The organism is Bacteroidota bacterium, assembly GCA_016718825.1.
In the GTDB taxonomy this organism is placed as follows: Bacteria; Bacteroidota; Bacteroidia; order J057; family JADKCL01; genus JADKCL01.
This window is the reverse complement of record JADKCL010000006.1, coordinates 1-57,671: the sequence shown is the minus strand read 5'-3', so window position 1 is coordinate 57,671 and position 57,671 is coordinate 1. Positions and strand designations below refer to the sequence as shown.

The 57,671-nt window shown below is 49.2% G+C and carries 55 protein-coding genes and 3 pseudogenes (1 of these 58 running past the window's edge); 50 read left to right on the top strand and 8 right to left on the bottom strand.

Annotated elements, in window-relative coordinates:
• Both IPN95_08480 and IPN95_08475 read right to left on the bottom strand, forming a co-directional pair.
• On the bottom strand, positions 1 to 1,186 hold the 5' portion of the coding sequence (locus IPN95_08480; GenBank protein MBK9449437.1) for an N-6 DNA methylase. The gene continues 251 nt to the left of window position 1, outside the view; only the first 1,186 of its 1,437 coding nucleotides appear in the window; the start codon lies at positions 1,184 to 1,186; its stop codon lies beyond the left edge, outside the window.
• 502 nt (positions 1,187 to 1,688) lie between these two features.
• Positions 1,689 to 4,177: pseudogene (locus IPN95_08475) on the bottom strand (DEAD/DEAH box helicase family protein).
• A 529-nt stretch (positions 4,178 to 4,706) separates the two neighbouring features.
• On the opposite strand from IPN95_08475, the pseudogene IPN95_08470 reads away from it, so the two are divergent.
• Positions 4,707 to 5,920 (top strand): annotated as a pseudogene (locus IPN95_08470) (IS256 family transposase).
• Between the two features lie 209 nt (positions 5,921 to 6,129).
• On the opposite strand, the gene IPN95_08465 reads toward IPN95_08470, so the two are convergent.
• On the bottom strand, positions 6,130 to 7,836 hold the full coding sequence (locus tag IPN95_08465; GenBank protein ID MBK9449436.1) for a hypothetical protein: 1,707 nt from the start codon (positions 7,834 to 7,836) through the stop codon (positions 6,130 to 6,132).
• A 422-nt stretch (positions 7,837 to 8,258) separates the two neighbouring features.
• Between IPN95_08465 and IPN95_08460 the strand changes: the two genes are divergently transcribed.
• From IPN95_08460 to IPN95_08355, 22 genes and pseudogenes are all read left to right on the top strand, one after another.
• Entirely contained in the window at positions 8,259 to 8,945 is a 687-nt protein-coding gene (locus IPN95_08460) for a type 1 glutamine amidotransferase domain-containing protein (protein MBK9449435.1), read from the top strand.
• Positions 8,946 to 9,136: 191 nt separating this feature from the next.
• Positions 9,137 to 9,784 carry a hypothetical protein gene (locus IPN95_08455; protein MBK9449434.1) on the top strand — a complete coding sequence of 216 codons (648 nt, stop codon included), beginning with the start codon at positions 9,137 to 9,139 and terminating at the stop codon, positions 9,782 to 9,784.
• Between the two features lie 169 nt (positions 9,785 to 9,953).
• Positions 9,954 to 10,199 (top strand): T9SS type A sorting domain-containing protein, encoded by a 246-nt coding sequence (locus IPN95_08450; GenBank protein ID MBK9449433.1) that lies wholly within the window; start codon positions 9,954 to 9,956, stop codon positions 10,197 to 10,199.
• A gap of 309 nt (positions 10,200 to 10,508) precedes the next feature.
• A complete protein-coding gene (locus IPN95_08445) occupies positions 10,509 to 11,312 on the top strand; it encodes a sulfite exporter TauE/SafE family protein (protein MBK9449432.1) in 804 nt (267 codons plus the stop codon).
• 125 nt (positions 11,313 to 11,437) lie between these two features.
• Positions 11,438 to 12,853 (top strand): MBL fold metallo-hydrolase, encoded by a 1,416-nt coding sequence (locus IPN95_08440; protein ID MBK9449431.1) that lies wholly within the window; start codon positions 11,438 to 11,440, stop codon positions 12,851 to 12,853.
• A 169-nt stretch (positions 12,854 to 13,022) separates the two neighbouring features.
• Positions 13,023 to 13,331, top strand: a complete 309-nt coding sequence (locus IPN95_08435; GenBank protein MBK9449430.1) for a rhodanese-like domain-containing protein — start codon at positions 13,023 to 13,025, stop codon at positions 13,329 to 13,331.
• 17 nt (positions 13,332 to 13,348) lie between these two features.
• Positions 13,349 to 14,194, top strand: coding sequence for a universal stress protein (locus tag IPN95_08430; protein MBK9449429.1), 846 nt, complete (start codon positions 13,349 to 13,351; stop codon positions 14,192 to 14,194).
• Between the two features lie 8 nt (positions 14,195 to 14,202).
• Entirely contained in the window at positions 14,203 to 14,763 is a 561-nt protein-coding gene (locus IPN95_08425; GenBank protein MBK9449428.1) for a YeeE/YedE family protein, read from the top strand.
• Positions 14,764 to 14,777: 14 nt separating this feature from the next.
• Positions 14,778 to 15,191 (top strand): YeeE/YedE family protein, encoded by a 414-nt coding sequence (locus IPN95_08420; protein ID MBK9449427.1) that lies wholly within the window; start codon positions 14,778 to 14,780, stop codon positions 15,189 to 15,191.
• A gap of 20 nt (positions 15,192 to 15,211) precedes the next feature.
• Positions 15,212 to 16,240 (top strand): c-type cytochrome, encoded by a 1,029-nt coding sequence (locus IPN95_08415; GenBank protein MBK9449426.1) that lies wholly within the window; start codon positions 15,212 to 15,214, stop codon positions 16,238 to 16,240.
• Positions 16,241 to 16,282: 42 nt separating this feature from the next.
• Entirely contained in the window at positions 16,283 to 16,432 is a 150-nt protein-coding gene (locus IPN95_08410; protein ID MBK9449425.1) for a twin-arginine translocation signal domain-containing protein, read from the top strand.
• On the top strand, positions 16,374 to 17,996 hold the full coding sequence (locus IPN95_08405) for a 5'-nucleotidase C-terminal domain-containing protein (protein MBK9449424.1): 1,623 nt from the start codon (positions 16,374 to 16,376) through the stop codon (positions 17,994 to 17,996). The genes IPN95_08410 and IPN95_08405 overlap by 59 nt, the downstream gene beginning before the upstream one ends.
• Before the next feature lie 18 nt (positions 17,997 to 18,014).
• A complete protein-coding gene (locus tag IPN95_08400; GenBank protein MBK9449423.1) occupies positions 18,015 to 18,440 on the top strand; it encodes a DsrE family protein in 426 nt (141 codons plus the stop codon).
• Between the two features lie 22 nt (positions 18,441 to 18,462).
• Positions 18,463 to 19,890, top strand: a complete 1,428-nt coding sequence (locus tag IPN95_08395; protein MBK9449422.1) for an outer membrane porin, OprD family — start codon at positions 18,463 to 18,465, stop codon at positions 19,888 to 19,890.
• Positions 19,891 to 20,109: 219 nt separating this feature from the next.
• The gene (locus tag IPN95_08390) at positions 20,110 to 20,955 is read left to right on the top strand and encodes an OmpA family protein (GenBank protein ID MBK9449421.1); all 846 of its coding nucleotides are present in this window, start codon (positions 20,110 to 20,112) and stop codon (positions 20,953 to 20,955) included.
• A 646-nt stretch (positions 20,956 to 21,601) separates the two neighbouring features.
• Positions 21,602 to 22,126 (top strand): hypothetical protein, encoded by a 525-nt coding sequence (locus IPN95_08385; protein MBK9449420.1) that lies wholly within the window; start codon positions 21,602 to 21,604, stop codon positions 22,124 to 22,126.
• 17 nt (positions 22,127 to 22,143) lie between these two features.
• Positions 22,144 to 22,584, top strand: coding sequence for a hypothetical protein (locus IPN95_08380; protein ID MBK9449419.1), 441 nt, complete (start codon positions 22,144 to 22,146; stop codon positions 22,582 to 22,584).
• A 306-nt stretch (positions 22,585 to 22,890) separates the two neighbouring features.
• The gene (locus IPN95_08375; protein MBK9449418.1) at positions 22,891 to 24,090 is read left to right on the top strand and encodes a hypothetical protein; all 1,200 of its coding nucleotides are present in this window, start codon (positions 22,891 to 22,893) and stop codon (positions 24,088 to 24,090) included.
• Positions 24,091 to 24,120: 30 nt separating this feature from the next.
• A pseudogene (locus IPN95_08370) lies at positions 24,121 to 24,237 on the top strand (transcriptional regulator).
• A gap of 148 nt (positions 24,238 to 24,385) precedes the next feature.
• A complete protein-coding gene (locus IPN95_08365) occupies positions 24,386 to 24,775 on the top strand; it encodes a hypothetical protein (GenBank protein MBK9449417.1) in 390 nt (129 codons plus the stop codon).
• A gap of 823 nt (positions 24,776 to 25,598) precedes the next feature.
• Entirely contained in the window at positions 25,599 to 26,144 is a 546-nt protein-coding gene (locus IPN95_08360; protein MBK9449416.1) for a hypothetical protein, read from the top strand.
• Between the two features lie 8 nt (positions 26,145 to 26,152).
• Positions 26,153 to 26,782 (top strand): hypothetical protein, encoded by a 630-nt coding sequence (locus IPN95_08355; GenBank protein ID MBK9449415.1) that lies wholly within the window; start codon positions 26,153 to 26,155, stop codon positions 26,780 to 26,782.
• A 10-nt stretch (positions 26,783 to 26,792) separates the two neighbouring features.
• On the opposite strand, the gene IPN95_08350 is transcribed toward IPN95_08355, so the two are convergent.
• Complete coding sequence (locus tag IPN95_08350; protein MBK9449414.1) at positions 26,793 to 27,017, bottom strand: hypothetical protein; 225 nt, start codon at positions 27,015 to 27,017, stop codon at positions 26,793 to 26,795.
• 275 nt (positions 27,018 to 27,292) lie between these two features.
• Between IPN95_08350 and IPN95_08345 the strand changes: the two genes are divergently transcribed.
• The 18 genes from IPN95_08345 (at position 27,293) to IPN95_08260 (ending at position 44,459) form a co-directional block, all read left to right on the top strand.
• Complete coding sequence (locus tag IPN95_08345) at positions 27,293 to 27,466, top strand: hypothetical protein (GenBank protein MBK9449413.1); 174 nt, start codon at positions 27,293 to 27,295, stop codon at positions 27,464 to 27,466.
• 18 nt (positions 27,467 to 27,484) lie between these two features.
• Positions 27,485 to 27,991 carry a mechanosensitive ion channel family protein gene (locus tag IPN95_08340; GenBank protein ID MBK9449412.1) on the top strand — a complete coding sequence of 169 codons (507 nt, stop codon included), beginning with the start codon at positions 27,485 to 27,487 and terminating at the stop codon, positions 27,989 to 27,991.
• Positions 27,988 to 28,710, top strand: a complete 723-nt coding sequence (locus tag IPN95_08335; GenBank protein MBK9449411.1) for a DUF2490 domain-containing protein — start codon at positions 27,988 to 27,990, stop codon at positions 28,708 to 28,710. The genes IPN95_08340 and IPN95_08335 overlap by 4 nt, the downstream gene beginning before the upstream one ends.
• Positions 28,711 to 28,787: 77 nt before the next feature.
• Positions 28,788 to 29,885: a hypothetical protein gene (locus IPN95_08330; protein ID MBK9449410.1), complete on the top strand. Its 1,098-nt coding sequence runs from the start codon at positions 28,788 to 28,790 to the stop codon at positions 29,883 to 29,885.
• Between the two features lie 177 nt (positions 29,886 to 30,062).
• Complete coding sequence (gene ppk2 / locus IPN95_08325; GenBank protein ID MBK9449409.1) at positions 30,063 to 31,175, top strand: polyphosphate kinase 2; 1,113 nt, start codon at positions 30,063 to 30,065, stop codon at positions 31,173 to 31,175.
• A gap of 162 nt (positions 31,176 to 31,337) precedes the next feature.
• Positions 31,338 to 33,026 (top strand): PKD domain-containing protein, encoded by a 1,689-nt coding sequence (locus IPN95_08320; protein MBK9449408.1) that lies wholly within the window; start codon positions 31,338 to 31,340, stop codon positions 33,024 to 33,026.
• Between the two features lie 184 nt (positions 33,027 to 33,210).
• Positions 33,211 to 33,822: a hypothetical protein gene (locus IPN95_08315; protein MBK9449407.1), complete on the top strand. Its 612-nt coding sequence runs from the start codon at positions 33,211 to 33,213 to the stop codon at positions 33,820 to 33,822.
• A 378-nt stretch (positions 33,823 to 34,200) separates the two neighbouring features.
• A complete protein-coding gene (locus tag IPN95_08310; GenBank protein MBK9449406.1) occupies positions 34,201 to 34,650 on the top strand; it encodes a hypothetical protein in 450 nt (149 codons plus the stop codon).
• Positions 34,651 to 34,688: 38 nt separating this feature from the next.
• Positions 34,689 to 35,285, top strand: coding sequence for a hypothetical protein (locus IPN95_08305; protein ID MBK9449405.1), 597 nt, complete (start codon positions 34,689 to 34,691; stop codon positions 35,283 to 35,285).
• 202 nt (positions 35,286 to 35,487) lie between these two features.
• On the top strand, positions 35,488 to 35,922 hold the full coding sequence (locus IPN95_08300; protein MBK9449404.1) for a hypothetical protein: 435 nt from the start codon (positions 35,488 to 35,490) through the stop codon (positions 35,920 to 35,922).
• A gap of 143 nt (positions 35,923 to 36,065) precedes the next feature.
• Complete coding sequence (locus tag IPN95_08295) at positions 36,066 to 36,620, top strand: dihydrofolate reductase (protein MBK9449403.1); 555 nt, start codon at positions 36,066 to 36,068, stop codon at positions 36,618 to 36,620.
• A 150-nt stretch (positions 36,621 to 36,770) separates the two neighbouring features.
• Positions 36,771 to 37,220, top strand: coding sequence for a hypothetical protein (locus IPN95_08290; protein ID MBK9449402.1), 450 nt, complete (start codon positions 36,771 to 36,773; stop codon positions 37,218 to 37,220).
• Between the two features lie 94 nt (positions 37,221 to 37,314).
• Positions 37,315 to 37,761 carry an NADAR family protein gene (locus IPN95_08285; protein MBK9449401.1) on the top strand — a complete coding sequence of 149 codons (447 nt, stop codon included), beginning with the start codon at positions 37,315 to 37,317 and terminating at the stop codon, positions 37,759 to 37,761.
• A gap of 363 nt (positions 37,762 to 38,124) precedes the next feature.
• On the top strand, positions 38,125 to 38,499 hold the full coding sequence (locus tag IPN95_08280) for a hypothetical protein (protein MBK9449400.1): 375 nt from the start codon (positions 38,125 to 38,127) through the stop codon (positions 38,497 to 38,499).
• A gap of 410 nt (positions 38,500 to 38,909) precedes the next feature.
• Entirely contained in the window at positions 38,910 to 40,343 is a 1,434-nt protein-coding gene (locus IPN95_08275; protein ID MBK9449399.1) for a T9SS type A sorting domain-containing protein, read from the top strand.
• Between the two features lie 638 nt (positions 40,344 to 40,981).
• Entirely contained in the window at positions 40,982 to 41,500 is a 519-nt protein-coding gene (locus IPN95_08270; GenBank protein ID MBK9449398.1) for a hypothetical protein, read from the top strand.
• 160 nt (positions 41,501 to 41,660) lie between these two features.
• On the top strand, positions 41,661 to 42,899 hold the full coding sequence (locus tag IPN95_08265) for a hypothetical protein (protein MBK9449397.1): 1,239 nt from the start codon (positions 41,661 to 41,663) through the stop codon (positions 42,897 to 42,899).
• A gap of 129 nt (positions 42,900 to 43,028) precedes the next feature.
• Complete coding sequence (locus IPN95_08260) at positions 43,029 to 44,459, top strand: T9SS type A sorting domain-containing protein (protein MBK9449396.1); 1,431 nt, start codon at positions 43,029 to 43,031, stop codon at positions 44,457 to 44,459.
• A gap of 67 nt (positions 44,460 to 44,526) precedes the next feature.
• On the opposite strand, the gene dctP is transcribed toward IPN95_08260, so the two are convergent.
• Positions 44,527 to 46,029 (bottom strand): TRAP transporter substrate-binding protein DctP, encoded by a 1,503-nt coding sequence (dctP, locus tag IPN95_08255; protein MBK9449395.1) that lies wholly within the window; start codon positions 46,027 to 46,029, stop codon positions 44,527 to 44,529.
• 375 nt (positions 46,030 to 46,404) lie between these two features.
• Between dctP and IPN95_08250 the strand changes: the two genes are divergently transcribed.
• Positions 46,405 to 46,908 (top strand): hypothetical protein, encoded by a 504-nt coding sequence (locus IPN95_08250; GenBank protein MBK9449394.1) that lies wholly within the window; start codon positions 46,405 to 46,407, stop codon positions 46,906 to 46,908.
• 164 nt (positions 46,909 to 47,072) lie between these two features.
• On the opposite strand, the gene IPN95_08245 is transcribed toward IPN95_08250, so the two are convergent.
• Positions 47,073 to 48,167 carry a hypothetical protein gene (locus IPN95_08245; protein ID MBK9449393.1) on the bottom strand — a complete coding sequence of 365 codons (1,095 nt, stop codon included), beginning with the start codon at positions 48,165 to 48,167 and terminating at the stop codon, positions 47,073 to 47,075.
• Between the two features lie 191 nt (positions 48,168 to 48,358).
• Entirely contained in the window at positions 48,359 to 49,069 is a 711-nt protein-coding gene (locus tag IPN95_08240; GenBank protein MBK9449392.1) for a hypothetical protein, read from the bottom strand.
• A gap of 135 nt (positions 49,070 to 49,204) precedes the next feature.
• Between IPN95_08240 and IPN95_08235 the strand changes: the two genes are divergently transcribed.
• Positions 49,205 to 50,692 carry a GH92 family glycosyl hydrolase gene (locus tag IPN95_08235; protein ID MBK9449391.1) on the top strand — a complete coding sequence of 496 codons (1,488 nt, stop codon included), beginning with the start codon at positions 49,205 to 49,207 and terminating at the stop codon, positions 50,690 to 50,692.
• Positions 50,658 to 51,464 carry a glycoside hydrolase family 92 protein gene (locus IPN95_08230; protein MBK9449390.1) on the top strand — a complete coding sequence of 269 codons (807 nt, stop codon included), beginning with the start codon at positions 50,658 to 50,660 and terminating at the stop codon, positions 51,462 to 51,464. The genes IPN95_08235 and IPN95_08230 overlap by 35 nt, the downstream gene beginning before the upstream one ends.
• A 58-nt stretch (positions 51,465 to 51,522) precedes the next feature.
• Here IPN95_08230 and IPN95_08225 read toward each other — a convergent pair whose 3' ends face one another.
• Positions 51,523 to 52,794: a divalent metal cation transporter gene (locus IPN95_08225; GenBank protein ID MBK9449389.1), complete on the bottom strand. Its 1,272-nt coding sequence runs from the start codon at positions 52,792 to 52,794 to the stop codon at positions 51,523 to 51,525.
• Positions 52,795 to 52,822: 28 nt separating this feature from the next.
• Between IPN95_08225 and IPN95_08220 the strand changes: the two genes are divergently transcribed.
• The 6 genes from IPN95_08220 to IPN95_08195 all read left to right on the top strand — a co-directional run bounded on the left by IPN95_08220 (position 52,823) and on the right by IPN95_08195 (position 57,468).
• The gene (locus IPN95_08220) at positions 52,823 to 53,035 is read left to right on the top strand and encodes a hypothetical protein (protein ID MBK9449388.1); all 213 of its coding nucleotides are present in this window, start codon (positions 52,823 to 52,825) and stop codon (positions 53,033 to 53,035) included.
• 371 nt (positions 53,036 to 53,406) lie between these two features.
• A complete protein-coding gene (locus IPN95_08215) occupies positions 53,407 to 53,616 on the top strand; it encodes a hypothetical protein (GenBank protein ID MBK9449387.1) in 210 nt (69 codons plus the stop codon).
• 342 nt (positions 53,617 to 53,958) lie between these two features.
• Positions 53,959 to 54,615 (top strand): hypothetical protein, encoded by a 657-nt coding sequence (locus tag IPN95_08210; protein MBK9449386.1) that lies wholly within the window; start codon positions 53,959 to 53,961, stop codon positions 54,613 to 54,615.
• Positions 54,616 to 55,255: 640 nt separating this feature from the next.
• Positions 55,256 to 55,765, top strand: coding sequence for a barstar family protein (locus tag IPN95_08205; protein MBK9449385.1), 510 nt, complete (start codon positions 55,256 to 55,258; stop codon positions 55,763 to 55,765).
• A gap of 659 nt (positions 55,766 to 56,424) precedes the next feature.
• A complete protein-coding gene (locus tag IPN95_08200) occupies positions 56,425 to 57,084 on the top strand; it encodes a hypothetical protein (GenBank protein MBK9449384.1) in 660 nt (219 codons plus the stop codon).
• A gap of 27 nt (positions 57,085 to 57,111) precedes the next feature.
• Positions 57,112 to 57,468: a hypothetical protein gene (locus IPN95_08195; GenBank protein MBK9449383.1), complete on the top strand. Its 357-nt coding sequence runs from the start codon at positions 57,112 to 57,114 to the stop codon at positions 57,466 to 57,468.
• Positions 57,469 to 57,671 lie beyond the last annotated feature (203 nt).

Sequence of the window (57,671 nt, the reverse complement as noted above, 5' to 3'; positions counted from 1 at the left end):
TGCTGTATGACTTCTGGCCCTCGGGTAGGCGGTGCTCGTAGTACCAAACTTCTTGGGTCGGCGTGCCCTTGTCGAAGAACAGCAGGTTGGTGGCCACGGTCGCATACGGCTGAAACACGCTGTTGGGGAGGCGCACAATCGTATGCAAGTTGCAGTCTTCCAGGAGTTTTTGCCGCACGCGTTGCTTCACGCCCTCGCCCGTGAGCGAACCGTCGGGCAAGACGATGCCGGCGCGACCGCCTTTTTTGAGCAGGTGAATCATCAAGATCAGGAAAAGGTCCGCGCTCTCCCGCGTGCGAAACGTCTGCGGGAAATTGGTCTCGTTTCCGTTGGCGACGATTCCCCCAAACGGCGGATTGGCCAAGATGACGTTGACGCGGTGCTTTTCGGTGAAGCTCGACAAAGGCTGATCAAGCGCATCGCCAAACCGGATATTGGGCACCTCGATGTCGTGCAAGATGAGGTTGGTGGTCGCCAAGAGGTAAGGAAGCGGCTTGTATTCCCAGCCGACGACGTTTTCCTCGATGCTGCGCAGGTCTTCGACGTTTTTGGCTTGCGCCTTCAAATGTTCGATCGCGGAGCTGAGGTAACCGCCCGTGCCACAGGCGGGATCGAGGACTTTTTCGCCGAGTTGCGGGTTGATGATGTCCGTAATGAATTGCGTGATGGCCCTCGGGGTGTAAAATTCGCCGCTTTTGCCCGCGCTTTGGAGTTCCTTGAGGATGCCTTCGTAGAGTTCGCCGAATGCATGCCGGTCTTTGGCGACGTTGAAGTCGATTTCGTTGAGTTTGTTGAGCACCTTGCGGAGGTTGGTGCCGCTTTTCATGTAGTTGTTGTTCCCTTCGAATACTTCCCGCACAATCAAGGCGCGGCGGTTGCCCTCGACTTTGATGTTGCGCAAGGCCGGAAACAGTTTGCGATCCACGAATTCGAGCAGGGCATCTCCCGTCAAGCTTTCGTCGTCACCCGCCCAGTTGCCCTTGGCGCCCTTGACCCAGTGAAATTCGGCAGGGATGGGCGAGACATAATCGTCATTGGCCAATTCCAAGTCCTGATCCTTGTCGCTGAAGATCTTGAGAAAGAGCATCCACCCGAGCTGCTCGATGCGCTGCGCGTCGCCATTGAGGCCGGTGTCCTGCCACATAATGTCGCGGATGGATTTGATGATGGAGGAGATGTTGGACATTTAAGTGAAAAGTGAATAGTGATAAGTTAAAAGTTGGGGGCGATGAGCCCGCGGCGTCCCGCCGCAGGGCTATTGAACGTTTGCCTCCGGCGGGGGGAGGGGTGACTTAGTTTGAGGCATTCTGAAAAATGCTTTTTGGCATATTTGCCAGTGTGTACAATACCGTGTTTTCAATTTGTTCCTGGCCCGGAGGGCCTGAATTTCGATAGCCCCGGATGAAGTCCGGGGTTGGAGGCACCGATGATTTGATCCTCCGCGAGCCCCGCCCTCGGCGGGGCTCGCGGAGGAAAGCAGGTGGTGGGCCGATTAACCATGGACTTCGTCCACGGCTATGATTGTTTAGGCCCTTCGGGCCATCCAAAGCACAAATCAGATTGCTATTGGCAACGTTCCGAACAAGCATATTCTGAAATTCATACATGTTGGCAATATACTAGTTTTCGCCGGAGGCAAATGTTCGTTAGCACTGCGGCGGGACGCCGCGTGCTCTACCTCCCCCCTATCACGCCATGCGATACAATTCCTCCTCCAATTCCTTCACGGCGGCAAGATAGGCAGCTTTGCCGCCAAAAATGCGGTTGACGATCTCCGTTCTTGAGCCGTATTCGTCAAAGGGCTTGAGTTGAAGGACTTCCATGCTTTCGATATTTTCAATCCCTTGGTCGGCGTATTTGTCGAGCAGGGCTTCCAGGACTTTGCGGGCTTGGTCGCCGTATTTGGTGAAGTAGTTGCGCTTCTTCACGTTGCGGGCGCGTTCGGCGCGGGTCAAGGGCGGCTGTGCGAAGGCGACGTGGCAGATGATGTCAAAGAGGTCGGCTTCGCGTTGGACAGCTGCTTCCAAATCGTCGACCAAAACCCCTGCAGTTTGAGTTCATCAATCAAAACTGCCTTGCGGTCGGCGGCATTCCAATGTTGCAGGAAAGCATTCAGCGTCGGGAACCGGCCCTTGATCAGATCGCGGGTATGGTCAAACAGACTGACGGTGATCGCTTTGCCGTCCTTGTCAAAATGCAATTCGCGCTCGGCAAGGATGGTGACATCGACGCCGTTGACGTAGATTTTTTCGCGTTTGCCGGGGTCACGCGTGACGTATTCCCCCTTAGGCTCGGAGCCATCGGGGTACTTGAGCTTTACCTTTTCAAACTTGATTTCTTCACCCGTTGCTTCATCGACGACCGTGAGCGTGTCTCCCTCCTCTTCGATGACCGTCAAACTGAGATCATCGCCCTCCTTCGCTTCCTTGATCCGCACGGGGTCGCCATCAAAATCTGGATCGGCAAACAGCTCGGTCACGTTGCGGAAGTCCATGATCGTGAAAAAGAACTTGTTGTAGTCTTCATTGACCCGCGTGCCACGGCCGATGATCTGCTTGAACTTCGTCATGCTTTTGATTTCGCTGTCGAGCACGATGAGTTTGCAGGTCTGGGCATCCACGCCCGTGGTCATGAGCTCGGAGGTCGTCGCGATCACGGGATATGGCTCCTCGGGATTGGTGAAATTGTCGAGTTCCCGCTTGCCCTCCTCGTTGTCGCCCGTGATTTGCATCACATATTTATAGTTGGTCGCTACAAGATCAGCGTTTTGGTTGGCGAGTGCCTGCCGCATCCTTGCCGCATGGTCGATGTCGTTGCAAAAGACAATCGTCTTGGCCATTCGGTCGAATCCTTTGAGATATTCGGTGATTTTGCGGGCGACGGTTTCGGTGCGTTCGTCGATGACAATGTTGCGGTCATAATCCTTGCGTCCGTAAATCCTGTCTTCCACCTCTTGCCCTGCTTTGTCCTTTTTGCCTTTTTCGGGGCGCCAATTGTGGGCATCGACATTCAGCGTGACATTCACCACCTTGTAGGGCGCGAGGTAGCCATCGTCGATGCCTTGCTTGAGCGAATAGGTGTAGATCGGTTCGCCGAAATATTCGCTGTTGCTTGCGTGCTCGGTTTCGCGCGGGGTGGCGGTGAGGCCGATATGCGTCGCGGCACCAAAGTAAGTCAAGATTTGCCGCCAATTGCTGTCTTCGGTGGCGCTGCCGCGGTGACACTCGTCCACCACAATCAGATCAAAAAAGTCCGGCGAAAAGTCCTTGTACGCATCTTGAATGTCGATGTCCTCGCCATTCGCAGTGGTATTGTTGGTGAGCCCTTGGTACAATCCGAGGAAGATTTCGTAGGCTTTGTCACTCGAATCGATGCCGCGTTTGCGGTTGGAAACGAGTTCATTTTTGCCATCCGCTCCGGTCACCACCTTTTTCCGGATGATGGTCATCTTGTCCTTGAAATACTTGAAGTCGCCCTTGCGGGTCTGATCAATCAAGGCCGTGCGGTCGGCAAGGAACAGAATGCGCTTTTTGAAGCCCGATTTCCAAAGGCGGTAGATGATTTGGAAGGCGGTGAATGTCTTTCCGGTGCCTGTTGCCATCACGAGCAGGACGCGGTTTTTTCCCATGGCAATGGCCTCGATCGTGCGGTTGATGGCGATTTGCTGATAATAGCGTGCAAGGCGGTCGCTTCCGTCGGAGTAATAATCCTGCTGCACGACCTTTGTGACCTCGGGGGTGACGATGCCTTTAAACTTTTTGTACTTCTCCCAGAGTTCAGCCGGCGAAGGAAATTCTTCGAGTGAAATTTCCCTTTCGATGGGGCCATCGGTCACGGTCTTGTCATGAAAGAGAAAGCCGTCGCCGTTGCTGCTAAACACAAAGAGGATGTCCAAATCGGCAGCATACGCGAGGGCTTGTTGCATCCCCGATCCGACGGCTTGGCGATTGTCCTTGGCTTCGACGACAGCAAGCGGCTGATTGGGCTGATAGGAAAGCAGGTAATCCAGTACCTTCATTTTCCCGCGGGTGGTCATCGTTCCCCGCACAAAAATGCGTCCTTTTGTATAAGGAACCTCCTCCCGCAGCTGCGTGATCAGTTCCCATCCGGCATTGCGAATCGCGGGTGTGATGAATCCGGTGCGGATTTCCGTTTCAGAGAGTTTCTTTTTTTCCATTGTTGGCAGGCTCAAACAGCAGCAGGTTCTGTGCAAGCACATTCGAAGGTACACAAAACCATGAAATGGAAGACATTTCCTGTCAAATCGGAGGGAAATATTGGCGGAGGATGCGAGTTGGCTTGCTGAGACAGGTCAACTGGGCTATTTCAGACAATGTAGGCAGCGGCCATTTGTTTAAGGGGAGCTTTGTAAAAGTAATCGGTCAAAGCGATGCAACCACGATGGGCAAATTTGACAATTGTCAATAAGCCTCCCTTCTCCTTTGTTGGGGTTCATCCCGAGAGTCGGGAGAACCGCAAGAACGGAGAGGGGAATGGTTACAATTCATACCATGAGCGGGATGATGTTGTTGAATATATCACATGATGAATGGGCTGCTAGGGCCGCTAGCGCGGCGTTTGAGGGCGGCGTGTGAGTGTGTGCGTATGCAGAGTGAGTGTGTCTATGCGTGAGGGCGAAGTGGGCGTGTGCGTGGAGAGTATTTCAAAAAGTGTGTCAAGTTTTAAAATTTTTAACTTAGACACATATGGCAAAAAGCGAGAATTTTGATTTTGAAGCGTTCCAAAAGACAGCAACTGATCGTATCAGGTCTGGTTCGCCGTTGTTGGGGACGGACGGGGTTTTCACTCCGTTATTGAAGGCGTTTTTGGAGTCTGCCTTGGAAGCTGAGATGGCAGAGCACTTAGACGGTGAAGAGAGTTCCAATCGTCGAAACGGTCATGGCAAAAAGCAAGTCAAGACGAATCTTGGGACGGTTGAAATAGCACCGCCACGTGATCGTGACGGTACTTTCCAGCCGAGGATTGTTTCCAAGCGGAGCAATGTTCTGAGTTCCGATCTGGACGAAACGATTCTTCTGCTCTACAGCCAAGGAACTAGTTATCAGGACATCAGTGCGCAGATGATGCAGATATACGGGGTCGAGATCTCTGAGTCAACGATAACCAGGATCACGGACAAGGTCTGGCCGCTGGTGCAGGAATGGAGGACAAGACCACTGGATGCCGTTTATCCATTCGTATGGCTGGACGCGATCCATTTCAAGGTTCGCAAGGATGGTCGGGTCGTCCCTATGGCGGTATATTGCGTGATCGGGGTGAACAACGAAGGGTACAAAAGCCTCCTGGGGATGTACTTGGGGGAATCCGAGGGTGCCAAGTTCTGGCTCGGTGTCGTTACGGACTTGCGGCAGCGGGGCGTCGAGGACATCTTCATCGCCTGCATCGACAACCTCAAGGGCTTCGCCGAGGCGATCGAGTGCGTTTTCCCGCAAACCGAGGTGCAACTGTGCATCGTCCACCAGATCCGCAATAGCGTGAGGTTCATTCCGGACAAGGACGTCAAGGCGTTCATGGAGGACTTGAAGAAGGTTTACAGGGCTGAGACCAAGGAAAAGGCCGAAATGAAGCTCGACGACCTTGAAAAGGATTGGGGGAAGAAATATCCGACAGTGATTGAGTCTTGGAGGCGAAACTGGGGCCGCCTCTCCAATTATTTTCAGTACACCGACCACATCCGCAGGGTTGTCTACACCACCAACACCATCGAGGCATTCAACAGGCAATTGCGCAAAGCACCAAGACAAAGGGGGCTTTCACGTCCGAGCAGGCGCTTATGAAACTGCTCTATTTGGTTCAGGAACGTATCACCCAAAAATGGAACAAGCCTGTATTCAATTGGAATGCAGTCTTGTCCGAATTATCCATTATATTTGGTGACAGGCTACGTTTACCATTATGACGTCGCTCTCCTCGCGAGGGGTCTTGTTGGGAGCCGAAGAAGCGCACAAGCTCACGCACGGCCCAACTTCTCTCCACCTCCCAACAAGGGAAGTTCTGACACACTTTGTGAAACACTACCTGTAACGTTGTTTTGATCTTTGAAACGCGTCCAAAATTGGTCTCCTATGCGCCGGAATGCATGGTCCCCGATTGCCGGAATCAACCCTCTCACCTCTTCAGCCCACTCATAATCCCTGACATCAGCCATTTGAGCCAAAAGGCGATGATGGATTGTTGTTGATTGCGCACTGCACTGACTTCCAATTCCATGACCTCGCCTTTGGTGCCCTTGCGAATGATGATGTGATTGACGATGAAGGCTTTCAAGCGTTGCTTTTTGTCGCTGTCTTTGATCTTGTCCTTGTTTCGATCCTTGTCTTTTCCTTTGTCTTTTCGATCCTTGCCTTTTCCTTGAGCTTTGCCTTTTGCTTTGGCCTTGTCTTTGGACTCTCCTTTGGCTTTGTCGTCGCTGTGGTCACCGAAACCGATCTTGACGTCTTCGTATTCGAGCCACATCATGCCATTGCATCGCTCGTCGTCTCCTTTCATTGAAAATCGCAATCCGGTGCAATGGCCGGAGAGAAATTTGAACCCTTCGGATGCTTCGATCACGGGATTAAAACGTGAAAAGTCACCCTCGCTAAAATTACCGTTCACCACGAAGCCATAGTTGGGATCGTCGTAGCTCATGATGGCTTCGCCGGTCATCCATACGCTTTGCATCCAACGCATCTTTGTTCTCACGCTGAATGTCCGCGCTCGGGAACTGTTGTTGCCATAGCCCAACCAAAACAATTCCCATTTGTCAATGGCAACGCGACCCTGAATCGCGGCATTGTCGGGCGTGAATGTATAGTTGAGAGCGGCATCACTGGCATGAATGGTATCGACGATAAACAAAAAGGGAACGGCTTCAATCCAAGCTTGGGGCATGGGGCGTACCCCTGGTTTCAAGGGTCTATCTTTGTTTTGGACGAGCGTAACCACCGGACTGGTCAGTTCCATTTTCGAGGCACGCCACCGCAAGGAATCGGTATAGGCCCAAACAATCCCGGAGATGACCGCTTCGGGTGCCGAAAATTGTGCAAGGAGGGTGATAAATGGTTCGTTTAGGTCGGTGTAGCTGCAATTCACTTTGGGCTTGAGGTGAATCCCGACAGCGCGAAATGTTTGCGCATCCATGTTGTAGGCAAGCGTATCGGCTTTGAGTTCATGGTATTTGAATGCCGTGCTCAATTCACAATCAGTGACCAAAAACGTGAGCGGGCGCGTGAGGAAGCCATATTGGTAGCCGTCATCGGTATGCTGGGCGATCACCGAACCCGACAAAGACTGTATTTTAAGTCCACCACCGTTTTCGCCTGCCATAGCAAGGTCGATATTGCGCAATTCAAACTGTTCGATTTGCCAGCTTTGAGGATTGATTATTTTCTTGGAAGGCGTGGCCAACGAATCATGAAGGGTATCTTGTGGAGAAAAAAACAGCGCTCCATCACGCAATTCCAACCTGGAAAGTTCGAGGAAATGCCCATCAAAGATTCTTCCCCATTCCAACGAAGCCTTCGCATGGCGGACGGAGAAGTCCAAACTATCATCGGATTTGGATGATTTGACCGAGTTGAGGTGCGCATCTTTGAAGGAAATGCCGGGCGGAAAAAGATGAAAATCAACTGCCTGATAGGAGATTTGCATTCCTGCATCGGTCACCACTTGGACCAAACGTTGCTCCAAATAGCGCGTAAGCCAAAACCAACCGCCCCAAGCCAACATTCCCAACGAAAAAAAGACAACCAACAGCCTCCTGAGTCGTCGTTTACTTCTGCCCACAGCAGGTTTTTCTGAAGTCGTTTTAATTCCCAAGATGATTTCTTTCATGTTTTCGTTGCAGTAAAAGCTTATTCGCCCCTTTCACCGACTTCTTTTTTGCCACCTTGCTTTATCGCGTCACGCAAGGACTTTCTCGGATTTGCTGCACTATCCATCATCTTCGAAAGGTAGGGCACGAAGTTGCATTCCCTTTTACATCCTTCGGGAAACTGTTTACATTTCTCACGTTTTTTGATGAAGGATATGTTTTTAGTAACCTCCCATCTTATGCCTGCCTTTTTGCCGCCTCACGGATTCCATTGCGTGAATTGTATAACAATCATGCCCCATTGTGTATCACAAAAGGTGTACAGCACCCCGAACTTTGGCCAAGTGCTGGATCATGAAATTGCCTCAAAACAGGACGGTAATGACATTGAAAGGCTTAAATAGGTTTTTTTTGTTTCACGATTGAGGTAAAAGTTGAAGGTATGAAAGTATTAATCGTATTGACTTCCCATAGCGAATTGGGAAATACGGGTGAAAAAACAGGCTTTTGGATCGAAGAATTTGCAAGTCCTTATTATGTTTTGGCGGATGCCGGAGCTGAAATCACTATTGCTTCACCGCATGGAGGACAACCTCCTGTTGATCCTAAAAGCGAGGTCGCTGAAGCGCAAACGCCTTCTACAGAACGGTTTTCCAAAGACAATGTCGCAATGGACAAAGTGGCGCATTCGCAGAAGCTGAGCACTGTCGATCAAGCGGATTATGACGCTGTTTTTTATCCCGGAGGTCATGGCCCATTGTGGGATTTGGCAACGGATCAGCACTCGATTCAATTGATCGAGGCATTTTACAACCATCAAAAACCTGTCGCATTTGTTTGCCACGCGCCTGCGGCCTTGGTGAATGTCAAAACGAAAAACGGGGAACCATTGGTAAAAGGAAAGCACGTGACAAGTTTCTCCAACACGGAAGAAGAGGCCGTCAAATTGACGAAGGTCGTGCCTTTTTCGCTCGAAGATGAACTCACGAAACATGGCGCGATTTACTCCAAAGGAGCTGATTGGGCATCGCATGTGCAGCAAGACGGGGTATTGATTACAGGTCAAAACCCAGGCTCTTCCGAGGCTACGGCCAAATTGCTTTTGGAGGCCGTGAAAAAGACAACGTGACCCCGCGAAATTTCAATCTGAAAGGCGGTGCAAATCAGGCTGCACAGAAACGGTACACTGCGGATTCACGCAATCCCTCAGAGCAAGCGCGAAGCCGCGGACCGTTACCTGCAAGCATATTTGAAAAGACACTCAACGAGAAGTATGTTCTACTTCTTCATAAAAACTGTTTAATATTATAGGAAGACAAAATGGCAAAAGCTAGTGGAGTATATCAGGAGGTTTACATAAAAAGAGACGGGGAATTCATCAGTCTGAAAAATGACGTGAGAGATTTCTGCGAGAAATACATAAAGCCTGTTCATCCTAAAGATTGGGATTGGGCAGAAAGAGATTTTGAAGATCCAAAGAATGATCCGACAATAGCGGAAGCCAGAGCTATCAGAAATGTTATTTACAAAGATCTAAATGACAAAAAGGAAACATCCATAGATCTTTCAACAATGAATAATGTTGAGGCAATCAAAGCATATTTGGACCCAAAAAGCAAGCATGAGGAATTCAACATGGAGGAATTTGCTTTTGCACTAAAAGTGGAACTTGAACACGGGAAATTAAAAGAAGTCAATGTAACGAATAACCACCCGTTTTTAACTGCAATGATTGCGCTGGCACATATGACTGAAAGCCTGACCTATTATAAGCGACTTCAAATAATGGAAGTTGAAGGAGAAGTTTATGAAATTTTACGCAAGCTTAAAAAAACTGATAAAGGACAAGAAAAATTGCATGCAGAATTGGTGAAAGCCGAAACGGATTTGATCGACTTTAAAAAAGGGCTTGCCAACCGCTTAGAAAAAATGGATGATATACCCGTGTTGGAGAAAATTGGTGACTAATTTAGGTTCCGTTTCATATTGAATGGGTAACACCGCAAGATGGATTGACTTTTGAGAAGCCCAACTTTCCTGTGCGTAGATCGATGACCGTGATGATGGTTTCGGTTTTTGACTATTCTCTGGGCCAAGTGTCTCCACAGCCGTTACGCAACCACGCTCAGCCGTCACGGTGAATTGCTACCCCAATCCGACCGATGGCGCATTGCCCCTCGCCTACATATTGCCGATGGAGATGGACGTCACGCTGCGGATGTACAACAGCGCCAGCGCAGAGATGAACGCATCCGCACAAGGAACGCAAGGCGCAGACGGGCATGCCGCGCAACTGGACATGGCGCAATTTGCGGCTGGGATCTATCTGGTCAAGTTTGTATTGGGGCCGGATGTGGTTTTCAGGAAGGTGTTTGTGGAGTAGTTGACAGTGGAAAGTTGACTTGCCCCCAATCATCGGACCTCTTTTCCCCCGTCACTGATCTGTCTGGTATCCACATAAACCTACGTTACCCATTGAGCAAGCGTCTTGGGCGCACGCGAAGCCGCCATTCCACATTGGTCAGTGGTCCCATTTTGGGGGTCAAAGTCACCCATCCACAAGACAATCCTTAAAGTAAAATCAATCACAAACAGCGTAACCAAAGTTACAAAGCCACAAGACGACCCAGTAACATGAGTCACGGAGGGCCCTCAAATGCCGACGTAGTATTGCATCATCAAAGCGTAGTACATGGAATATATTGGATACTTTTCAGCAATTATCATTGGTGTGTCTCTGGGTCTGATCGGCGGCGGCGGTAGCATTTTGACGGTGCCCGTGCTCGTTTACCTGTTTCGGGTGGATCCGGTGCTTGCGACCGCCTACTCCCTGTTTGTGGTCGGACTGACCTCGGCCGTCGGCTCGGTGAGCTATTTCCGCAAGGGCTTGGTGAATGTGAAGACCGCGATCATCTTCGGGATTCCGTCGATCATTGCCGTGTTTGCCACCCGTGCCTGGATCGTGCCGGCCATTCCGAAGGAGATTTTTGAGGTGGGCGGATTTATGGTCACGAAGTCGATCCTGATGATGGTATTGTTTGCGATCTTGATGATTGCAGCTTCCTACAGCATGATCAAAAAAGCCAAGGCTGCCCCTGAAGGCGCCGCCGCTGCGCAGAAATTCAATTATCCGCTGATCCTTCTCGAAGGTGGCGTGGTGGGCATTCTCACAGGTTTGGTAGGTGCGGGAGGTGGATTTCTGATCATTCCTGCCCTCGTCGTCTTGAGCAAATTGCCGATGAAGGAAGCCGTTGGCACATCTTTGGTGATCATCGCAGCAAAATCCCTGATCGGATTCCTCGGCGAATCCGGTGATACTCCCATCGACTGGCAATTCCTGCTCACCATCACGGCCTTTGCCGTTGTAGGTATCTTTATTGGAACCGCGCTTTCCAAACGCATCGACGGTGCCAAACTCAAACCGGCCTTTGGATGGTTTGTCCTGGTCATGGGTATCTATATTATTATCAAAGAATTGGTATTCCCTGCATCTTGAGTTACATAACCCAAGGTACGCGATAGCCGTCTTTTGAATGGGTACTTCACCCATCATTTCCTCGCAATTCGAGTTTCCTTTTCCTTTCAATTTTCCTCCAGAAAAACATGAATCACGTTAGCACAATGAGAATAGAACAGATTTACACAGGATGCTTGGCACAAGGTGCCTACTACATCGTTTCCGAAGGCGAAGCCGCCATCATCGACCCGTTGCGCGAAGTACAGCCGTACCTCGACCGGTTGGCACAAGACGGTGTACAGTTGAAGTATATCTTCGAGACCCACTTCCATGCCGACTTTGTTTCGGGACACTTGGATTTGAGCCGCAAAACCGGCGCCCCGATCATCTTCGGACCCAGTGCCAAGACCAATTTTGAGTCGATCACCGCCACCGACGGACAAATCTTCAACCTCGGTAAAGTCAAAATCAAGGTATTGCATACCCCCGGCCATACGATGGAAAGCAGCACCTTTTTGCTGATCGACGAAAATGGCAAAGACCATGCAATCTTCAGCGGAGACACTTTGTTTTTGGGAGACGTCGGGCGTCCTGACTTGGCCCAAAAGGCCGCAGACATGACCCAAGAGCAGCTTGCAGGCTTGCTCTACGAAAGCCTGATGACCAAAATCATGCCCTTGGCCGACGACGTGACCGTTTATCCTGCCCATGGCGCCGGCAGCTCCTGCGGCAAAAACATGATGAAAGAAACCGTCGATAGCCTCGGCAACCAAAAGCGGATGAATTATGCCTTGAACCAACCCAACAAGGAGGCCTTCATCGCAGCTGTGACCGAGGGGCTTACCCCGCCTCCAGGTTATTTTGGCGCCAATGTCGGCATGAACAAGTCGGGCTACGAAAGCTTTGAGAATGTGCGGAATCAAGGAATGACCAGTCTCTCGGCGGATGCATTTGAGGCCGTGGCCGAATCGCAGCATGCCTTGATTCTTGACACCCGTGACAGCGGCACTTTTGCCCTCGGCCATATCCCGCAGTCGATCAGCATCGGCTTGAACGGCGATTTTGCTCCCTGGGTGGGCGCCATGATCGTGGACGTGAAGCAACCGATCCTGTTGGTCACAGATGCCGGCAAAGAGGAAGAAACGGTGACCCGCCTCAGCCGCGTAGGCTTTGACAACGTTTTGGGTCATCTTAAAGGTGGATTTGCGGCTTGGCAGCATGCAGGCAAGGAAATCGACCAAATCAACCGCATCAGCGCCGCAACATTTGCCGAGCGCTTCGATGCTGCGCAATCGGTCGTGGTCGATGTGCGCAAAGAAAGCGAATATGCGGCAGAGCACGTCGAAGATGCCTACAGCAAGCCGCTCGCCTACATCAACGAATGGGTGAAGGACATCAACCCGGAGCAACATTTCTTCCTGCATTGCGCGGGCGGATACCGGAGCATGATCGCTGCCAGCATTTTGCAAGCACGTGGCTACCGCAATTTCTCTGAAGTGGAAGGCGGATTCAAGGCGATTTCCGGCACGGAGATTCCGCGTACCAACTTCGTCTGCCAAAGCAAGGTCATGAAAGCCTGATGAAACCGAAAATTGGAGGCCAAACGCAATATTTGGCCTCCAATGAGGGTCCCTTCGCAAGTTCCAAGCCAAGTTTGCAAATGCTGCAAACTTGCATGGGACGCGGCTGACAAACCCGAAATTTTCTTGGATGTTGTGGTTGAACATTTCAAAAGATTAACTTTAGAAAATGATGAGTCTTACAAATAATACGTCAGGCGTGCTGGACATGATCCGTGGCGGCGCTATGTTGGTGGACGTGCGTTCTGCCGAAGAATTCCAGACTGGTTCGGCCCCCGGCGCGGTCAACATCCCGCTGAACGAAATCCCGGCCAACTTGGCCAAGTTTGAAGGCAAGGATGCCATCGTCGTTTTCTGCCGCAGCGGCAACCGCTCGGGACAAGCGCAGCTTTTCCTGAAGCAAAACGGCATCGCCAACGTCGTCAATGGCGGCACGTGGATGGATGTCGCCCAACTCGTCCAGCAGGCTGGAAATTGACCCACAAAGCCAACAACATGGAAAAGATTAAAGTATTGATTCCGACCGATTTCAGCGTACAGGCCGAGTATGCCTACCTGCTCGTGAAGCGTTTGGCGGAAAAAGCCGACATGGATGTGCACTTTCTGCATGTGTTGAATGTGCCAGACACCGTGACCATGGATGCCCAGGGAACGATCAGCACCTGCGGTGAAATCGACGTGAATTTCGTGAAAACGCAGAAGGACATTGCCGAGCGCAAACTCGAAAACCTGCGCAACCTGCACGGGGCGCAGTTGTCTGTGCATTTGATTTTCGGGAAAACGACCACGGGCATCACCCAATTCGCAGAAAAGAATGCCTACGACCTGATCGTGATGGGCACGCATGGCGCGGTGGGTTTGAAGGAGCGGATTTCAGGAAGCGAAACACAAATGGTGGCCCGCGCCTCCAAGGTGCCGGTCCTGTCCTTGATGTGCGACCGGTCGGAATTGGAGGTGCACAAAGTGCTGCTTGTCCATGACTTCGCCCAAGCCGAATGCGAGGATTTGCGCGTGCTGCACCGCCTCATTCAGGCTTTTGGCATTGAGGTGCATTTCCTTCAAATTGTGCGCACAGACAAGCCCGCCACCGTGCAACAAGTGGAGGCCGACATGCAGCGCTTCGCCGAATTGAACAAGATCGGCAAATATATCGCCCACACCATTCAAGATACCGATGTCGAGCATGGCGTGGTGCATTTCACGCAAATGCACGACATGGACATGATCTGCATCGGTACGCATGGCAGGGGCGGATGGCTGCATCACAGCGCCACCGAAAAGCTGATCAACCACATGCATAAACCCCTGATTTCCTTCCCTCTCAAGAACCACAAAGCGTAATAAAAGCAATGTTAGATTTTCTTCTACAACCTTGGCCTTGGTGGATCTCGGGCACACTGATCGCCGCCATCATGTTTATGCTCCTCTACTTCGGGCAATCCTTCGGATTTTCTTCCAACCTGCGCACGATATGCGCTGCTGCGGGCGCGGGCAAGAAGGTCAAGTTTTTTAATTTTAACTGGCGGAGTCAGATTTGGAACCTCGTCTTTTTGGTCGGCGCCGTAATCGGTGGCTTTCTGACCCAGCAGTTTTTGACAGTGCCCGATGCCACGGTGCAAATCTCGCAAGCCACCGTCACGGACTTGGCTGAGCTGGGATTTTCGGCACCGCAAGGCGCACAACCCAAAGAATTGTTTGCCTGGGATGCCCTCCTCAGCATCAAGGGGATTCTCATCCTCGTGCTCGGCGGATTGCTCGTCGGCTTTGGTGCACGGTATGCAGGCGGATGCACATCGGGCCATGCCATCAGCGGACTTTCCAACCTTCAGATCCCTTCCCTGATCGCCGTGGTCGGCTTTTTTGCCGGCGGCTTGATCATGACATTCCTTATCTTCCCACTCATCTTCTAATCCAGACAGGCATCATGAAATTCATCAAGTTCTTATTGGTCGGCATTCTGTTTGGCATCGTCATGGCCAAATCGGAAGCGTTTTCCTGGTACCGTATCCAGGAGATGTTCCGGTTTCAGGCCTTTCACATGTACGGCATCATCGGGGTCGCAGTGACCTTGGGCGTCATTGGCACGGCCTTGCTGAAGAAATTCCAAGTGCGTGATTTCCAGGGAAACCCCATCCTGTTTCCACCGAAGGCCCGCTCCGTCTTTCGCTACCTGATTGGCGGCACCCTGTTTGGTTTGGGTTGGGCACTGAGCGGTGCATGTCCCGGCCCCATGGTGGTCAATATCGGTTATGGCTACCTCAGCATGCTGATTGTGTTTGGTTCGGCCATCCTGGGAACCTTCCTGTATGGCGTCATCGAACGTTATCTTCCGCAATGATCCCTTAACGACACACAGTTATGGAACGATTCAATCCCCAAGAGCAAAAAATCATGCGCAACATTGGTCGCGCAACCTTCTTGCTCGTCCTCGTGTTTGTGCTGGGTATTGTGGCTGTGCCGTTTGTCTTCATGCACACGTCGGAAATCCGGTCATTGTGGACGGGCGAATCCGCAGGCGATTCCAAAGCCCAGGACGCCAACCTCGTCAAGGCCGAATTCTGGACTGCCCCGAGCCTCCAAGACATTGCCGATACGGTAAAAAGAGCGGAGGTCACTTATGGTCAGGACTTGATCGCGCATACCGCCAAATATTTGGGTCCGCGTGGAACCGTTTTGCAGATCAGCAATGGCATGAACTGCCAAAACTGCCATTTGGATGCGGGAACCAAGGTTTTCGGGAACAATTACGGCGCTGTGGCGACCACCTACCCCAAGTTCAGGGCGCGGAGCGGCAGCATCGAAAACATCTACAAACGCGTGAACGATTGTTTTGAGCGCAGTCTCAACGGGCAGGCGCTCGATACCCTCGGCAAGGAAATGGGTGCCATCGTGGCCTATATTGAGTATTTGGGTTCGAATGTCAAAAAGGGAGAAAAGGCTGCCGGCTCCGGATTCAAGGACCTCAAGTACCTCTCCCGCGCGGCCGATCCTGCATTGGGCAAAAAGGTGTATGAAAAGCAATGCCAAAGTTGCCATCAACCCAATGGCGAAGGCACCTTGATGACAGACGGCTCCGAATACACCTATCCTCCCTTGTGGGGACCGCATGCCTACAACGATGCCGCCGGACTGTACCGCGTCTCCAATTTTGCCAAGTATGCCAAGTACAATATGCCCTTTGGCGCCAACCACGAAAACACGCTGCTCAGCGACGAGGATGCTTGGGACGTGGCTGCCTTCGTCAATTCGCAACCGCATCCGCACAAAGACACCCCCGATGATTGGCCCGATGTTTCCAAAAAACCCATCGACCATCCCTTTGGACCTTATGCCGACGCAATGAGCGAAGAACAACATAAATTTGGGCCTTGGCCTGTCACAAAATAGTAGATTTGCGCATCCGAATACCAATCGACAACCTTCGCAGTCATGGAAGAAACGAGAAGAGATTTTATCAAGAAACTGGGCATGCTGGGCGGAGCGGGATTCCTCGCAGCCTCACCCCTTCAAGCCTTTTCCAATGCGAAGGCCGAGGAAACGGATGCAGAAACGGATGCAGAAACGGACCGAAGCGCCTGAAGGACAAAAGCCCGTGCGGGTGACCATCCTGCAGACGACGGACGTGCACTGTCAGATTCATCCCCACGACGAATTGTTTTGGGAAGACGGCAAGTCTGTGTTTCGGAAAACCGGCGGTTATGGCCAATTGGCGACCTATTTGGCGCAACATCGCAAAGCCAATCCGCAAACATTCGTGATCGACACAGGCGACATGTTTCAGGGCAGCCGGCTTTCGGTCAAAACGAATGGCAAGGCCATCTCCCCTATTCTCGATGCGCTGCAATACGACCTTTACCTTCCCGGAAACTGGGAAGTGATTTACGGCAAACGCACCATGCAAACTTTGCTCGGCGGCCTGCAGGGGCCCAAGGTTTGCGCCAACATGTACCACGACCTCGGCGAAGGCAAACGCGGGGAGCTGATCTTTCCGCCGTACCATATCTGGAATGTTGCGGGGATCAAAATTGGTTTCCTCGGTTATACCGATCCGCTTGTGCCGATTCGGCAATCCCCCGTGTACAGCAAGGGCATTATTTATTCGAAACCCGAAGAAAATATCGCCCATTTTGTGGACGTATTGCGCAATCAGGAGCAATGCGCCTTTGTCTGCGTGGTGGCCCACCTCGGACTTTCGCAGCAAATCCACCTGGCCAATCAGGATGTTTGTGCAGGCGTGGACTACATCCTCGGCGGGGATACCCACGAGCGCGTTCGGGTGCCCATCGTCTGCAAACATGCGAAAGTTGTGGAACCCGGTGCCTTCGGATCCTTTGTGGGGCGGCTCACATTGACCATCGAAAACGGAAAAGTGGTGGCCGATGAATACGCACTCGACGAAATCTCCGCCTCCAAATACAAACCCGCCAAGCAGATGGAATCCCTGATTGCGCAGGTTGAAAACCCATTCGAAGCAGAAATTGAGGAGGTATTGGGCTACAGCACGATCCCGCTCTACCGCTACTTCGTCATCGAAAACACCATCGACACGATGATTCTCAATGCCTTGAATTTTGCATTGCCCGATGTCGACATCAAACTCTCCAACGGCTTCCGCTTTTGCCCGCCGCGCAGCACCCGCGATGAAACGGGAAATATCCCCATCACGGGAGGCTATTTGTACGATATTTTGCCCGTGGACAGCGTATTGCGCACCGCAAACGTGACCGGTCGGCAGATTCGGGAATGGCTGGAAAAGGAACTGAATAACGTCTTTGCCAAGGATGCTTCCGAGCGTTTTGGCGGATGGTTGATCAAATTCAAGGGGATGCAATTGCGGTTTTATGCATTCGGAGAAAAGGGAAAACGCGTGCAGGAGGTCAAAATTGGCGGACAGGAACTCGACCCTGAGAAAGTGTACAGCGTGGTGGCTTGCGAACGTGAAGGCGACCCTGTGGATACCCTCTGCCGCATCAAAAATGTGCAGCAGCCGCGCAATTTGCCGATGACGCTGTATTCGGTGATGAAGGAATATTGGAATGCCCATTCGCCCGTCACACCCACACCCGAACGCAATGCGGTGGCCCTCGATGCACCCGAAACATTGCTGACCCAGGTCACGGGTGTAGATTATCAATTTCGCTAAAAGAAAAAATTCATCAATATGAAAAAGCTTTGGTTTGTATTTGCCCTGCTCTTGCTCGTCGCAGGCAGCACAATGGCCCAGGAAGCCAATTACGCCAAGCCACACAAAATTGTGGTGCAACTGCAATCGGGTGATACCTTGGCGCATAAATCCCTGTTCAAACAACTGAACAATATGATCACCGTTTCGCCCAAGTCGCAGATCGAGGTGGTCTGCCACGGACCCGGAATTACGATCCTCATGCCCGAAAAGTCTAAATTCACCCATGAGCTCAAGCCCTTGGTTGACAAAGGCGTAGTGTTTGTCGCCTGCGAATTTACCATGAGCGAAAAGAAAATCACCAAGGAACAACTTTCACCTGAAGCCGGTTTGGTAAAATACGGCATCCTTGAAGTGGTGACCAAGCAGGAAAAGGGCTGGAGCTATATCAAGGGCGGGTTCTAAGAATCATATTTCACACGATATTATGCGTATCAAAGCACTCATCGGAGTCTGCTTGTGGATGTCCTTTGCCTTGATATTGCAGGCGCAACATCAGGAATTGGACGAGCAGCCTGCAAGTTGGAAGGCCAAGTCGGGGCAACCTGCGGATAGCACCTGCATCCGCGATGCGTTCCGGCACGGGGTGGCACAGGGCCATTTCCGCTATTATTTCATGGGCACCGACAATGCGCCCGGGCTCAAGGACTACTTCGCCAATGCTGCGGGCGGTGGACTAAGGTTTGAATCCGCGCCGTTTTATGGCTTCCAATTCGCCATCAGCGGATTCTATATCTTCAACCTCGCCTCTTCCGACCTGGGCGCAGTGGATTCGACGACAGGCCAAAAAAACCGCTACGAAATCGGCCTCTTTGACCTGGAAGATCCCTACAACCACAAGGATCTGGATCGTTTGGAAGAATTGTACCTCAAGTATCAGTACAAGGGCGCAAGCCTAAAAGTGGGGCGGCAATTGCTGAACACCCCCTTTGTGAACTTGCAAGACGGCAGGATGCGGCCCACGGGCGCAGAGGGCGTTTATGCCACCGTCGACGCCTCCAAGAAACTCAAATTCGAGGGCGGATGGCTGTATGCGATGTCTCCCCGCAGCACTGTCCGGTGGTATGATGTCGACGAATCCATCGGCTTGTATCCGATGGGCACACAACCCACAGGTTTACCCTCACAATACAAGGACAACCTGCAATCCAAGGGCATTTTTATGCTGTCCTCGACGGTCAAACCTGCCAAGGGCGTGAAGGTGCAGGTAGCGGACCTGTTCACGGAGAACATGTTCAATGCCGCATTTGCGCAGGTCGATATTGCGGTGCCGTTGAAGGGAGAAACGAAGCTCATCGGGGCGGCACAAGGCATTCGGCAGGATGCGGTGGCAGACGGCGGCAATGCGGATCCGGCGTTGACCTACATCCCGCGCGGCAGCAAAGCCATGACCTTTGGCGCCAAAATCGGCCTCAAACAGCCCAAATGGGAACTCAGCCTCAACTACAACCGCATTACCCAACATGGCCGTTACCTCATGCCCCGCGAATGGGGCCGGGATCCCTTCTTCACCTTCATGCCCCGCGAACGCAACGAAGGCCTCGGAGATGTGCACGCTGTGATGGCCAAGTTTGACCGCAATTTTCCCAAGATTCGCTCCAAAGTTGGGCTGTCGATGGGCTATTACCACTTGCCCGCGCCCAATGATTTTCCGATGAACAAATATGGAATGCCGACCTACGCGCAGCTGAACCTCGACCTGCGGCATACCTTCCACAAGATGCTGCAAGGGCTTGAGGCACAAGTCCTGATCTTCGGCAAATACAGCGACCACGACCTGCTCAGCAACCGGCGATTTGAATTCAACAAGGTCAATATGCTGGGGTACAACCTCATTTTGAACTACCATTTTTGAGGAATCTGGAATGGTCGGCGGGCGCTGCATGCTTCTTGGTGCCCCGTAAAATCCTGAATGCTACGCAGTGTGCATGTCGCATTCACTCCCCACAGCAGTGAGCAAAATCATCCCCTGTGCAGGTGAATGTCACTTTCGGGCATTCCCGATCCGCCTAGCTTTGTTGCTGAATGCGCGCGGAGCGGGTTCAGAGCAACGTTGAATTGAACGGAACAGCGTATGAAAAAGATCATTTTTGCCTTGATGTTGGTATTCGCATTTTCACTGAATGTCCATGCCCAAGAAGATGCGGAGGGCTGCAAGGACCATTCGCTGCTGACCCGCATGCAGAATTTTTACATTACGGGTTGTGCGGAAAACTACAACGAATTGATTTTGCGCACATCCGCCACGGAAACGATGACCAAGGAAGGCAATCTTTTTTCCACCGACTACAAATTCAATTTTGATACCGGCGAAAAGATGAAAAGCCCTTTGCAGATCATCAAAAATTACGAAGTCGCGATCGTGAGCAATGGCGGCAAATTGATCTTCAAAAACATCAATGGCCTGGAGGCGGATATTGAGGCCACATTTCACCTCGCGACCAAGGAAAAGGAATATTGGGTCAAACTGACAAGCTTCGCCGGCAACGGGATCGAAGTCGAAGCCTACAGGCTGTTGGTGCTCGAGATGGAAGCGATGAACCAAGAGGTCGACGCCAGCGAAATGTATGATGCCATCGTCAAGGACGGATTTATTGCGCTGTACATCAATTTTGAGACCGGCAAAGCCGCCATCCAACCCGCTTCCGAACCCATCATTGCGCAAATCGCCGCGATGCTCAAGCAAAATCCTGCCCTGAAAGTGAGCGTAGAAGGCCATACCGACAACGTCGGCGGTCTGCAGTCCAACCAAACCCTGTCTGAATCAAGGGCCAATGCGGTCAAAAATGCCTTGGTCGCAGCGGGCATCGACGCCACAAGATTGAAGTACAAAGGCTGGGGCCAAACCAAACCCATTGCCGACAACGCCACGGAAGAAGGCAAAGCCAAAAACCGCCGGGTGGAGGTGGTGAAGCTTTGATGTGGGAATCCGGTGCTGACGGGGGATTGCGGGCTATCGCGAGGGTGATTTGTGGTCTTTGAAGGGAACAAAAGTCGACTAACGTTGTTGCATGACGTGTTAAACGGCCTGCAATGCGGATATTGATCCGAGTTTGAAGGCGTGCGGGATTCTTCCAATTAATATGAATGCGCATGTATATGCCTAAGTGGGGCTGAATTCTTGTGACTTTGGTCATTTTTGTTGCATAGACATTTTTGTTGTACAACTTGTAAGCGAATTCAAATCGGATAAAACCGGTTCAATGAAAAATGTTTAAAATGCTTATCAGGAACTTGACCAGTAAAGCCAGAATGGGGCAGGATTCTACCTTCCAAGCCCGAAGGGCTTGAACTGTGGATAGCCCCGGGCAAAGCCCGGGGTAGGCGATCCTCCTAGATCCCAACCCCGAAGGGGTTGGTACTTTGGGGGATACTTGCTACCCCCAGTTTCACTGGGGGCTATCCACAGATCAAGCCCTTCGGGCTTGGTACCTCGAACATTTTATAGAGGTGACTCCTTGATATTACTTGAAATATTCACTGGTAAAGTTCCCGATAGGCATAATGTTTAACCTGCGACATTGATTGTTAAGCATGAGGTTTTCTAGCTCATGCGATTCGATCACGTGGGACAAGGATCAGCGCTCACACATAATGCTGCTTCGGTCAAAGATGCTCACGATGCAGGAGGAGCCGTAAAGAGATCATTGAAAGGAAATATTTTTTTTGCTAACACTTTTTGTAAGTGTTTTTCTGTTGTAAATATAAATCATTTAACCCCAAAAATTATGTCACAATTTAAGCTATGTGGTTCCGACGAGTTACTTGAGTTGTTGAGAGACACCTTCCATGCAAACCCGATCAGGATTCCGGAAACAAGATTTGTTCCCCTAGTTGCGATTGCAAAACGCAACAAAAATGAAAAATTCATTGGTAGAATTGAACAACTAATGACCGACTCAACGGCCTATCCCTACGAAATTGGGACATCCGAGATGGCCAATGTTTCTGCAAAGAAGACGACTACGGTTAACTTTGATTTGGGATTCAGAATCATGGATGGCTTTCTCGAGGGAATGGGCGTTTCGGGTGCGAGCATTCGATCTGAATTCGAGAAAGTGAAAGAAGTGTCATTTTCATTCAAAATGTGAAGCGGTATTATGTTGATTTGGGACAGCTTGGCAATTTTCTCTCCAATAAGAAGTTGAATCGCTCCAACCCTGCAAATGCCCAGTTTTTTGATGCTGAGAATGAAACCGTGTGTATCGTTGTTGATTCGACGATCGTCTCAAACAATTTCACCATGAACGTTGAGAAATCAGTCGGCGAGGATTTTGCCTTGGATCTTGATGCCATTAAGAATACACTCGGCAATGTGAATGCGGGCCTGAAGGTGGGATCCAGCTCCAAAAGAGAAATTTCTTTTGAGGGTGAGAATCAACTGGCTTTCGCATTTTCTGGAACGACCTTTCAAGTGGATCAGGACGGGACGATTTCTTTTGAGCCGATTGAATCCAAGGGTAAATTCTTTGCCGCATCGCATCGTGGCGGAATCGGAAAAACGATCACAAACCCGAATGAGTGTTGCTCTATGAGGACTTTGGCTTAATCGAATTCGACAAAGCATGAATGGCCAGGCCATAGCGTAAGCTTGGTCGCTGAGAGAGCCCAATTAATAGAAAGGCGAACGGGATGCAGAAAAATAATTCTGCATCCCGTCACGCGCCGTAGGATGAAGAAGCGAAGTACGAATCGCAAACCTGTGTCATTCGTTTGGATTGTATCGATGATCAGGCAGTAAAACACGGACTCCCCCAATGCATGCTTCACCGCCCCGCCCGCGCTAAACCTCATCCACAGCAAATCACATACTTTTTGCCAGCCAACCAATCTTTCTTTACCTTGTCTTCTGAATATGAAAGAAGACATCCATCCAATAGCTGAAGAAAGCACCCGTTTCACCACTTGTCGCAACAAGCTGGGTGCGCGCAGCAGGGCTGCAACCCGCACGATGAAGCTGAAAATGTCCACGGCAGGCAGGGTGATTTTGTTGCTGCTGATGCTTCAAATCTCGGCTTGTGCTGGAAAAGTCAAAAAGAATACGGTTCAGGAGCCGGTCAAAAATGAGGCCGTTGAACATCCTTTCATCCCGCTGCCATCGGCAACCACATTTCCGCAAATCCATACGAACCTGAATGGAATGGTGCGGGAGTTTGTCCGGTCCATGTACCAAGACAAAAAGGGGAATTATTGGTTTGGAACCAATGGGAGCGGGATTATCCGGTACAATGGGCAAGCACTGGAAATGATGACCATCGAAGGCGTCGATCGCAATATCCGGGTGATGGAAATTGTCGAAGACAAGGCAGGCAAACTATGGTTTGCAACGTCCGACGGACTCCTGCGCTACGACGGTGAAAACTTTGCATTGTATGCAAAGGAAGCAGGTTTGTCAGGGGAGAACATGGAAATTTGGGGTTTGACCATTGACAACAACGGCCTTATTTGGGTCGGGGCGATGGAAGGCGTTTATCATTTTGATGGCGCGAAGTTTATCCGTTTTTCATTGCCAGCGATCACTGTCCAACATCCACAGCCGATGATGTCCGATCAATTGGTTTTCAAGATGTTGCAAGACAGGAATGGAGCCATGTGGTTCGTGACGGATGGCAATGGCATCTTCCGATACAAGGATGGGAAATTCACGCATTTGACCACCCAAAATGGCCTTACGGACAACAATACAGCCGATATTTTCGAAGACCAACAAGGAAATATCTGGATTGGAACCTTTAACGGCGGGGTAAGCAAATATGATGGAAAGACATTCACCAACTTCACCCAGGATGGAACGATTGCAGGTGAAGAAGCCTACAACTTTTGCGAAGACCGTGAAGGGAATGTTTGGTTTTCTGCCGAAGGCCATGGCGTGTACCGCTACGATGGCAGCAATTTTAGCCACTTCACGACCGAAAACGGACTGACCACCAACGTGGTACAGAACATTTTTCTGGATCAAAAAGGACAAATTTGGTGCACAACCTGGCAAGGAATCTGCATCTTTGACGGGCAAGGTTTTGTGGATGCCAAAGTCAAGGAACCTTGGACGAAGTAGAAAAATGAGATGCTTATCGGGATGATTGTCAGTGACTTTCTGGAATCAGCCGAAGGCATTGCAACCAACATTTTGGCACCAAGATTCAAGGCGCTGGAAGAAAACGGCATCGTGGAAAAATTGGCGCATCCCGACAGCAAGTCGGAATAGGTCAACTGTGCGCAAAATTCGCCCGCCGCAGAAGAGGGATGACAACCCTACGCGAGAAATTTGGTTGAAGATTTCTGATTTCTATTTACCTTGCCAAGGAGGATGAAAGGCTACGTGCGTTCGAATTCCCAAAAATGTAAAAACAATGAAAAAACTACTCTTAACCACGATTGCAGTTGCTTTCTTTTCCGTTTTGAACGCCCAAACTTCCAAGGGGACTGAAAAAGAAGACCTCACCGTCGAGGTAAACTACAATGGCACGACACACATCATCAAAAACGCCGATACCGTGCAAATCGGGTATGGAAGTTTGCCCAATGGCACCTTCATGTACATCAACACCGGCTCTCCAAAATTCGGGCTTGGGAAGGAGTTTGCCAGCAAAACAGGCGTCGTGTACAAAGTCGTGTACTGGAAATCCGTTGACCAATACCAGATTTATATCAAGGGAAAATTCGGAAAATATGCAGTGGACATTCCACAAGCTGTAGACAAAGGCGAAGTGGTGGGCATCAACCGGACACATTTTAAATGACCTGACTGCCGAATGGTGCAGGGGAATCATCAGGAGGTGGGAATTTCCAAAGACCTCGAAGTTGAAATATGCTTGCGGATTCTTGCTCGGATGAATCAAATTTGTTGTTATCCATTTTTTAGAGGATGGCATTGCACGTTTGTGGCTTGATGGATGAAATATTTCCTCAAATTGGAGCACTTGGAGACATTCCTATGGACCGTAGGGAATAAAACCAGTATGTCATCAGCTCCAACTCCATCATTTATCTCGTCACCAAATTCATGTCCCTAAAAAGGAAGTTTGCTCGGTTCAGGTGGATGCCGCGGTCTGTCACGGTCACATTCACACCCATACTGCCGAAGGCCCGGGGTTAACACAAACCAGCTCTGATCAGAACTGCTTCCAGCACAAATCGGAACCACCGACGCATTCCAGCAGATTTCCAGCCACCCAAAAGCCCATTTCCAGCCGATGGGGGTGGATCTGGGATTCCTCGGGGCAGACAGGACTTCCCTTCGAAGGTGACCGCCGTCACTGCCAAAGGGCCCGTACATTTCCCCCGTGGTGCATCGCGCCACCTTCAGGCAGCCGGTATCTTTCCTCGGATGTGCCCTAAAACAGCGTTAGAATGCATTCCGGGCTGATCGAAGTTGGGTTTTGATGGCTTGCATGGGTGATTGGGCGTGTTTAGATGGCTTTTTTGTCGGTTTAGGACCATTATCGGTGCTGCCAACCTTCATTCGGGAAAGAATAAAACGAGTGTTTCCCGAATCGTATGCGCAGATTGCTTAACTTGTTTTGAAAAGGGACGTCGTTTAGACAATGGTTCGCAGACATTTTCATGCACACAGTACATTTAAAGGAGTTCATAAAAACCGGGCATTTTGGGACGATAACCATTGGCTCTACAAAGGCTGATGTAGTTAATTTACTGGGGAAGAAATTTGGCTTTGGCGACTTTGGAGAGACCCAAATAATAACCTACGGCTGGTATGAGTTCTTTTATTGGACAGAGACCGAATTGATCTTTGGCATTCAAAACGACCATTTGCAAGCAGACTGCACCCATCATGAAGAAATGATAGATTATAAGAGTAAAGTCTGGACGATTGACAAATGGTTTTTGGAGGTCAACAAGAATATTACTTTCGGACAGGTTGAGGACCTTTTAACAGCAGAAAGCATTCCTTTCCAGATCATTCCCGCCTATAAAGGCAGTGAAGAGAATTTGATAAAATGCATAGGAAGTCATGTGACATTTGACTTCGCTCATGAATACAGGCTAGTAGAATACACTGAAAAGGGAAGATTCAAAAATTATAAGGAAGTTGTTGAAAGCGACCAATCAAATTTTGTATTAAACGGAATAAGATTATTCAGTTATTGAAAAATACTATGCTAAATTCGACTGAAAAACGTGGCGGTAGAAGTTCGAAATTGACACTTGGTTTTTGGGGTCAAATTCATTGCTGGTTGACCGTTTTGTCCTACCAAACCCGCCTATCGCAAATCTGCAAGACGTTTGTGGTAGTAGCTTCTGCACTAAACCCTAAGCGATTGACATCAAAATTGATTCTGACTTCGTTAAGCCTTGTCGCGTTGACGGCATGTTCGACAAAGACGAAAGTTCCCTATAATTCTAAACTTGCAATTCAACAGGACATTCATGTCTTGACTAGCATTGAATTGGACACGGCAAAGTTTATGGTCTTACTTGACTCTATTCACCATACTGAGGGGGCATTAGACCTTGACTACACATGGTATGTAAACATCCGGTTTGAAAATGACTATTTTGAAGATTTAAAGAGAACCATACGGACATCAGCAGACTTCAACGCATTGACTGAACAATTCGATCCGAATTGGAGCTCCATAGATACTTCCAACATAAAGGGAGTTTGGTATGAGCACGCCACGCTGCTCAAGTTTGCCCAAAAACCAAGAGAATTTAATCCCGAACCAATAGATCTTTCGGTTGACACTTTGACCAAAACGCTTGACTTACGATTAATCCACTTGTAGTGATGACAGGCTATGTAGCAGCTGCCTCCACCAAAAACGGATCGTTGCGATAGGGGAAGTATCCTTCTACCAACGTTGGACGCAGCTGCGAAGTGCCGCCAAGCAGGGACAGACATCGGCGACACTGCGGCAGCGCGGAGGTGTACGGGAGGCTCTCGGGCATGCCAGCATCAAAACGACCGAGGTTTCCACCTAAAGCTGCTAGTTCAGGCGGATCCAACCGCAATAGTCCCATCCCCCAGGCCAAAGGCATCCCACCCGATCAGCATCACAGCAATCAATTCCAGGCTCGCCCGCACCGCCCACGCGTTACACCGCTGGCATACGCATACCGCGCCATGCCCCCGAGCTGCGCCCATCGACGTGGAGCAGCGACGCTTGCCGCTATGGGATTGGAGGATGGCGTGGCGATGACGGCATTGGTAATTGCCAAATTCGTTGAAAAGGGGAAGCTGGAATGGACAACAAAATTCTTTTAACGAAGCGACACCGCATGGGGTAAGGCTTGTGATGAGAAAGCTGAGGGAGAATTACGGCAGTTCGCATCGGCTTGGCAACGTCACTGCTGAAGGGGACATGCCGAATGCCGTCTCTAAGTCGGGAAGAACGACGAAAATCCTGCTTGCAGGCCCTGAAAATGTACACTTTGGAACTTTCCGTCCTTATCTTCGTTGTGAAGATTGATTTGCATTGGACTGAAATATGCGCACGGAAGAAGTACAGATATTTGAAACATTGGCGGTGTTGGCGGTCTGGGTGATCGTCTTTTTTATCACGAATACCGTCGTCAACAATACCCTCAAGAAGACACAGCTTCAGCGGCCGAGGCGAAAGATGATCATCAAGGCGACGAATCTTTTCGCCTTGATTGGTGCTTTGGTTGTGATTGCCGGAATCTGGGGCCTGGAGCAAAAGGAAATTGCAGTGTTTGCAAGTACGATCCTGACGGCCTTGGGAATCGCCTTTTTTGCGCAGTGGTCGTTGCTTTCCAATATTACATCGAGCGTAATGCTGTTTTTCAACCATCCGATGAAATTGGGAGACACGATCCGGGTGATGGACAAAGACTACCCATTCGAAGGGGAAGTGACCGAAATGACCTATTTTTTTGTTCAACTGAAGACCAAATCGGGCGAGATCATTACGGTTCCCAATTCGATTGTTTTTCAGAAGGCAATTGCGGTCATTGAAAAGAAGGAAGCGCAATGAAACGCTGTTTGCCGCTGATCGTTTTGGTTGTGATTACCGCCACGTGGAGCCATGCGCAACGATTTGAATTGGGCAGTTGGAATATTCTCAATTTGAAGTACCACCACGACGACAAGTGGAGTGTTTTTGGGGAGGCCCAATTGCGTTCGTTGAAATTTTACCATCATTTTCACTACTACGAATACAAAGGCGGGATCGAATACAAGCTTCACAAGCAGGTGAAGCTGATGCTGGGAGCCGGCAGTTACCAAACTTACAAGGAAGGCGGCAACTTCGTCACCCCGCAAAACAACGCTGAATTCCGGCTCTGGCCGCAAATTGTCCTGGTGCAATCCATCGGAAAATTGAAGGTCGAGCAGCGTTACCGGGCCGAATTCCGCTTTACGAGCAACGGCTTCCGCAACCGGTTTCGCTATCGTGTCGGCCTGTCTTTGCCATTTGGCAAGGAAAAAAATGACTACCAACCCTACCAAGTCAGCCTCAGCAACGAACTGTTTTTCACGGACAAGGAACCCTACTTCGAAAGAAACCGATTCTTGGTGGCCTTGAACTACAAACCTTCGAAGGCCACAACGCTGCAACTGGGTTACCTCCACCAATTTGACTACAAAATCAACGACGAAACCGGTCGGGACTTTTTGCAAGTCGGGTTTTTCATCGAGTTGTTTCGGAAGCGCAATGCGGATTCACCCGCGGATTTGGACAGCAGGGACAATTGAAGGGAGCAAGCAACAAAGTTGATGGCATAAGCCGAACAAGCGACTATTTTGGAAATCGGTTGTACATTGCCTGGGAAATGAAACACCGCACGCTATTCGCTTCCTTCTTCCTGCTTTTCATTGCCATTGCAGCTAACTCCTGCAAAACGCAAGAAAAACCCAGCACCACCGCGGAGCATTCGACGGCCAACACGACGGACGCAGCCACGAATACGCAGCGCAAGGACACGATGCCTGTTTCCGAGTACATCGTCGAGATCTTTGAGGACAAACAGGGCAATCTTTGGTTCGGGACCGTCACAGATGGCGTCGTGCGTTATGATGGAAAACAACTGACCTATTTTTCTACGAAGGATGGTTTGGTGGACAATACCGTTCCGGGAATCGCGCAAGATGCAGTGGGAAACATGTGGTTTGGAACCCACGCGGGCGTAAGCAGATTCGACGGAAAAACGTTCACCAATTTCACGGATGCTCAGGGAATCCGCGGCTGGGGAGCCAAAATCCTTGTGGATCGCAAAGGGAAGATTTGGGTCGGCACTACCGAAGGCGTCTTTCTATGGAATGGCACGGCCTTCACTGAATTTAAACTGCCCAACCCATTGATCGCCAAGCCCTCCTACAAAGTGAATGCTGGCAAAATCTGGAGCATCACCGAAGACAAAAACGGCAATATCTGGTTTGCAAGGGATGGCTTTGGCGCCTGCAAATACGACGGCAGCGGTTTCACACATTTCACCCAAGAAGATGGCCTTTGCAGCAACAACGTGACCAAGGTCGTTGAAGACAACCAAGGAAATTTCTGGTTTTCCTCCATCACATCCGACTTCCCGGAATACATCCAAGAAGGTGGCGTGAGCCGCTATGACGGCAAAACCTTTACGCAATTCCCTGATAAACAAGGGATCATCCGCAACGATGTCTATTCCTTGTACAAAGTGAATTCGGGGGATATGTGGATGTGTGCCTTGGGTTTGGGCGCCTACCGGTATGACGGGAAACAATTCGACTTCTTCAAGGACATCGACGGCAGGCATGATCTGATCAAATATTTTGCCATTCAAAGCATACTGGAAGACCGCAAAGGCCGGCTTTGGTTTGGCTTTTCAGGCGGATTGTTTCGGTTTGATGGCAAGTCTTTCAAGCATGTCTCACAAGCCGGGCCCTGGGATTAAGTGCCGACAACCCACCATTCCCTGATCTTTGTCAGGCTTACGGGATGAAAACCGAAAATTGACGTAGGTTGCTGTCCAATGGGAATCGACGTCTATGCACATATTGTGAATGGAAACATGCGCCGCAATCGAGGTGCCATGCTGCTTCCCCTCCCCTACTTCCCCAAATTGTAAAATATGGAAGAAACGACACTCAAAAAGAAGCCTCGGGCACCCAAAGTTGCCGTTCCCAAGCAAGTAGCGCAAGGTGATGTACTCGGCGGCACGACTCCGGCAACGGCGAAGGCAAGAACCGTCAAGGAAAAAGTCATTGCCAAGACGCAGCATCAATCGACGGTGCTTTCGGATGTGATCGAACGCAGCAAGGACAAATTGACGGGTGCGATGGAATATTTGCAGAATTACAGCCTGCAAGAGCAGAAGGAAATCCTGCAAACCTTGCAGACTACGCTCCATGAAAAGCCGCCCAAATTGCATCCCGACGAGGAATTGCTGAGCAATTGGCGGGAGGTGGAATATCCCTATAAAAACCTGATGTCTCGTAAAAATTACGAGAAGCAGAAATACGATTTGCAGGTCGAATTGCTCAAGCTGCAAAACTGGGTGAAGGAATCCGGCAGCCGCGTGGTGATTTTATTCGAGGGAAGGGATGCCGCAGGCAAAGGAGGCACGATCAAACGATTTATGGAGCACCTCAATCCCCGTGGTGCGCGTGTCGTGGCCTTGGAGAAACCGACCGACGAGGAGCGCGGCCAATGGTTTTTTCAGCGGTATATCAAGCATTTGCCGACCAAGGGGGAAATTGTTTTGTTTGACCGTTCGTGGTACAACCGGGCCGGCGTCGAAAAGGTGATGGGTTTCTGCACCGACAAGGAGTATGCAGAGTTCATGCAGCAGACGCCGGAGTTTGAAAAGAACCTGGTGCAAAGCGGGATTATGCTGTTCAAGTTTTGGTTCAGCGTCTCCAAGGACGAACAAAAGCGCCGGTTCAAGGAGCGGGAAAACCATCCGCTGAAGCAATGGAAACTGTCGCCGGTTGACAAGGCTTCGCTGGGCAAATGGAAGGAATACACGCTGGCCAAGGAGCAGATGTTTTTTCACACGGATACCTCTGACGCGCCTTGGACGGTGATCAAATCCAATTGCAAGAAACGTGCGCGGCTCAATGCCATGCGGTTTTTGCTGCACCAAGTGCCCTATACACCCAAAAATCAGACGGTACTGGGGAGGCTCGATCCCCTGATCATTGGCAGGTTCAGCGACCTGAAGATGAATATTGCGAAGCGCTGAGCAGGGATTTGAATGGATGGGTGAACCTTTTGCAAGGTGTGGTTTGCCATTGGTGTGTTTCCTTGAAAAAGGGGAAATGCGGTCAAGCTTCGACCGGAATAATTTACCTGTCAAGTCGCAGTCCGGTATTGCATTACTCGATCATTTTGAGCAACTTGCAGTATGAGAACCCATTACAAAGCATTGATTTTCTTGTTTTTTGCCCTTGTAAGTGTCAATCAGGCTGCAAATGCCCAAACAGCGTACAGTTTCCAGTTGCGTGGACCCGTGGTCGACAGTGCCAATGGAATGCAATATGCCTACGGGCAGGGCTTTTGGTTGGAAGCTGCTCCCGGATTCCCGGGTATGATTGGCTATGGTTACAACCTCTTGGTCGATCAGAATGGCTATTATGAGGATTCCGTCTACGTTTTTGGTCCGGGTACCGGCACCCTCTTGCTCTCTACCATCGATTGCCGCGGCGATACGGTGACGACAAGCGTGGCCTTCGACTCGAGCTTCACAACGCATGTTGCCGACACGATTTTCCTCTGTGCAGCAAGCAATGCGATCTGCAATGCCAGTTTTGTTGTGAACAACACACCTGGAAATCCCACGCTCAGCTTCCAAGGAAACCCCACAGGTGCGGGTGTTTTGACCTCCGAAACTTGGGGATATGGCAATGGGATTTACAGTTCCGTGCCCAGTTATACCTATGTGAACAATGGCACCTATTACGTGACGTATGAGGTAACCTATTCCACAGGTTGCCACAGCAGCGCCGGGCAATATGTCACGGTTACCGGTGCCAATATCGTTTGCTCCACAAGCATCCTTGCATCACAATGGGGCGCTACCACCAACCTGTATGTCAATTCCACGGCGAGTGGCACCCCTGTGCACTTTGACTGGAACTTTGGCGATGGGCAGACCCTTTCCACGGGAACCAATGGTATTGTGCATTCCTATTCCGTCAGTGGCAACTACAACGTCTGCGTGGTGACCACCTTCTCCGACGGTTGTCAGGATACCACCTGCCAATTGCTGAACGTCACCGTTGGCAGCCAAGGCAGCTGTACCGCTTGGTTTTCGCAGGGTGTGACCGGGCAAACGGTTCAGTTTGTGGATTCGACCACCTCGACGGCACAGGTGCATACCTGGTGGTGGGACTTTGGGGATGGCACAACGGACAGCACCTCGGGACCGATCATCGTCAGCCATACCTATGCCGGTCAGGGACCTTTTGTCGCGCGCTTGGAAATCTTCACGGCCGACACTTGCTATGATGTAGCCACAGACACGGTCCATTTGTTGCCTCCTTCGAATTGCAGCGCCGGATTTACGCATGCGCCAGATACCACCGGGCAATATACCATCCTTGCTTACAATACGTCAGTGGGCACGAATCTGAGCTACCTTTGGGATTTTGGCGATGGAAGCACGAGTACCCAAGCCTACCCGACCCACCCCTATGCGGGGGCAGGCACATATCAGATTTGTCTTGCAGTCACACAGTCCAATCCTGCCTGTACGGATACCTTTTGCGACAGCGTGACCGTCACGCAAAAGCAGGCCATGGCATTCACATTTGCGGTTTGGAATCCGGCAACTGCCGTCGAAGAGGGGGTTGAATTGGAAGCAGGGCTGCTGATTGCGCCACAACCCGTGCGTGACAGGATGCAAATTCGCAGGTCCATCGAGGCGGATGGCGAAGCGCAAGTCGGCATTTACAATGCGCAGGGACAAATCGTGCAGGCAGGTACCACCACATTTGTCGGCGGCGCAAGCGAATGGGACGTCACCGCATTGTCCAACGGCATTTACTTTCTACGCATCGGGAAGGAAGCAACGCGTTTTTGGGTGCTGCGGTGACGCACGACCAGGATCGATATTGTACTTCATAAGGTCCTTCAAGGCAATGAATGCGGTGTGGCATTCACGCATTGCCTTGGCGCACGCCACTTGTTTTTCGCTCCGCCTTTGCCGAAACTTGAGGTATTCGATCACAAGTTTGAAAAGTAAGCTGGCATTCTAGAAGACAACAAATCAATTGGCAATGAGACTCCTGAAAATATGCTTCTTCGCGATCGGCTTGAGCTTTGTCCTGAATTCGTGTTCGAACTGCGGTGAATTCGCGACAGAACAATATCCCGAGCCTGATACCTTGACATTGCTCTCAAAACCACTCAGGCATCTCAGGGAGACTTATGAAAAAATCGGCGAATTTGAGATTCCCCTGCCCAAGGTTCGCGCTTACCGCATGTATTACAAGTTTTCCTTCGAAGAATGCGCTTATGTCATGCATCTGACCAGGACTCAAAATGGCTGCAGGATTGCCTGTCGCTACGTGAATTGGATTCCAAGCGACACAAGCTGGGAAACCATTAGCGTCGAATGGACCAACAAAACAATGCCCATGCGTCAATGGAATGAATTTGAGAACCGCATGATCGAGGCGAAATTCTGGACCATGCCGCAACATATCGACCGACAGGGGGCCGACGGGCATACCATTGTCCTTGAGGGCTATCGACCGCAGGCCGCAGCATGCGGCAAAAGAACCTATCATCTGATTCACCGTTGGTCACCGGAAGCCGGGCCGTTGCGAGATGCGATTGACATGCTGATCGGGTATGCCGAGTTGGAGGAATTGCCGGGCGGGAGATGATGATTTGTGCAGGGAATGAGGAGAGTTTATGCGACGGAAGGGAACTCATGAAAAATCCGGGGGATGGCTTTGTACTTGTCTCTTGGATTTCAGTAAATTGGCTGTCAAGATCAAGGTATATTTTGCTTTCCAAGTCTTCGAATGGATTATCGCTATTGCAACACTTTTCAAGTTAGTGTACCATTTTACGGACTCCGGAGGAGTCAAACCTTTATAGAAAGCGAAGGTTGAACAATGATTCCGACTCCAGAGGAGTCGAACATTTCAGTGGCTCCCCACGACCGACACGGTACAGATATTTTGAAAAAGCTGCACTAGCTACTTGTAATTATCAAGAAAAAACACCAATTGTTCCACTACAAAAAAATAGAATAGAATATGAATTGGCCAGCCAAAATCCCAGTTACAAGAATGGAAGATGACCATACGCACTACATTGGGAAATATGCGGAAGGGAATCAATTTTGGGCATGCGATAGTTTTGTTTTCACCCAACGCCCCATTCCAGAAGGCGAAAATTGGGAAAATTATCGACGAGAATATGCATTGCTCTACCTATTCGACAAGGATGGAAATTTTCTAAATGCACAGCATCACTTTGCAGGTACCACAAACGACATTCAATTTGACATCACATCCAAAATCGAGGAAATGATTTCCGAATTGGGGGAATATGAATTCTGTGACATTGAAGTCAAACCCTTCTCCATCAACATTGACGGCTACACTTTCGGACTGATTCCCAACGAAAGTTCGAAGATGATGGAACTTCAACCAAGCAATACGATTGCATTCGGAGAACCTTGGGATGGAGAATATTGGACCTGACAAACAATTAACCCGAGATCCAAAAGTTCATCCCCAAAATGCACATCACCAAAGAATACTACACCGGTCCCTTTTGCAACGGTCCGCAGAATCACGCGGAGGATGAAGAATTTGACGCACATCCGACCAACGCGGCATTGCTCAATCCGGCATATCCTTACCTGAATCAATTTCTGGTGCAAATCGACAATACTGGAATTTGTTTCGGGATTTCACTCTGGAAAATCGAATGGCCTTCGGCAACCCCTCCCGATTTCAGTCCCGAAGATGTGCAAACACTTATCACATCCGACGAACTCCTCCGATTTCAGCTTTGGAATGCCAATGGCCGACATGGGCCGATTCACGTGTTAAATTCGCCCCCAAGAGCGTCGTTGGTTACCCGATTCGCGAACAGCCTGCATCAAATGCAAGTTCATGGGGAGCATCGTGTCCTCGTTTCCAAGTCTTTCTGTGAAGGCTTGGCAATCGAATTTTTGGATACGTTGGAAGCCAAAAGCGGCGCCATCACCGCGCTTTTTCAGATCGACTACGGCTGGTCCAATTGGTTTGCGCTCGATTCCAACCATGATTACGGTGTTTTAATGGTGATGGAGCGGGCGGCTTGGTTGCTCACGTTTTCGGAATCGGATTGAGGTTGGGCGAAAATTCCAAGAATGGCTCAGCATCGTATGCCTGAGGTTGCCCTCAATTTTATTTTCCGAGATATTTTGCGATTCGCTCGTTTTTCTTCAACTTGTTGCTCGTGAGGGTGAGGCTGCTTTGTCTGTGGCGCTTCGAAAGCAGGACAAAACGCAGCACTCCAACGCCTGCTTAACCCAAAATCATGAACGTTCCATGAGACCGATATTTGTAATTGCATTCGCGGCGATGTTACTGACAGCCAACGCTTGCGCACAAAAGAATACGCAAAATCAATCCAATATGACGACACTTAAAACAGTAGAAGATCCATTTCCATTCATTATTGGAGATGAAGGCGGCCAATTGTTCATTGTGGCTCCCATCGAAAGTGATACACTTTTTGAAATGTATGTCCCGTTGTTTGAAAAATATGGCTATTCGGGAAATGGATACAGTTGGGAAGGGAATATCCAACAAATCCTGGAAAAGCTGGACAATGAACTGTTGGCGCATATTGAGTTTGACGCCGAAGCCGGAGCATTTTTTTGCAAATGCCGATTCGAAGGAAACCCAACAGCGGTTTGTCAACACCCTCAGCCCCATATTTTCCGACTTGGCCAAGCTCGAGGAATATTTGAAAAAGGCTGACCGGAAGCGGGTTTTTGATTGAATTCCCACGGGGAGAAATTAGGTCGACCTTCGCCAATTGCGTCGATTTCCTTTGGGGAAATGGTGCGGCGACAAGCAGGAGGCATGAAAATCTGGATTGATTACCTTTGAAATCAAAAACAATGGGGAAAGTTATCGCCGCCATCAATATGACCCTCGACGGGTTTTGCGACCATACCGCCGGCATCGCGGATGCGGAATTGCACGATCATTACACCGAATTGCTGCACGGTGCCGGAACTTTGTTGTACGGGCGCATCACCTACCAATTGATGGAAAGTTATTGGCCGCTGCTCGTCCAAAATCCTTCCGGAGAAGTGGATATGGACGAATTTGCCAAGGCCATCGACCGTGTTCCCAAGATTGTATTCTCCAGGACACTACAACATTTGAATTGGGATTCGGCAACGTTGGCGACCCAAAGTCCGGCAGAAGTCGTGCAAGCACTCAAGCAACAAGGTGGCAATGATATTTTCATCGGAAGTCCAAGTCTCATCGCGGCCTTGACGCAACTGCAATTGATCGATGAATATCAGCTCTGTATCCATCCCGTAATCCTCGGCAGCGGCCTGCCGCTGTTTCGGGGCATTCAAGAACGGATGGTGCTGCGGCTTTTGCATTCGAAGACATTCGGTTCCGGCGCAGTGGTGCATACGTATGCGCGGGAGGGGGGCTGAGGTGGAATGAGTGGGAAAGGGCAGAACGCATCATTGAATCTAGTATCCTCGAGACGCGCGTCGGCCCAATATTTTTGGCCTCCTCAGTTTCGGCTTGAAGTATGGTTTGCTTTATTCTGACAAAAATATTTTTTATCTCGAATAAATTTGATGAGCAAGAGGTATTGGCGAATGGTAATTGCGCGCCTCTTCAGCGTGGATTGGAGAAAATCGTTCCAAGATGAATTGATAGGGCTCTGGTACACCTACGATGGTGGTGGGGTTCATATTCTCTTTGGATCCGCCATCCGGTTTGATGCCAATGGAAAGGGTTTTCTGTATCATTGGGGGACTGGAGGCGGCATCAACGACAAGGAGGATCCCCCTTATGATCTTCAAATCCCCATTGACTGGAAACGGATCGGGGAGAATTCAATCGCTATCAAGGAAGAAGCTTTGATGGAATGGACGAGCTTGACCTATCGCATTTACAACGAAAAGGGCCTCCACAATGTGGTCTACAAAAAACTGATTTCGAAGGATAACCATTCCCCTGATTCCTATTTCAAGGAATGGTTTTGGAACATCCCCGACGGGCTCTATCGGCCTCAAGGCAAGTGACTTGCAAAGGAGCAGTAGTGTTTGATCCGTCGAATGCAAAAAGGAAAAATGACCCATTGGAAATATAGCCAACGTTCAAATTGCTATGGACAAAATGGAGGAAGAAATTAAATTCTACAGCGAAACCGGGAAGTACGGCGAATTTTCAAATTTTGCTTCCTTTACCATCCGCCTGAAAAACAAAACGTGGAATACAACCGAGCACTTTTACCAAGCGCAGAAGTTTGAAAACCAAGCTTATCAGGAAAAGATCCGAAACGCAGAAAGCCCGATGAAAGCCGCTGAACTCGGTCGTAGCCGCAAGGAACGGATATTGAAAAACTGGGACAACAAGAAGGACAATGTCATGTATGAAGCTGTGAAAGCCAAATTTACGCAACATACAGACTTACGGCAATTGCTCTTGGATACCGAAAATGCCAGAATCGTCGAGCACACTGAAAATGACGCCTATTGGGGCGATGGCGGAGACGGAAAAGGGAAAAACATGCTGGGCAAAATTCTCATGCGGGTACGTGAGGAATTGCGGCGTGAGGGCTGATGGTGACGCCCACCGCGTAAGCGACCTCGCTATCATTTGGGTCAAACGCAATTCATCTCTTTGCAACTTTGATCATTGGATGATCAAATGTGAAAGGCAAATTCCTTCTTTGTCGGATTTGTTTGCCTCAATTTGATTTCGACAAGTTATCCTATCGGAGCCTCTCCACCCGCACCATTCCTCCAGCGCCTTGATAATCCCTCGCAGATGCTCGAGCGCCAAGCCAACATCCGCCGACAGTAGGCACTAGGAAGTTAGCCCCAGAAGGTGAGAAACTTGTTGAAAAAACTATCCCCACAATGCCAGCGGGTGCCAAAATCCTTGCTTAATTTGGGTAAATTTCAAAGGTCAAAAAACATCACAATGGCGAATTTCTCATATCCAGAATTGCTGAAACACCGTGGTTGGGCCGAGTCTCCTACACCGGACTTTGCAGAGAAGGCAGGCGCTGGCGCTTCGGTGTATTTCAATTTTCGCAACGAAAAGGGCAGTCACTTGACTTTGGCGGTGTTTTCCTCCGAAGGGCTGATTCGTTTCCGGGCGTATGACCCGCAATCCGCTGAGGTGCGGTGGCTGCAAATCGGGATCGATCACGAAACCGATGCGGTCGTATCCAAAATTGTCGCGCGGCAATCGGAACTCACGGCGGAGGGTACGTTTACCTTCTATTTCAGCCTCTCGGAATTCGAGAATGTTTCGATATTGGCATCGGAGCAATATGAGGATGATTATCGGTAGGTATTGAGGACCATGTCATGCGCACCATGGATACAGAAGACACCCTCGGTGGCGACCGGAGCATAGTCATCGCCGCAACCCTACGAAGGGAAATTCAGGCCTGGCAGGCGGCCTGAACCAGAGCAAAACAGGTCATTTGAAAATTACCGTCTTGCAAGACGTTGATGCCCGGTTGAAGGCGCTGGGCAAGAATGTGGTCGTTGCCTCCGTTAGTAAATCTGCTAGTCCGGACCCTTTGACAACGCTGTTTACTGGTAAAGTTTCTGGATGGGCATGTTTGGATATGAAGGCTTTATTCACGAAATTAGTTGGTAGGAAAGAAATCCCGCGTCACACGGGATGACTTCCAAGGCTTTGCGAGAATGCTTTCGTAAAGTCGAGTGTTATGGCCATCAAAACGTTCAGAAGACATGAAAACGTATAAGTCAAGGAAAATACTGAACTATCTGATCATCCTGATCATCGTTCTTTCTTCAGGAATCAAGATGGTGAAAGGACAATGCACCGCAAATTATAGCTACAGCGGGACAACTGACACCTTGACCTTTACCAATCTTTCAAGTGTTTCAAACGCGCACTTCTATTGGAACTTTGGTGACGGCTCAGGTTCCAATGACTTTTCTCCAGTTCATGTGTTTCCAGACGATGGAAAATATCTTGTTACACTTTATGGAGTGGACACAGTATCCAACTGCGTTGATGTGAAAGAGAATTGGATCAATGTAATCAAGCCAGACACATTGGCGTGCAATGTTTTCTTTACCGATACAATTGTAGGAAATTCGCCTCAAACAACCAACCTTTCGACCAATTGTTCGGGTCTGCATTTGGGTTGTCATGTTTTTGCAAATGCTCAGAACATTTGTAATGGATTTAGTCTTGGCAATTGGGGTTCTTCTTTATTCCTTCACGGAATGCAAGCTGCAAGTAGCGATAGTATTTATGGATACAGAATTTTCAATGCATACTACGAAACCCTTCCCCATGATTATTTTTCATCGAATAACTATCAAAACTGTTCTGCAAATTTTGAATTTGTCATTGATTATCAGCCCAACCAAGCTGTGGTAACATTCAACGCAATGAATAAGAATGCTACGAGTTATACATTCTCCATTTCAGGGTTTGGAAATCCAATTCCACTGAACGGACCATCTGCTTCTTTCAATTTCAATTACATCAGTTACCGAAGAGTTTCACCAACGCTTGTAACGCTCAGGACGCATGACAGTGTGAACAATTGCTCCGATACAATAACTCAAACAATTCTCATCAAGAACCCAAACTATGTTTTTCCCCCGAACTGCGCAATATTTGCACCAATTCAAAGCGAAACAGCAGTTGTTGGAACCAATGTGCAGTTCTATATTTCAGCATCATCAAACGCCAACTTTCAATGGCAGCAAGACGCAGGCTTGGGTTATGTTAACCTTACAAATGCTGGTCCATACAGCGGCGTAACGACTAACACTTTGACGATTGCAAATGTTCAATTGACAATGAACAATTTCCAATATCGTTGTATTGTTTACGACAGTTTAGGTGCTTGTCATAATACAAGTTCGCCCGCCTCATTGTCTTTTCCTGCTGGCATCCAAGACATTGAATTTTTGAACTTTAAGATATTCCCAAATCCTGCATCCAGCTACCTCACCGTTGACTTACCGACCAACATCCATGATGCCACGGTAAATATTTACAACATGCTGGGACAGCAACAAATCCGCGCGACGACATCCAAACAGCAAACCAATATCGACCTTGCTGCACTCACAAACGGTGTATATGTAGTTGAGGTCTCTTCACGCAATAAAATTGGGCGCCAAAGGTTTGTCAAGCAATAGGAAAATGGTCGATGCATACATCTGGTGGATTCGTAAGCCAATTTCTTGGTATACAAAATCCAACTCGCCGTTTTATTTTTCGAGGAATGGAGGCAAATCACCATTGCATACGCTATTGTTGACATGGATGATCGTACTCATTTGTCAAGTAGGAATGGCACAAGACCATTCGGATGTTGACCGGATCAAGTCCGCACATTACATGCATGGTGCCCACAAATCAGATTGTGACAGCTTAGATGGCAACAATGCCCAATTGAAAATCTGCTTAAATTTCGAATTTCAACAAGTGGATTCTATCCTGAATGAGCGATTCATGAGATATCTGAACGAAATTCAAAATGACTCGATCAGGAAATCAATTGTCCAATTCCAGCAAGCTTGGGTGATCAACAGAAGATCAGTAAGCAGTTTGGAATCTGAAGGCTACGTGGGACATTGGGTGAGTATATCGTTTCTCAGTTCGATGGTTTTCATCACACGCAAAAGGATCGAGGAATTGGAATATTTGATCAAATACAAATGATACGTTCAATCCTGCAAACTTGTGACAAGAAATGTGGGTGCAGTGAAACGACGCAAAGGTCAAACGCGGACGCACGCCGCCTGAAGCTGCTATCCTCCTATCCCACCACCAAATGACGCCCTTCCTCCAACAACTCCACTATTCGCTGTTGCAGGATGCATCCGATGCCAATTTGCGGCAATGGGGCGCCCACATCGTGCAACAAAATCTCGCGATTGCAGACCTGATCACGCTGATCCATGCCGAGAAAAAGGTCGCGACACGTTTCAGTTGGATGCTCGGCGGCATTGTCGAGCGTGCTCCGGAGCTGGTGCGGCCCGTGATTCCTTATCTTTTCACGCATCGGAAGGAAATCGTTATCCAAAATTTCGAACGCAGCCTCGCCAAGTTCTTCGCCCTCGCCGGCATCCCCGAGGAAATCGAAGGCGAAGCCGTGGAGGCGCTGTTTCAGTGGCTGATGGATCCCAAAGTGCTCCTCTCGACCAGGATCTTCGCGATGGCTGCGTTGGACAGGTATTGCAGGCAGCAGCCCGATTTGCGCCATGAATTGCGGATTGTATTGGGGCGGATTGTATTGGAAAATGGGGGTTCTCTGGAGAAAAAGGCACGGGCGATCTTGACGAGAAAGTAGGCGATTAAAAGGGGTTGAGGCGATTTTGTGGTTGTCTTGGTCCTAGAATGCATGCCTCGGCGGTATCGAACCAGAAGGAGGGTTGGTCTATGGATGGCCAATTGTGACACAACAAGGTTGCTCGGATTCGTTCCAATTTAGAATAATTAACAACTGTCACTTGAATCTTGTGATCCGAATCCTTAACTTTCTAGGGAATGGTGATTTCGATTGTACAACTTTTGGCTGCAACCATAAGCCGCTTCAGATTGAATTTGGAAAAATGAACACGTTAAGAATCACAATATTTACTCTGCTGACATTGCTTGCATTAGCCTCTTGTAGCCGACAAGTCAAAACGAATTTGCCCAATGACAGTGTAAGTCAGGACAAGGCTTCTACGGAAAATCATCCCATGATCATCCGAACACAAGGTGCTACCTCAGGAAATATAACATGTGAGTTGCAGGATCGAGATGGCAACCTTTGGTTCAGCACAAGTGGAGAAGGCGTTTACCGTTATGATGGAGAATCATTTACCAATTTTACTACGAAAGACGGACTGTGCGACAATGATGCTGGGGATATCATTCAGCGTAAATCCGGAGATATTCTGATTGGTACAAATGCAGGAATTTGTAAGTATGATGGGAAAACTTTCAGTAATTATTTCGAATCCGATAGCTTGACCGAATTGAGAATTACCAGCCTTTTGGAAGACCGAGAGGGCAACATTTGGTTTGGCGCAATGGCCAAGGGACTTTATCGGCATGATGGGACAAAGGTTTCAAATTTCCTCTACAGATATGAGCATCCATTATTTCCTGACATGCGCGAAAAAATGATCAGTGACATTATCCAAGATAAAAATGGACACATTTGGTTTAGTTCTTTTAACAGAGGTGGTGTGTGGCGATACGACGGGAAAATCCTATCTCACTTTCTTCCATCTTCCGATTATTATTTGTACGGAGAAGATGAAAGAAGCAATGCTAATTCTTCTTCCTATACACAATATGTCCATTCGCCAGACTACATTACGGATGACATGATTCATTGCATGATAGAAGATAGGTCTGGAAATATTTTGTTTGCCACGAGAAGGCACGGGATTTGTAGATTTGATGGAAATATGTTTACAAATTTTGGAGAAAGTGAAGCATTTAGTAGCAAAGGCGTAATTTCAATTTTAGAGGATAAAAAAGGGGTTTTTTGGCTCGGAACAGATGGGGGTGGTGTCTTCTCCTATGATGGAAAAATTACAAAAAATTATACAACGACTGATGGACTAATCAACAATTCCGTTTGGAGTATCTTTGAAGACAAAGCCGGAAACCTTTGGTTTGGAACAAGATCGTTTGGCTTGAGCCGTTTTGATGGAAATTCCTTTGCCACTTTTTCCGAATACAAGGAGGGATGACACATTCTTAACGGCACAAATACTGCTCAAGGACAAGGCAAAAGGCGAAACAATTGGAACTCGAAAAAAGAAACGCTTGACTACATTGAATCCCTAGGAAAAAACTTAACCAATCATCCATTTAAAATCATGAAAAGAACTTCCCCCCTCCTACTCTTGCTTCTCCTTTTCACGGTGGGCATGCTCAATGCAGCCTTTGGCCAAAATTATCGGCCGTTTTCCAATGGGAATATTTACCGGTTTGATTCACCTTCGGGATTCTACTCCATCAAGGTTGATTCCGCTACAGAAGTCGCCGCTGATTCCGTTTTTTGGTTCAACAAGATTGTTGTTCCTGTGTCGGATTCATTTCCCGGCAACAATTGTGGTTACCCTTGGTGGCAAGGTCCTGCATATTCTTATGGGAATGAAAACTTGCTCGGCACCAAGATGCTGGAGAAAGCGAATGGCGAATTTCAATTCATTGCGGAGACCGGTGATACCATTTTCATTCAAACCCAAGTCCCATTGTTGAGCAGCTGGACCTTTCATTCGGATTCATCGCTGACAGCCATGATCTCGTCCAGAACTTTGGAAACCTTTCACGGACAGGTAGATTCCGTCGTGACGATTTCCATCAGCAATGGGGAGGAATTGCGCATTTCGAAGAACCATGGTGTACTTACCGTCCATAATTTTAATGCCTATTGGTCATCCGCCCCCGTCACGGTTTATCAGCAAAGAAGTTTACCAGCAAAACCAAATTACCTGGATTTTTATGACTTCGAAGTCGGCGATCAGTTTAGATTTTTCGAAGCCTCGCCTGTAACGGGTTCACCTGGTTGGACGCATTACCACGATGGCTTTGAAGTGCTGGGCAGACAAAATTATCCGAATGGAGATTCAATCGGGTACTCCGTTGCAAGATCCCTTCGACGAAGAGGAGGGCTTACAAACTCGCTTCCGTTTGATTCCGTACTCCCAACAGATACGATCACGTGGATGTTTCGTCGCTCCACAGAGCGATTTCTTGAATTGGGAACCATGGACCAATTTGAAGGCATACTCCTTCGACAGGAATATGCATCCATCCCTTTTAATGGCCGTGAAACTTTTTCATTTACGCGTTACGTATTGGACACATGCAATCAGACCTTAAATTGGTACGTGGATGGAGGAAATGCGCAAAATTATACCATTGGCTTGGGGCAAACACTGGACGGTACATATGCTATTGTGGATCGGGAGCGTGAACTTATATGCTATGTCAAGCAAACCGACTCGGTCGCGCCCTGCGCCATTCCGTTGGTCAATATTCCTGAACCTCAGGCAAATGAAATGGCATTGAACATCTTCCCCAATCCATTTACTGAATCTACCACGCTACAATTCGCGAATCCCCGTGGCCTCCGTCACGTGCTAACCGTTTCCAATATGACAGGGCAGGTAGTTCAAGAGATCACTGAAATTGTAGGTGATCATATCCTTCTCGAGCGTGGTGAACTCCCTTCGGGCTTGTACTTTTTTGTTTTGAAGTCCGCGGATGGGCATGCAGGGACGGGGAAATTGTTGGTGAAATGACTTTGCTTTTCGGGATGGTGGACAAACCAATTTCGTGTGAAGTTTGCCCCCACTGACATTCGCCCCGTCACTTCCCGCCGAGCTGCTCCAAACGCGTCACCAATGCCGGATCAAAAGTCCCTTGCGCGAGGCGCGTGCGGGTCGTTTTGAACACCGCGTCCCAAGCGGCTTGCTCCTGTGTCGTACGCGTCACGAGGGTCATATTGGCCTTCAACCGTGTGAAAGCGGCATCGTCGTCCGTGCGCATCTTGGTTTTCATCGCGCTGGCTGCCAAACGTCCCGTGTCAAAAAGAATGGCACTCAGGTCCGGCGGCAGCGAATCCGTGGTGCTCTTTGAAAACCCGATCGCCCCCACCCAATAGGCATCGGTCTTGGCGCTGATATGCGTAAATTTTCCTGACCAATTCAAGGATTCTGCGAAAAGGGGAGGACAAGTCAGGGTGTTGATCGCGGAGATATTAAGGCTGGGAAGTACCTCGGGAATGTTGAGGTTGACCGCAGAAACATTGATGGCTTGGAAAAACGCCGGCCATACAATATCGTCGCGCCAGAGAAAGGACTTTTTCCCTTGCAAGTCTGTCGGCATCCTCACTGCGAATCCATTGGACATGAGGCGGGACTGACCGAAACTGCACCATCCGAGCACCTTCAATCCCGCATTGTCAGCTCCGCTTTCAAAATCGCTTTTGACGGCAGCAAAGGCATTGTCAAATACGGTCCAATTGTCAAACAATCCCGGCATCTGCATCGCCAGAATCGGCTTGTGGAATTTTCCAAGGCCCACGGAGGTCAGGAGCGCACCGTCCAATTGTCCCGCCTTGATCTTGCCGACCATCGCGCCTTCATCGCCTTGAGCGCCGGTGTAATAGATGGTCAGCTGCATCCGCCCTTGGCTTTGATCCTCCACGGCCCGCTTCCAGGTTTCCAATACGGTGCCCCAAGGGCTGCTTTTGGGAACCAAGGTTCCAAACGACAAATTGTAAACTCCGGGCGACGGAGTCGTTGTCACAACGGTCGGGGTGGTTGTCACGACGGGTTGAACGGTCGGGACGCTGAATGCAAGCGCGGTTTTGGCGATGATGATGGAGACATCGGCATAGAGGCGGGCATAATTGTCCTTGCTGATGCGTGGCGCCAATGCCGTCATGCGTCCTTGGACGAGGGTGCCGCAATTCGTGTAGCCGGCGCCCATCGCGTAGCCATGGTGGGCAAGTGAATCCAAATAACCACAGCCGGCATCGCCAGGCAGCGTATTGGTGATGGTATTGGTCCATCCCGCGAAGTTAATGCCATAGCGGGCGATTTTGAGCGAAAGCGAAGCGTAAAGGGCCGCATAGCGCTCCTGCGGGAGGCATCCTTTCAGATTGGCCATTCGGCTGCCGACAAAACTTGCGCTTGGACCGAGATCGGTGACAACCAGGATGTAGTTGTAATGCGCATTCCAGTCCATGATGCCCCGACCTCCGTCATTGGGCGAATTTGGATCGGAGCCATTGACCCAGTTGCATTGCCCCATGGCACCAAAGCCGAGGAGCATCAGGAAACCAAGGAAGAGGATGGATTTTTTCATGAACGAAATACTTTGGTAGAACGCGTACGCAAGATGCCGATGATTTCTGAATTTCTAAAACGCGACCCATTCGAAGATATGGGTCTCCGATGCAAGACAAGAAGCGTGCCGTTTTTGGGAGCAGAAAAGTACTTGGCCGGTGGATGAAATTTGGCTGTGCTCCAAACCTTCGTCCTGCATCCATGGAAGGCGGCATAAAATCCATTACATTCGCAAAAACTAAGTAGTATTTGAGAAGGATTTGAGGATCCCTTTCTTCAATCCAATAGCGTGTATCTTTCGACCCAGCCCGCGGTGAATTGATCGTGTGGAAGGTTCAATGAAAGCAAAAAACGACGGATTCTGGCGAAATTCTCGATCAACAAATGATAAAATATGGCATACGCATTGATCCTAGCAGCAGTCAGCGAAACAGAATATGACATCTTTAGAGCGTGTTTTGATTCTGTAGAAAGCAATTTGGTGGGTGAAAATACCTATCTGAACGCACGAAAAGTCGAGGTGACTACCCATTATTATTTGTCGGCAGGAACTGGTTTTGAGGAATTGGACCAAGCAATGTTTGAATTGCTTGATAGCGGCGAAATAATAAATGAATCCTATTGGCATCCTTTCCGCCCCCCTTTTTACCAAAGTGCACAATCAGTTCAACCCAAAATTGTTGACTTTAAATCGGCATTCGATCAGGTTCTTTTGCAAGTGCCTGAAGACAAACGTGAATACTGGAATATGGACTTTTTGCCCATTATCGAAATCCTCGATTTCATCAGAGACAACGATTTGGGCCTGATTACTTTTTTGGAAAAACCCTTTGACGAAGAACGCGCAGACAAAGTGCGGTATCCCATTGAGATTGAAATTCCCAGGCCGGAATTTTAGCGATTGTACATCCGTTCACCTTGCCACTCCGGCTCGAAGCGCCAAGCAAAGCTGATGACACTTCGGATGCCGATTCGCTAGGAGTTTGGCGGAGGCCTTTCAGATACCTTACGGACCTCACCGTGTGGGGCGATCCTCGCTTGGTCCATGGAAACCAACCATGGTCACTCCACGACCCATTCGCCGCGTGCATTCTTGCGCACCACAAAATCGTATTGCGCCTGATTGCCACTGAGGGTCAAGGTCTGCTCGATGGGCTTGATATTCTTATTCTGAAACTCGACCCGCACCACCGGATGCAGCCCATACGTGATCGGCAACTGCGCCACGACATCTGCAGCGGGGGTCGGATTTACCTGACTGTCATCCAGATAGACGGAGATCAATTCGCCCGTTTCGCTCTTGATATGCAACTTCACACGCGGCTTGGTTGCGGGATTCACCACCTTGGGTTGCGTCGTATCGATTTTGGTCGTGGACAGGCCCGTGCTGTCCACCTTGGGGGCGGTCAGCGTTTTGGGACCCGGGGTGGGAGCCACGGCATTGTTGCCGAACGGCATCAGCTGCGTCGGCGTCGGGTTTCCGCCAGGGATTTTCAGGATCGTATTGCTGCCGTTGCCATTGGGCATGTAGATGCTGTAACCGTTGAGGCTATTTCCGAGGCCGGCGTTGTTCATCGCATCGATCGCGCTTTGCAATCCGGTGATGTCGGTCGCATTCAAGGTGGCATTGTTGAAGGTGAGGATCTGATTCAGGTCAATGCCCCCGAGGCTGGGATTGGCGTTCGTCGTGGTGGACGGGGAGAAAGCGCCCAAGTTGGCTGGACCTGTGGGCTGCAGGAGGCGGGCACCCGGGTTGTTCGTCGGCGGCCAAGTCGTGGACAGGCTGCCCGGAAGCAGGTTCGGGATGGTGGGGGAAACCGTCCGATCGAGGTGTACATCCGCCGAATTGCGTGCATCGAGCATCACCACGCCCTGCAAGTTCCACGTCCGCGTGGTATTGCCGGCCTGCTGCGTCCCGCTTACATCGATGCGCGGCCCTTGCAAATACGGCACCGGGATCGTTACCTGCCCATTCGCGTCCGTGAATCCACTGCCCAATGTCATGCCGCCCTGCGCCACCGACACTTGCGCATGGGTCACGGGCATGCCCGCATTCCAGAACCGCAAGGAAACCGCGGACTGTGCCCAAACTCCCGTACCACCCAGCACAGTGCCCAAAATGAACAACACCCGAACGAACATCATTGTCTTCATCATTGTACAACTTTGATTTTGGAGGTGTATCAAATCATGTACCATTTTTTTGATGGGAATGTGGTCGGGGCTGCGTGGACGGGGCTGGGGTTTCCATTCATGGGACGAACAGTGGGGAAGCTCTTGCCGACTTCTGTTTTACGCGTGACGGGATTCCAGCAGGTGCTGGGATCATCACCCCAACTTGGATGCAGCTAATAGTTCCATGCTTCATCCAAACTTGCTTCGCAGATCGCACAAGTGAAATCACCGTCCTTGACAAGATTGGTATTCCCACAATCGTCGCAACGCCTGAATTCAAATGCATAGGTAAAATAATCAGGATGCTGAATCACCATGGCATCCAGGACTTTGTGTACAATACTCCAGCTATCAACTTTGGGACAGTAGCCAGTGGACTGATTGGTAATCCCAATCACCTCAATGTTCTCGCCATCCAGGCTGAAAGTTATTTCTCCAGCTGCCAACACATTTTTCCCGCCGGCGCAAGCCACATGTTCTGAATGCCGATCCGCAATGACCAACTCTTGGTCTTCATTGATTACGAAAGTTGCTGTCAGCCTGCCGTATTCAATCATTTGCCTATTATTTTCCATCCAAACGGCGAGTTTGTTCAGATCATTGATTCTATGCCCCCTATTCTCATCTTTCACCAAACTGAGCAAGTCCTTGGGCCCGACATAGGAGTATGATTTTTGGTTTTCCATCAGACAAGCGGCTCCTTTTGGCGACGGTCGAAAATCCAACGCAATTTCATGCAAACAGTAGCATGAGACGAATCGATGTAGAAAGATAGGCAGGTACTTTTCATTTAGCCCGAATATAGCAAAAAGTGCCATTGGGAAGAAGAACACGGACTGCAACTTGTCTTTCGTCAGGGCAAACGACTGACCAGAATCAGCCACCAAGATGGACACTTGACGGAGGCAGATGCCTACGACAAACCTGACGAAGCGGATGAATTACTGTCTAAATTTGGGAATGGTTCAGCATACTGGTAAATTTTCTGAAAAGCACATTTTGCAGCATTCACGATATCCATGAAAAAGATATTCCTCCTCCTCCTTCTCCCGCTGCAGCTTTTCTGTCAGCAAGATGTTGCAAAATATGTCGACCCTTTCATCGGCACGGGCGGACATGGGCATACCTTTCCCGGACCGACGCTGCCGTTTGGGATGGTGCAGTTGAGTCCGGATACGCGCCTGCGGGGCTGGGATGGCTGCTCGGGGTATCATTTCTCCGACAACGTCATCTATGGTTTTTCGCATACGCATTTGAGTGGCACGGGCTGCAGTGATTACGGAGATGTGCTGCTGATGCCTACCGTGGGCGAAGTCACATGGAACAATCAGCAGTATGCGTCAAGCTTTCAAAAGGAAAATGAGTTGGCAACCGCAGGATATTATTCGGTTTTTCTGGACAAACCGGGCGTTCGGGCGGAATTGACGGCGACGACAAGGACGGGTTTGCATCGCTACACGTTTCCCAAAACCGATGCGGCCAATATCATTCTCGACCTGAACCACCGCGATCAATTGAATGAAGGGGCGATCCAAATATCCGGCGACAGCGAAATATCGGGCTACCGAATCAGCACGAAATGGGCGAGCAATCAGCATGTTTATTTTGTCATTCAATTTTCAAAGCCCTTCAAAACCTTCGGAATAGCGGGTTGCAAGCGGGGTAAACGGTCCAAACAGACGAAGGGAGGCCGTTTGAAAGCCTTTGTTCAGTTCGCCACTGAAAAGGATGAAGTCATTCACGTGCGCGTAGGCATTTCGCCGGTGAGTGTGGAAGGCGCGCGCAAGAATCTCGAAGCAGAGCAGCCGGAATTCGATTTCGCGCGAACAAAAGCCGCTGCTGTTGCCATGTGGAATGCCGAATTGGGCAAAATCGAAATTGAAGACGAGGACGAAAAGAAGAAAAGGATATTTTATACCGCCATGTACCACGCCATGATCGCTCCGAATGTCTATCAGGATGTCGATGGCAACTATCGGGGCCGGGATGGGAAAATCAGCGCAGCAAACGGATTTACGAATTATACGGTTTTTTCCTTGTGGGATACCTACCGTGCGCTGCATCCGCTGTTTACCCTCATCAACAGAGACCGAAATGCCGATTTTATCCGCACCTTTCTCACGCAATATGAACAAGCCGGATTGTTGCCCCTCTGGGAATTGGCCGGATACGAAACCTTTTGCATGATCGGTTACCATTCCATTCCCGTGATCACCGATGCCTACCTCAAGGGGATCACTGAGTTTGATGCACAAAAGGCCCTGGAAGCCATGAAAAAGAGTGCAGAAACAAATCAAAAGGACTTGAAGCAATATAAACTCAAGGTTCAATCATCGTGGATGCGTCTTATTTCCGCTATGCTGCGGGATTCGACGACTACCTCAAATATGGCTTTATCCGGCAGCGCTTCATCAACAACAGTGTTTCCAAAACCCTGGAATATGCCTTTACGACGACTGGTGCATTGCGCAGATGGCCAAGGCTTTGGGCGATTCAGCAGGGTATGAAACCTACATCGGAAGGGCGGCCAATTACCGCAATCTTTTTGATCCGGAAACGGGCTTCATGCGGCCTCGGGGAAAGCACAATTTCAAGCGCCGCTTTGACCCCTATAAAGTTACGCAGTCCTATACCGAAGCCAATGCCTGGCAATATTCCTTCTACGTGCCGCATGACATCAGCGGACACATGCAACTGCTGGGCGGGAAGGAAAAACTGGGCACATTTCTCGATACCTTGTTCACCACTTCTTCCAAATTGAAGGGGCCGATCAAACAGGACGTTTCCGGCTTGATGGGTCAGTACGCCCACGGGAATGAACCGAGTCATCAGATTGTCTATCAATACAATTATGCGGGACAACCCTGGAAAACGCAGGCGCGGGTCAGGAAAATCATGGATGAATTTTATTCCGACAAGCCCGATGGTTTGGTAGGAAATGAGGATTGCGGGCAAATGAGTGCCTGGTATATTTTCAGCGCCTTGGGCTTTTATCCGGTTTGTCCGGGCAGCGACCACTATGTAATCGGTTCTCCCATTTTCAAAAAAGCCATCCTCCACCTGGAGAATGGAAAAGATTTCACGGTTCAAACTTCGGGCAACGATGAAAACAATGTTTACATCCAATCAGCGACATTGAATGGCAGCAATTACACCAAGAGTTTCTTGAAATATGCCGACATCACCAACGGCGGAATATTGGAATTGAAGATGGGCAGTGCGCCCAACCAAAACTGGGGCAGCGCGGAGGGGGATGTGCCGGTGACGGAGATCAGATGAGTGGCTTCGGTGTCGTGATTTTCATTCCGCACCATTACCAACCTTGCCCACCGAAAGCCTATTGACCCGCCAATTGCAGGTAGATGAGCACCCCTGCGGCTGCTGTCATCACAAGCAAGGTCAGGAAGCCCATGATATTTGCTAAAGGGCTGTTGACATTCTCCCCCATGATCTTCTTGTTGTTGGAGATATGCAAGATGATCGCGATGAGCACGGGTGCGGTGAGGCCGTAGAGGATGGCGGTATAGATCAAGGCTTTGATGGGGGATATCCCAATGTAATTCATTGAAAGTCCGAGCAACAGCGAAACCGAGATGATCATGTAAAAGCCCTTGGCCTCATGAAATTTCTTGTCCAGTCCTTGCTCCCAGCCAAAAGTTTCGGAAAAGATATAAGAAAGCGACCCGCCCAGCACCGGAATCGCGATCAGCCCGGTACCGATGACGCCGACCGCAAACAGCAGATAAGCCATGTTTCCTGCCAAAGGTTTCAGGGCCATCGCCGCCTGCTCCACGGTGTCAATCTGATGCACGCCACCATTGTACAGCACGGTTCCGGTCGTCAGGATGATGAAATACATCACAAATCCGGAAACGGTCATCCCGAAATCCACATCCTTGTTCATGGTTTGGATGAGTTTCTTGTTGACCATCAAATGTTTCTTGTGTGTTTTGGATTCCTCCACCACGACCGACGCCTGCCAAAAGAAAAGATAGGGAGAGATCGTGGTGCCGAGTATTCCCACAAGGATCAGCATGAAGTCCTTGTCAAAACGGATCGTGGGGATGACTGTGGCTTTCAGAATCGCTACTAAATCCTGCTTGTACAGAAACGGGACGATGAAATAGACCAACATGCCAAGGCAGAGGTACTTCAGGATCGATGCCAGCTTCTGATAGGGCAGATAGATGATCAGGCCGATCAGCGTCAGGGTGAAAAACACGCTGAAATAGGAAGCGTCGATGGCGGGAACCAACAGATTGCCAACCGCACCCATGCCTGCGATGTCGGCGCCGATGTTCATCACGATCGCTGGAAAGCTGAAAAGCAGCATCAGGTACAAGACCGGCCTCGGGTAATGCTTTTTCAACGTCCCCGTCAAGCCTTGCGAAGTCACAAGGCCGATGCGCGCGCACATTTGCTGAATGGCGGCCATCAGCGGGAAGGCGACCAAGGCCGTCCAAAGAGTGAGCAGTCCAAAAGCCGCGCCGGCTTGGGAATAGGTGGCAATTCCCGAAGGGTCATCGTCGCTCGCGCCGGTAGCCAACCCCGGTCCAAGCTTCGACCAAAACCGCAGCAGACGAAACCCTTTTTTCTTCTTGGTGGTCATTTCCGCATTGCGTCTGAGCCTCTGATACATGGAGAAAACATCAGCAAAGTTCGCAAAATTCGTGGTGCGAGAAGCTGAAGTTTGTCACACGCGGATGTTTGTCTGCGCCGGCATCCCGCAGACCTCGAAGGCGGAGCGGTCGCTGCGCTGTTCAGCAGCGGATGGATCGGGAGGTGTCTCTGTCGGGGTGGAGCCGCGTGGTGGCCGGGCCACGTTTGCAGCTGCCAGGGTTGCGGGATGAATGGCGGCTCGCCTTGGAGGGGATAACCTTTGCGAATGGGGATTCACACGAGAAACAAGCACTGCGGATTTTGCGGATGTGGTCGGGAATCGGATGGCGGCTTGGTCGTTGGATAACTTTCGGTGGTGGTACGAGACTGCGTTCAAAGAAGGACATTTCCTGGCGTCAACGCTTGTTTCTCGAATCTTTCAGCTAGCTTTTGAAGATTCTGTCTCATTAATGAAACTGAGATGCGATTTCCCGAATCAATCACCTCCCGAAATTCCGGGGAGCACTTTACGTAACTGGTTGACGTAAAGCAGGGTGACGTGTTGATTTTGTACAACAGTAGAGTCGCATGGGAACGGCATTCCAAGTAATTGAAAATTGTCATGAATGAAGAAAATGTATCAAAGTTTTGGGATGAATTAGTTGGTCGCCAATTAAGTTCAGTTGAATTTGTCCAGGACTATCTACAATTAAGATTTGATGGGCCATCTATAACTGTTACAAATCCACTCACTGTAAATGATAATGAAACTGAAATCACTTCATGGAATGCTGGCTTTCGTGACTTGCTTTGTAGTCAAATAACAAAATAGTTCAGGATGTAAATTTGAACCCGAAAAAGCCTTAACGATCCGATTCATAGACAACTCCCAAATTGCAGTATCTGTTCGACCTGAGGATTATTCATCACCAGAAGCAATTTACGCATATGGATTTAGTAATAATAGTTGGCTTGTAGAATAAGCAATGGAGAAAATGGGCGACAGAACTGCTGCACATAACAGCACATTTGCAATAGGCGGGGTTTCGTGCTCAGTAGACAGTTTTTTGGTTCAAGGTGGTTTATCGCTCCGAATGAACATTGATGATGAAAAACCCGCCCCGACGCCAGCCGCAAAACATCGTGCACGATGATCGATAACAAAACACAAAAAATGCAGCTGTTAATGGCAATCGAAATCAGTCCGTATGATTACGCCGATGCTGATTATGAATATCCTACGGGCAGTTCATCTGAATTTCCAGATGAATGGAATGATTTTTGGATTCGATGTCTTTCAGACCGAAACTTAGGCGGCTTGTGTGCAATCAGCAAAGGCTCTTACTTGGTGGACATTGAAACAATCAAGGACGCTGAGCTTGAAGAAATCGTAAGCAATGAGCTGAAAGAAGTTGAATGGAAGGATTTTGAAGAGCAGGTGCACCGAAAAAGTGGCGGAATTGTCGTCAAGGAAAACGATATTTCACGTATTGAACCGATGTGCTGCGGAGATTTAGGGAATATGAATGAATGGTTGGCGATTTTTGAGGCGAAACCAAATGATTGGACCCAATTGTGGATCGGGCATCCTTGGCTCTATTACAAAAGAGAAAACGACATGGTGGCGTTTTCTGATTATACGGATTCGACTCCTTCAGATTTCAGCGGTCTAGAAGTCCACTTTCAGTTTGCAGAAGAAGAGTTCAAGCAAGAACTCCAAAAAATTGCAGGGCAACTGAAGAGATTTGAACTGAGGATTCGTGCAATTCTCGACAAAATGGGGATCCTGAATGCTGAGCGCATCGCGAAATTAATGACAGGGAATGCGTAAAGTGGCAGTAGACACTGGCTTGGTAGGTAGGTGACTCAAGTTCGTCCTTGATACACTTTTTAGCGAGATCCCACGTGAGGAATTCGATCGAACTTCTGTTCTGAAAGTTCACGACATCGCCAGGCTGCAAAACCGTCACCTCCATGTCACCCCGTCCTCAAATCTCCTCCAAAGCCTGAATATTCCTCCGCAATGCATGCACAGGCCAACATTGAGGCGCGATACCTCGAAAACATTGCTCAGAGTGACTGGACTTCACATTGGCTGCCTTGGACGGGCTTTGTTCGCAGCTGCCAGAGTTGCGGCATGAATGGCAGCTTCTTTTGGTGGGTATTGCCTTGGCGAATGGGGATTCGCTAGAGAAAAATGCGACACGGATTTTGGCGATGTGGTCGTGAATCGGATGGCAGCATGGTCGTTGGATTGACTTTTGGCAATCGTAGAACCCGCGAGAAGGGAATTGCACGGGTTCTACGCACGCCTTGATTTGCGAGCTTTTTTGCAGATATTGGTCCTAACATGAAAAGAAAGCTTCGTCCATTGGCACTATACGGAGTGCTTTACGCAACTGGTTGCGTGAAGCGGGACAATGCTGGCAAGGGTGTTCGACCCGTGGTACAGTTAACATCTCAACCGAAAGATGGGAATCTTTAAAAGAAATGGAGGAGTCGATCCGGAGGGATTGGACTGGTGCATACTGCAAAACGGTTGGATCAGTTTATACTGGCGGACAACGATTCTCGATGACGACTTGAAATGGTTTGAGAAGGAAAAATATGTAATCGTAGAATTCAATTGCAGGACTTGGGACAGCGACAAAATCATGCATTCCCAATTCAAAGAGAAATTTGACTTTCCGGACTACTATGGAAAAAATTTAGATGCGTTACGCGATTGCCTCTCGGACTTAAACGTAATTAGGAGAGGACTTGTGTTGGTATTCAGGCATTTGGACAGTATCGAAAAGCAGACGGCTCATGCAATTCTGGACATCATGGCCGACAACGCAAGACTTCAGATGCTATTTGGAAATCGGATCATTACGCTTGCGCAAGTCGACAACCCCGACTATGAAATTGACCCCGTGGGACAGACATCGGTTATTTGGAACGGATCAGAGTGGCTAGATTCTAGACGCGTAGAAGAGTGAACCCAATCATTGCAAAGCCGGCAACAAAATATTTCTGCAAGGTGGCCGTGGCGAGTTGGTTTTAGGTTTTGTCTTCGTTCAACGTTTTCGTTTTCGTGGGACAGGACGTTGCTTCGCAAAGACACCACTGCAGAAAAACAAGCCCTCACCTCAAATCCATTCGCATTCTTCGCTTAGATCTCCCCCAATGCCTGAATATTCCTACGCAACCCATCCCGCGCCTTTCCAAAAGCCACCTTGTTCATCAAAATGGACCCCCAAAACGCCAGGGCGCGAAGATCGCCACCAACACACGGGCAAGGTGACGCGCATGCTCGGCTCGCGAGCAAGACCTCCACGGATTTGCCACTTCCTACGACGCGCCGAGCCGCGCACCCAACGCCGGTGCGGGAATGATGAAGATCGCCCCGACACGTTCCTCGAAGCGGATTATCTAGGAGGATGGTGTTTCGCTGAAGAAAAGGCGATGGGGGATTTTGGAAAAGCGGTCGTGAATCGGATGAGGGCTTGGTCGTTGGATGGCTCTTCGCGGGAGTAACAACCTTCGTTTATTCCTTACATTTGCAGGTGGAAAGCGAAGGCTTTATGAATTTTTCGATTGGAATTCTTAGCTTGGAGGGAAAAGGACTTCGTTTACAAAGTATTTATAAGCGATTGTAATGACCGACACATTTAGTATAAAAGGTCAAATAGAAAGTTCACCTGCCCTGAAATCTGGGACAATAGACTATGACCATCACTGGACATTAAATCGTGGAGGTATATTAAACATTTACGGAAACTTAGAGTATGATGACATTGCGAGAATTACCGGTCATCCAATTCCAATAAAATTAATCCAATTCGCAAGACAGTTTCAGGTAAATGAACAAACGTTACGTCTGCTCAATGAAAAAGTATTTTATAATGACAAATCAACAAGATTTAGAGAAACGTTTAATGGCTATGGTGCATTTAATGATTTGCAATTTTTGAAATATTTATCCAACCTAAAATATTTTGGATTTGGAGCTTTCCATAAGATTGATTTATCTCCGATTAGAGATTATGTTGAGCTTTCCGACTTCGGAATTGGTGGTTATAACATTCCACTAAAACCAATTGAAGGTTATAAGCATTTGACTTCGTTTGGATTTGGAGACAAAATTAGAGACACAAAAATAATTAGCACTTTTTGCAACCTGGAGAATCTCGGAATATCTAGCCAGAATCTTAAAGGGTTAGATTTTGTTTTTGCTTTAGAAAAATTAAAAAGCATTTCATTTTCATTCGGAGGGACTACTGCTTTTGAAGACTTAACACAACTTAAAAAGCTATAAGAACTTGATATTTGGCGAACGAAGAAATTGGAAATTGAACATCTGATCCCTATTAATGGAATCAAAAACCTGAAGGTTCTAAAGTTAAGAGAACTTCCACGAATTACGAATTTGAGTTGGCTAAACAATTTGTCAATTGAAACTCTGGTACTTGAAGACCTTAGAGGATTGGAGAATTTTGATTCATTAAATTGTCAATCTCTGAAAACACTTGTAATCAAGGACGCTAGGTTGGAGGGTGCAAAACTAGAATCACTTGGTCAGTTTGAAAACATTCAAAATATTCAAATCTATAAATGGTATTTAGACAACAAATCTAAGGACATTGCTTCCTTTTTAAATCGAGCTAACATTACAGAAATTGAACTCAAATACTTACTGTAGAAAAACCGCTTATAACACGGGTTTTGCGTCAGGCGGGCTGAAGTGCAAGCCTGGAGCTTCGTCCTTCTATTGAACTTTACTAATAAATTGAAAATTTGTGTTCCGAAACCCGCCCGAACGCAAAGCCGGGAAACGCTACTCCAAACCTCCCCCCTCAAATCTCCTCCAACGCCTGAATATTCCTACGCGACCCATCCCGCGCC

Excerpts from the sequence above, each read along its gene's own strand:
- IPN95_08465 (MBK9449436.1), bottom strand. The coding sequence starts at position 7,836 with ATGAAAGAAATCATCTTGGGAATTAAAACGACTTCAGAAAAACCTGCT.
- IPN95_08460 (MBK9449435.1), top strand. The coding sequence starts at position 8,259 with ATGAAAGTATTAATCGTATTGACTTCCCATAGCGAATTGGGAAATACG.
- IPN95_08455 (MBK9449434.1), top strand. The coding sequence starts at position 9,137 with ATGGCAAAAGCTAGTGGAGTATATCAGGAGGTTTACATAAAAAGAGAC.
- IPN95_08445 (MBK9449432.1), top strand. The coding sequence starts at position 10,509 with ATGGAATATATTGGATACTTTTCAGCAATTATCATTGGTGTGTCTCTG.
- IPN95_08440 (MBK9449431.1), top strand. The coding sequence starts at position 11,438 with ATGAGAATAGAACAGATTTACACAGGATGCTTGGCACAAGGTGCCTAC.
- IPN95_08435 (MBK9449430.1), top strand. The coding sequence starts at position 13,023 with ATGATGAGTCTTACAAATAATACGTCAGGCGTGCTGGACATGATCCGT.
- IPN95_08430 (MBK9449429.1), top strand. The coding sequence starts at position 13,349 with ATGGAAAAGATTAAAGTATTGATTCCGACCGATTTCAGCGTACAGGCC.
- IPN95_08425 (MBK9449428.1), top strand. The coding sequence starts at position 14,203 with ATGTTAGATTTTCTTCTACAACCTTGGCCTTGGTGGATCTCGGGCACA.
- IPN95_08420 (MBK9449427.1), top strand. The coding sequence starts at position 14,778 with ATGAAATTCATCAAGTTCTTATTGGTCGGCATTCTGTTTGGCATCGTC.
- IPN95_08415 (MBK9449426.1), top strand. The coding sequence starts at position 15,212 with ATGGAACGATTCAATCCCCAAGAGCAAAAAATCATGCGCAACATTGGT.
- IPN95_08410 (MBK9449425.1), top strand. The coding sequence starts at position 16,283 with ATGGAAGAAACGAGAAGAGATTTTATCAAGAAACTGGGCATGCTGGGC.
- IPN95_08405 (MBK9449424.1), top strand. The coding sequence starts at position 16,374 with ATGCGAAGGCCGAGGAAACGGATGCAGAAACGGATGCAGAAACGGACC.
- IPN95_08400 (MBK9449423.1), top strand. The coding sequence starts at position 18,015 with ATGAAAAAGCTTTGGTTTGTATTTGCCCTGCTCTTGCTCGTCGCAGGC.
- IPN95_08395 (MBK9449422.1), top strand. The coding sequence starts at position 18,463 with ATGCGTATCAAAGCACTCATCGGAGTCTGCTTGTGGATGTCCTTTGCC.
- IPN95_08390 (MBK9449421.1), top strand. The coding sequence starts at position 20,110 with ATGAAAAAGATCATTTTTGCCTTGATGTTGGTATTCGCATTTTCACTG.
- IPN95_08375 (MBK9449418.1), top strand. The coding sequence starts at position 22,891 with ATGAAAGAAGACATCCATCCAATAGCTGAAGAAAGCACCCGTTTCACC.
- IPN95_08365 (MBK9449417.1), top strand. The coding sequence starts at position 24,386 with ATGAAAAAACTACTCTTAACCACGATTGCAGTTGCTTTCTTTTCCGTT.
- IPN95_08360 (MBK9449416.1), top strand. The coding sequence starts at position 25,599 with ATGCACACAGTACATTTAAAGGAGTTCATAAAAACCGGGCATTTTGGG.
- IPN95_08355 (MBK9449415.1), top strand. The coding sequence starts at position 26,153 with ATGCTAAATTCGACTGAAAAACGTGGCGGTAGAAGTTCGAAATTGACA.
- IPN95_08350 (MBK9449414.1), bottom strand. The coding sequence starts at position 27,017 with ATGGGACTATTGCGGTTGGATCCGCCTGAACTAGCAGCTTTAGGTGGA.
- IPN95_08345 (MBK9449413.1), top strand. The coding sequence starts at position 27,293 with ATGAGAAAGCTGAGGGAGAATTACGGCAGTTCGCATCGGCTTGGCAAC.
- IPN95_08340 (MBK9449412.1), top strand. The coding sequence starts at position 27,485 with ATGCGCACGGAAGAAGTACAGATATTTGAAACATTGGCGGTGTTGGCG.
- IPN95_08335 (MBK9449411.1), top strand. The coding sequence starts at position 27,988 with ATGAAACGCTGTTTGCCGCTGATCGTTTTGGTTGTGATTACCGCCACG.
- IPN95_08330 (MBK9449410.1), top strand. The coding sequence starts at position 28,788 with ATGAAACACCGCACGCTATTCGCTTCCTTCTTCCTGCTTTTCATTGCC.
- ppk2 (MBK9449409.1), top strand. The coding sequence starts at position 30,063 with ATGGAAGAAACGACACTCAAAAAGAAGCCTCGGGCACCCAAAGTTGCC.
- IPN95_08320 (MBK9449408.1), top strand. The coding sequence starts at position 31,338 with ATGAGAACCCATTACAAAGCATTGATTTTCTTGTTTTTTGCCCTTGTA.
- IPN95_08315 (MBK9449407.1), top strand. The coding sequence starts at position 33,211 with ATGAGACTCCTGAAAATATGCTTCTTCGCGATCGGCTTGAGCTTTGTC.
- IPN95_08310 (MBK9449406.1), top strand. The coding sequence starts at position 34,201 with ATGAATTGGCCAGCCAAAATCCCAGTTACAAGAATGGAAGATGACCAT.
- IPN95_08305 (MBK9449405.1), top strand. The coding sequence starts at position 34,689 with ATGCACATCACCAAAGAATACTACACCGGTCCCTTTTGCAACGGTCCG.
- IPN95_08300 (MBK9449404.1), top strand. The coding sequence starts at position 35,488 with ATGAGACCGATATTTGTAATTGCATTCGCGGCGATGTTACTGACAGCC.
- IPN95_08295 (MBK9449403.1), top strand. The coding sequence starts at position 36,066 with ATGGGGAAAGTTATCGCCGCCATCAATATGACCCTCGACGGGTTTTGC.
- IPN95_08290 (MBK9449402.1), top strand. The coding sequence starts at position 36,771 with ATGAGCAAGAGGTATTGGCGAATGGTAATTGCGCGCCTCTTCAGCGTG.
- IPN95_08285 (MBK9449401.1), top strand. The coding sequence starts at position 37,315 with ATGGAGGAAGAAATTAAATTCTACAGCGAAACCGGGAAGTACGGCGAA.
- IPN95_08280 (MBK9449400.1), top strand. The coding sequence starts at position 38,125 with ATGGCGAATTTCTCATATCCAGAATTGCTGAAACACCGTGGTTGGGCC.
- IPN95_08275 (MBK9449399.1), top strand. The coding sequence starts at position 38,910 with ATGAAAACGTATAAGTCAAGGAAAATACTGAACTATCTGATCATCCTG.
- IPN95_08270 (MBK9449398.1), top strand. The coding sequence starts at position 40,982 with ATGACGCCCTTCCTCCAACAACTCCACTATTCGCTGTTGCAGGATGCA.
- IPN95_08260 (MBK9449396.1), top strand. The coding sequence starts at position 43,029 with ATGAAAAGAACTTCCCCCCTCCTACTCTTGCTTCTCCTTTTCACGGTG.
- dctP (MBK9449395.1), bottom strand. The coding sequence starts at position 46,029 with ATGAAAAAATCCATCCTCTTCCTTGGTTTCCTGATGCTCCTCGGCTTT.
- IPN95_08250 (MBK9449394.1), top strand. The coding sequence starts at position 46,405 with ATGGCATACGCATTGATCCTAGCAGCAGTCAGCGAAACAGAATATGAC.
- IPN95_08245 (MBK9449393.1), bottom strand. The coding sequence starts at position 48,167 with ATGATGAAGACAATGATGTTCGTTCGGGTGTTGTTCATTTTGGGCACT.
- IPN95_08235 (MBK9449391.1), top strand. The coding sequence starts at position 49,205 with ATGAAAAAGATATTCCTCCTCCTCCTTCTCCCGCTGCAGCTTTTCTGT.
- IPN95_08230 (MBK9449390.1), top strand. The coding sequence starts at position 50,658 with ATGGCCAAGGCTTTGGGCGATTCAGCAGGGTATGAAACCTACATCGGA.
- IPN95_08225 (MBK9449389.1), bottom strand. The coding sequence starts at position 52,794 with ATGACCACCAAGAAGAAAAAAGGGTTTCGTCTGCTGCGGTTTTGGTCG.
- IPN95_08220 (MBK9449388.1), top strand. The coding sequence starts at position 52,823 with ATGGAGAAAACATCAGCAAAGTTCGCAAAATTCGTGGTGCGAGAAGCT.
- IPN95_08215 (MBK9449387.1), top strand. The coding sequence starts at position 53,407 with ATGAATGAAGAAAATGTATCAAAGTTTTGGGATGAATTAGTTGGTCGC.
- IPN95_08210 (MBK9449386.1), top strand. The coding sequence starts at position 53,959 with ATGCAGCTGTTAATGGCAATCGAAATCAGTCCGTATGATTACGCCGAT.
- IPN95_08205 (MBK9449385.1), top strand. The coding sequence starts at position 55,256 with ATGGGAATCTTTAAAAGAAATGGAGGAGTCGATCCGGAGGGATTGGAC.
- IPN95_08200 (MBK9449384.1), top strand. The coding sequence starts at position 56,425 with ATGACCGACACATTTAGTATAAAAGGTCAAATAGAAAGTTCACCTGCC.